The sequence below is a fragment of the Thioalkalivibrio sp. ALMg11 genome, assembly GCF_000377905.1.
In the GTDB taxonomy this organism is placed as follows: domain Bacteria; phylum Pseudomonadota; class Gammaproteobacteria; order Ectothiorhodospirales; family Ectothiorhodospiraceae; genus Thioalkalivibrio.
The window spans coordinates 279,452-335,844 of record NZ_KB898872.1 but is presented as its reverse complement, the minus strand read 5'-3'; the positions used below and the strand labels follow the sequence as shown (position 1 = coordinate 335,844).

The 56,393-nt window shown below is 65.1% G+C and carries 53 protein-coding genes, 1 other RNA gene and 2 riboswitches (1 of these 56 cut by a window edge); of the genes, 23 read left to right on the top strand and 31 right to left on the bottom strand.

Annotated elements, in window-relative coordinates; translation table 11 throughout:
• Positions 1-354: 354 nt before the first annotated feature.
• Positions 355-939 (bottom strand): ion transporter, encoded by a 585-nt coding sequence (locus D578_RS0104235; RefSeq protein WP_018948732.1) that lies wholly within the window; start codon positions 937-939, stop codon positions 355-357.
• 409 nt (positions 940-1,348) lie between these two features.
• On the opposite strand from D578_RS0104235, the gene D578_RS0104230 reads away from it, so the two are divergent.
• Positions 1,349-1,990 (top strand): HD domain-containing protein, encoded by a 642-nt coding sequence (locus tag D578_RS0104230; RefSeq protein WP_018948731.1) that lies wholly within the window; start codon positions 1,349-1,351, stop codon positions 1,988-1,990.
• 190 nt (positions 1,991-2,180) lie between these two features.
• Here D578_RS0104230 and D578_RS0104225 read toward each other — a convergent pair whose 3' ends face one another.
• The 3 genes from D578_RS0104225 to D578_RS0104215 form a co-directional block, all read right to left on the bottom strand.
• Positions 2,181-3,272, bottom strand: a complete 1,092-nt coding sequence (locus tag D578_RS0104225; RefSeq protein ID WP_018948730.1) for an SEL1-like repeat protein — start codon at positions 3,270-3,272, stop codon at positions 2,181-2,183.
• 422 nt (positions 3,273-3,694) lie between these two features.
• Positions 3,695-4,132, bottom strand: a complete 438-nt coding sequence (locus D578_RS0104220) for a GreA/GreB family elongation factor (protein WP_018948729.1) — start codon at positions 4,130-4,132, stop codon at positions 3,695-3,697.
• A gap of 427 nt (positions 4,133-4,559) precedes the next feature.
• On the bottom strand, positions 4,560-5,156 hold the full coding sequence (locus tag D578_RS0104215; protein ID WP_018948728.1) for an exopolysaccharide biosynthesis protein: 597 nt from the start codon (positions 5,154-5,156) through the stop codon (positions 4,560-4,562).
• A 677-nt stretch (positions 5,157-5,833) separates the two neighbouring features.
• Here D578_RS0104215 and D578_RS0104210 point away from each other — a divergent pair.
• Together D578_RS0104210 and D578_RS0104205 are read left to right on the top strand one after the other, a co-directional pair.
• On the top strand, positions 5,834-6,568 hold the full coding sequence (locus tag D578_RS0104210) for an NYN domain-containing protein (RefSeq protein WP_018948727.1): 735 nt from the start codon (positions 5,834-5,836) through the stop codon (positions 6,566-6,568).
• Between the two features lie 593 nt (positions 6,569-7,161).
• Positions 7,162-7,413: a Rho termination factor N-terminal domain-containing protein gene (locus D578_RS0104205; RefSeq protein ID WP_018948726.1), complete on the top strand. Its 252-nt coding sequence runs from the start codon at positions 7,162-7,164 to the stop codon at positions 7,411-7,413.
• 183 nt (positions 7,414-7,596) lie between these two features.
• Here the strand turns inward: D578_RS0104205 and D578_RS15860 are convergent, their stop codons facing one another.
• The 17 genes from D578_RS15860 to D578_RS15305 all read right to left on the bottom strand — a co-directional run bounded on the left by D578_RS15860 (position 7,597) and on the right by D578_RS15305 (position 25,017).
• A complete protein-coding gene (locus D578_RS15860; RefSeq protein ID WP_155996755.1) occupies positions 7,597-7,968 on the bottom strand; it encodes a hypothetical protein in 372 nt (123 codons plus the stop codon).
• Positions 7,969-7,989: 21 nt separating this feature from the next.
• Positions 7,990-8,553, bottom strand: coding sequence for a GNAT family N-acetyltransferase (locus D578_RS0104200; protein ID WP_018948725.1), 564 nt, complete (start codon positions 8,551-8,553; stop codon positions 7,990-7,992).
• 471 nt (positions 8,554-9,024) lie between these two features.
• Complete coding sequence (locus tag D578_RS15085; protein WP_018948724.1) at positions 9,025-9,873, bottom strand: restriction endonuclease; 849 nt, start codon at positions 9,871-9,873, stop codon at positions 9,025-9,027.
• Positions 9,874-10,445: 572 nt separating this feature from the next.
• Positions 10,446-11,036 carry a hypothetical protein gene (locus D578_RS0104190; RefSeq protein WP_018948723.1) on the bottom strand — a complete coding sequence of 197 codons (591 nt, stop codon included), beginning with the start codon at positions 11,034-11,036 and terminating at the stop codon, positions 10,446-10,448.
• A gap of 225 nt (positions 11,037-11,261) precedes the next feature.
• Positions 11,262-11,495, bottom strand: a complete 234-nt coding sequence (locus tag D578_RS16120; RefSeq protein WP_155996754.1) for a hypothetical protein — start codon at positions 11,493-11,495, stop codon at positions 11,262-11,264.
• A 106-nt stretch (positions 11,496-11,601) separates the two neighbouring features.
• On the bottom strand, positions 11,602-12,045 hold the full coding sequence (locus D578_RS15850) for a hypothetical protein (RefSeq protein ID WP_155996753.1): 444 nt from the start codon (positions 12,043-12,045) through the stop codon (positions 11,602-11,604).
• A 276-nt stretch (positions 12,046-12,321) separates the two neighbouring features.
• Positions 12,322-13,428: a molybdenum ABC transporter ATP-binding protein gene (gene modC / locus D578_RS0104180; protein ID WP_026289164.1), complete on the bottom strand. Its 1,107-nt coding sequence runs from the start codon at positions 13,426-13,428 to the stop codon at positions 12,322-12,324.
• 8 nt (positions 13,429-13,436) lie between these two features.
• Complete coding sequence (modB, locus tag D578_RS0104175; RefSeq protein WP_018948720.1) at positions 13,437-14,129, bottom strand: molybdate ABC transporter permease subunit; 693 nt, start codon at positions 14,127-14,129, stop codon at positions 13,437-13,439.
• Between the two features lie 6 nt (positions 14,130-14,135).
• Complete coding sequence (gene modA, locus D578_RS0104170; RefSeq protein WP_018948719.1) at positions 14,136-14,936, bottom strand: molybdate ABC transporter substrate-binding protein; 801 nt, start codon at positions 14,934-14,936, stop codon at positions 14,136-14,138.
• A 192-nt stretch (positions 14,937-15,128) separates the two neighbouring features.
• Positions 15,129-15,515, bottom strand: coding sequence for a winged helix-turn-helix domain-containing protein (locus D578_RS0104165; protein WP_018948718.1), 387 nt, complete (start codon positions 15,513-15,515; stop codon positions 15,129-15,131).
• A gap of 309 nt (positions 15,516-15,824) precedes the next feature.
• Positions 15,825-17,783, bottom strand: coding sequence for an acetate--CoA ligase (gene acs, locus D578_RS0104160; RefSeq protein ID WP_018948717.1), 1,959 nt, complete (start codon positions 17,781-17,783; stop codon positions 15,825-15,827).
• Between the two features lie 102 nt (positions 17,784-17,885).
• Positions 17,886-18,497 (bottom strand): 3'-5' exonuclease, encoded by a 612-nt coding sequence (locus D578_RS0104155; protein ID WP_018948716.1) that lies wholly within the window; start codon positions 18,495-18,497, stop codon positions 17,886-17,888.
• A 125-nt stretch (positions 18,498-18,622) separates the two neighbouring features.
• The gene (locus D578_RS0104150; protein ID WP_018948715.1) at positions 18,623-20,449 is read right to left on the bottom strand and encodes a putative nucleotidyltransferase substrate binding domain-containing protein; all 1,827 of its coding nucleotides are present in this window, start codon (positions 20,447-20,449) and stop codon (positions 18,623-18,625) included.
• A 215-nt stretch (positions 20,450-20,664) separates the two neighbouring features.
• Complete coding sequence (locus D578_RS0104145) at positions 20,665-22,434, bottom strand: sodium:solute symporter family protein (RefSeq protein WP_018948714.1); 1,770 nt, start codon at positions 22,432-22,434, stop codon at positions 20,665-20,667.
• Positions 22,435-22,441: 7 nt separating this feature from the next.
• Positions 22,442-22,705, bottom strand: coding sequence for a DUF4212 domain-containing protein (locus D578_RS0104140; RefSeq protein ID WP_018948713.1), 264 nt, complete (start codon positions 22,703-22,705; stop codon positions 22,442-22,444).
• A gap of 43 nt (positions 22,706-22,748) precedes the next feature.
• Entirely contained in the window at positions 22,749-24,623 is a 1,875-nt protein-coding gene (locus D578_RS0104135; RefSeq protein WP_018948712.1) for a DUF294 nucleotidyltransferase-like domain-containing protein, read from the bottom strand.
• A gap of 229 nt (positions 24,624-24,852) precedes the next feature.
• Positions 24,853-25,017 carry a DUF1328 domain-containing protein gene (locus D578_RS15305; protein WP_018948711.1) on the bottom strand — a complete coding sequence of 55 codons (165 nt, stop codon included), beginning with the start codon at positions 25,015-25,017 and terminating at the stop codon, positions 24,853-24,855.
• 339 nt (positions 25,018-25,356) lie between these two features.
• Between D578_RS15305 and D578_RS0104125 the strand changes: the two genes are divergently transcribed.
• Positions 25,357-25,650, top strand: coding sequence for a hypothetical protein (locus D578_RS0104125; protein ID WP_026289163.1), 294 nt, complete (start codon positions 25,357-25,359; stop codon positions 25,648-25,650).
• A 597-nt stretch (positions 25,651-26,247) separates the two neighbouring features.
• Here the strand turns inward: D578_RS0104125 and gorA are convergent.
• Both gorA and D578_RS0104110 read right to left on the bottom strand, forming a co-directional pair.
• Positions 26,248-27,642: a glutathione-disulfide reductase gene (gene gorA / locus D578_RS0104115; protein WP_018948708.1), complete on the bottom strand. Its 1,395-nt coding sequence runs from the start codon at positions 27,640-27,642 to the stop codon at positions 26,248-26,250.
• A gap of 183 nt (positions 27,643-27,825) precedes the next feature.
• On the bottom strand, positions 27,826-28,575 hold the full coding sequence (locus D578_RS0104110) for a glutathione peroxidase (protein WP_018948707.1): 750 nt from the start codon (positions 28,573-28,575) through the stop codon (positions 27,826-27,828).
• Positions 28,576-28,839: 264 nt separating this feature from the next.
• Between D578_RS0104110 and ffs the strand changes: the two genes are divergently transcribed.
• From ffs to D578_RS0104085, 6 genes are all read left to right on the top strand, one after another.
• Positions 28,840-28,936, top strand: an RNA gene (gene ffs / locus D578_RS15300) — signal recognition particle sRNA small type.
• An 86-nt stretch (positions 28,937-29,022) separates the two neighbouring features.
• Positions 29,023-30,867 (top strand): DNA polymerase III subunit gamma/tau, encoded by a 1,845-nt coding sequence (gene dnaX, locus D578_RS0104105; RefSeq protein ID WP_018948706.1) that lies wholly within the window; start codon positions 29,023-29,025, stop codon positions 30,865-30,867.
• Positions 30,868-30,918: 51 nt separating this feature from the next.
• Positions 30,919-31,245 (top strand): YbaB/EbfC family nucleoid-associated protein, encoded by a 327-nt coding sequence (locus D578_RS0104100; RefSeq protein ID WP_018948705.1) that lies wholly within the window; start codon positions 30,919-30,921, stop codon positions 31,243-31,245.
• A 22-nt stretch (positions 31,246-31,267) separates the two neighbouring features.
• Positions 31,268-31,858 (top strand): recombination mediator RecR, encoded by a 591-nt coding sequence (gene recR, locus D578_RS0104095; RefSeq protein ID WP_018146145.1) that lies wholly within the window; start codon positions 31,268-31,270, stop codon positions 31,856-31,858.
• A gap of 33 nt (positions 31,859-31,891) precedes the next feature.
• Positions 31,892-32,236 (top strand): histidine triad nucleotide-binding protein, encoded by a 345-nt coding sequence (locus D578_RS0104090; RefSeq protein WP_018948704.1) that lies wholly within the window; start codon positions 31,892-31,894, stop codon positions 32,234-32,236.
• Positions 32,237-32,266: 30 nt separating this feature from the next.
• Positions 32,267-33,052 (top strand): hypothetical protein, encoded by a 786-nt coding sequence (locus D578_RS0104085; protein ID WP_018948703.1) that lies wholly within the window; start codon positions 32,267-32,269, stop codon positions 33,050-33,052.
• A gap of 138 nt (positions 33,053-33,190) precedes the next feature.
• Here D578_RS0104085 and rsgA read toward each other — a convergent pair whose 3' ends face one another.
• From rsgA to D578_RS0104070, 3 genes are all read right to left on the bottom strand, one after another.
• The gene (gene rsgA / locus D578_RS0104080; protein WP_018948702.1) at positions 33,191-34,087 is read right to left on the bottom strand and encodes a ribosome small subunit-dependent GTPase A; all 897 of its coding nucleotides are present in this window, start codon (positions 34,085-34,087) and stop codon (positions 33,191-33,193) included.
• 310 nt (positions 34,088-34,397) lie between these two features.
• A complete protein-coding gene (locus tag D578_RS0104075) occupies positions 34,398-34,733 on the bottom strand; it encodes a 4a-hydroxytetrahydrobiopterin dehydratase (protein ID WP_018948701.1) in 336 nt (111 codons plus the stop codon).
• Positions 34,726-35,046, bottom strand: a complete 321-nt coding sequence (locus tag D578_RS0104070; RefSeq protein WP_018948700.1) for a cytochrome c — start codon at positions 35,044-35,046, stop codon at positions 34,726-34,728. Before D578_RS0104070 ends, D578_RS0104075 begins: the two co-directional genes overlap by 8 nt.
• A 128-nt stretch (positions 35,047-35,174) precedes the next feature.
• Here D578_RS0104070 and orn point away from each other — a divergent pair, with 128 nt between their 5' ends.
• Together orn and D578_RS16115 are read left to right on the top strand one after the other, a co-directional pair.
• The gene (gene orn / locus D578_RS0104065) at positions 35,175-35,738 is read left to right on the top strand and encodes an oligoribonuclease (RefSeq protein WP_018948699.1); all 564 of its coding nucleotides are present in this window, start codon (positions 35,175-35,177) and stop codon (positions 35,736-35,738) included.
• Positions 35,739-36,181: 443 nt separating this feature from the next.
• The gene (locus tag D578_RS16115; RefSeq protein WP_081617322.1) at positions 36,182-36,454 is read left to right on the top strand and encodes a hypothetical protein; all 273 of its coding nucleotides are present in this window, start codon (positions 36,182-36,184) and stop codon (positions 36,452-36,454) included.
• A 253-nt stretch (positions 36,455-36,707) separates the two neighbouring features.
• Here the strand turns inward: D578_RS16115 and nadC are convergent, their stop codons facing one another.
• Together nadC and D578_RS0104055 are read right to left on the bottom strand one after the other, a co-directional pair.
• Positions 36,708-37,616: a carboxylating nicotinate-nucleotide diphosphorylase gene (gene nadC / locus D578_RS0104060; RefSeq protein WP_018948698.1), complete on the bottom strand. Its 909-nt coding sequence runs from the start codon at positions 37,614-37,616 to the stop codon at positions 36,708-36,710.
• A complete protein-coding gene (locus D578_RS0104055; protein ID WP_018948697.1) occupies positions 37,606-38,997 on the bottom strand; it encodes a sodium:alanine symporter family protein in 1,392 nt (463 codons plus the stop codon). The genes nadC and D578_RS0104055 overlap by 11 nt, the downstream gene beginning before the upstream one ends.
• Before the next feature lie 192 nt (positions 38,998-39,189).
• Between D578_RS0104055 and D578_RS0104050 the strand changes: the two genes are divergently transcribed.
• The 9 genes from D578_RS0104050 to D578_RS0104010 all read left to right on the top strand — a co-directional run bounded on the left by D578_RS0104050 (position 39,190) and on the right by D578_RS0104010 (position 52,561).
• The gene (locus D578_RS0104050) at positions 39,190-40,110 is read left to right on the top strand and encodes a ZIP family metal transporter (protein ID WP_018948696.1); all 921 of its coding nucleotides are present in this window, start codon (positions 39,190-39,192) and stop codon (positions 40,108-40,110) included.
• A gap of 345 nt (positions 40,111-40,455) precedes the next feature.
• Positions 40,456-40,557: riboswitch (glycine riboswitch) on the top strand.
• Position 40,558: 1 nt separating this feature from the next.
• Positions 40,559-40,670, top strand: a riboswitch (glycine riboswitch).
• A 120-nt stretch (positions 40,671-40,790) separates the two neighbouring features.
• Complete coding sequence (gcvT, locus tag D578_RS0104045) at positions 40,791-41,897, top strand: glycine cleavage system aminomethyltransferase GcvT (RefSeq protein ID WP_018948695.1); 1,107 nt, start codon at positions 40,791-40,793, stop codon at positions 41,895-41,897.
• 65 nt (positions 41,898-41,962) lie between these two features.
• Complete coding sequence (gcvH, locus tag D578_RS0104040; RefSeq protein WP_018948694.1) at positions 41,963-42,355, top strand: glycine cleavage system protein GcvH; 393 nt, start codon at positions 41,963-41,965, stop codon at positions 42,353-42,355.
• An 84-nt stretch (positions 42,356-42,439) separates the two neighbouring features.
• Positions 42,440-43,792, top strand: coding sequence for an aminomethyl-transferring glycine dehydrogenase subunit GcvPA (gcvPA, locus tag D578_RS0104035; RefSeq protein ID WP_018948693.1), 1,353 nt, complete (start codon positions 42,440-42,442; stop codon positions 43,790-43,792).
• A 62-nt stretch (positions 43,793-43,854) separates the two neighbouring features.
• A complete protein-coding gene (gene tpx / locus D578_RS0104030) occupies positions 43,855-44,382 on the top strand; it encodes a thiol peroxidase (protein ID WP_018948692.1) in 528 nt (175 codons plus the stop codon).
• Positions 44,383-44,463: 81 nt separating this feature from the next.
• Positions 44,464-45,972: an aminomethyl-transferring glycine dehydrogenase subunit GcvPB gene (gene gcvPB, locus D578_RS0104025; RefSeq protein WP_018948691.1), complete on the top strand. Its 1,509-nt coding sequence runs from the start codon at positions 44,464-44,466 to the stop codon at positions 45,970-45,972.
• Positions 45,973-46,217: 245 nt separating this feature from the next.
• Positions 46,218-48,590: a sensor domain-containing diguanylate cyclase gene (locus D578_RS0104020; RefSeq protein WP_018948690.1), complete on the top strand. Its 2,373-nt coding sequence runs from the start codon at positions 46,218-46,220 to the stop codon at positions 48,588-48,590.
• 34 nt (positions 48,591-48,624) lie between these two features.
• Positions 48,625-52,212: a PAS domain S-box protein gene (locus D578_RS0104015; protein WP_018948689.1), complete on the top strand. Its 3,588-nt coding sequence runs from the start codon at positions 48,625-48,627 to the stop codon at positions 52,210-52,212.
• Positions 52,202-52,561 (top strand): diacylglycerol kinase, encoded by a 360-nt coding sequence (locus D578_RS0104010; protein ID WP_018948688.1) that lies wholly within the window; start codon positions 52,202-52,204, stop codon positions 52,559-52,561. Before D578_RS0104015 ends, D578_RS0104010 begins: the two co-directional genes overlap by 11 nt.
• 281 nt (positions 52,562-52,842) lie before the next feature.
• On the opposite strand, the gene D578_RS0104005 is transcribed toward D578_RS0104010, so the two are convergent.
• Positions 52,843-53,946, bottom strand: a complete 1,104-nt coding sequence (locus D578_RS0104005) for a zinc ABC transporter substrate-binding protein ZnuA (protein ID WP_018948687.1) — start codon at positions 53,944-53,946, stop codon at positions 52,843-52,845.
• Between the two features lie 44 nt (positions 53,947-53,990).
• Here D578_RS0104005 and znuC point away from each other — a divergent pair, with 44 nt between their 5' ends.
• The gene (gene znuC / locus D578_RS0104000; RefSeq protein WP_051076321.1) at positions 53,991-54,824 is read left to right on the top strand and encodes a zinc ABC transporter ATP-binding protein ZnuC; all 834 of its coding nucleotides are present in this window, start codon (positions 53,991-53,993) and stop codon (positions 54,822-54,824) included.
• Positions 54,821-55,642 (top strand): zinc ABC transporter permease subunit ZnuB, encoded by an 822-nt coding sequence (znuB, locus tag D578_RS0103995; protein WP_018948685.1) that lies wholly within the window; start codon positions 54,821-54,823, stop codon positions 55,640-55,642. The genes znuC and znuB overlap by 4 nt, the downstream gene beginning before the upstream one ends.
• Before the next feature lie 59 nt (positions 55,643-55,701).
• Here znuB and D578_RS0103990 read toward each other — a convergent pair whose 3' ends face one another.
• On the bottom strand, positions 55,702-56,199 hold the full coding sequence (locus tag D578_RS0103990) for a dihydrofolate reductase (RefSeq protein ID WP_018948684.1): 498 nt from the start codon (positions 56,197-56,199) through the stop codon (positions 55,702-55,704).
• A 17-nt stretch (positions 56,200-56,216) separates the two neighbouring features.
• A protein-coding gene (locus D578_RS0103985) for a thymidylate synthase (protein WP_018948683.1) crosses the window boundary here: on the bottom strand, positions 56,217-56,393 show its 3' end. The gene runs 642 nt beyond the window's last position; the window shows 177 of its 819 coding nt (coding positions 643-819); its start codon lies beyond the right edge, outside the window; it ends in the stop codon at positions 56,217-56,219.

Below are 56,393 nucleotides of genomic sequence, written 5' to 3'. Positions count from 1 at the left end.
TTTTTCCGAGACAAGGCGTGCTGTGCAGACCGGTAGTGGTTCTACCGGCAAACAGCGCAACGCAGGATCGGGGAAAATGGGGTCCCCTCCCGGAGGGGCTCGGCCGATTTTGCCCGCTGACTGCGTTGCGGCTCGCTCATGTAGCTCGGCTACACTTCGCTCGCCGCGCCTTGTCATCGAGCAAAATCGACTCGAGCGCGGGCGTGTGAATGAATCAGCGTCTCCCTAACCCCGCCGATAACGGGCCGTCGTCTCGAACGTTCGGACCATCTGAAAAAACGGGGGTGTCCTCTTCTTCCTGGTCCTGGCGTAAGGATGAGCGAGATACAACACAACCCATCGAGCAGTTTCTGGCTATTCGTTCATGTCTTCGCGCTTTGAGCGCTCCTCCTGCCGTCGCTTGCGAATGGTGCTGGACTTTATGAATGGCAGGAGTTTCAGCAGACCCGTAACAAGGCGTGAACGATAGTACTCGACGCGTACGATGAAGCGGACAGCCCAGTGTTCCTTGCCCAACTTTTCCTTGGCCTCTGTCATCGCGGCACTGCTGCCGGCGTTGCGGACGCTGGACATGCGGAACAGTTCAATCTGTCGGAGCAGGGCCGTGTGTCGCAGCAGCGGCAGTGGGCGGAGAAGTCTGATCAGCCGCGTGGATTTGAGTATCTCGTGAAGCAGTGGAAAGGAGAAGATGATAATTAACACCGACAGCCAGTTTTCCTTGGTCGTCTTCCAGCGGTCATGCGAGATGGCCATGTAAAAAGCATACTCGACCACGAACACTGCCCAGATCAGCCAATCGGCGACCGTGATCAGGGGGTGTTCCACGTCTAACCAGTAAGTGATCGTCAGCGGTGCGGTCAGTATGGCGGCAATGATGACGGCAGCAGTCAGGTAATTGCTGAGCGATTCTTCAAGTGCCGATTCAAGCTTCAGTCGCACCGGCTCCCTCCCGCTACCCTGAGTGCCCGCCTTCCAGCGCGCGCATGGCAATGGATAACGCCACGCCATGGATTCTGTTTCTTTGCATGGCGCGTTCGTCATCAACACAGACTGTTCGCCACCATAGGCCGATGTCAGGCTGGCGTCGGTTCGGTGCCAAACAGAATGGTTTTGAGGCTCTTTGCGGCGGAAAATCCTGCCCTTTTTCCAGCAGAGCGTGCGCCGCGGCTGACGCCAAGAGCCCGTACTGCAGGGGTCGGTGAAGGCCGGCTGCAAGAAGATGGGTGTCCTCTTCTTCCTCGCGTACCCAATAGCGTGACGCACTTTGCTGAGTCCGGCGCCGTAACGTAGGGCCGTTCTGATTCGGTTTCTCTACAATAACGGGCATCACACTATTCCGGATCAACCCATGCAGCTGGAACAACGCGCCCGTTCCTTCGCCATTGCCGCGCATGCGCGCGTCGAGCACGTCTGCCGGTATACCGGCGATCCCTATATCGTGCATCCGGCGCGGGTTGTGGAACTGCTGCGTTCGGTGCAGCACACCGAGTGCATGCGGGCGGCCGTCTGGCTGCAGGACACCATTCGGGATACCGGGGTAAAACCGGAGACCCTGGAGCGGCTGTTTGGTGCGGAGGTCGCAGAAATGGTGGCGATGATCAGCGACGTGAGTCGCCCGGAGGACGGCAACCGGGCCCAGCGCAAGGCGATCGATCGGGCACATCTGGCCCAGGCAAGTGCGCCGGCCAAGACCGTGAAACTGGCCCAGCTGATCGATCTGGCCTGTACCGTATTCATGCATGATCGTGCCTTCACGCCGGCGTTTGTTCGCGAGAAGGCGGCCTGGCTGGAGGTGCTGGAGGGAGGCGACCCGATGCTCTGGCGCCAGTTGCGGGATCTGACACCCGCCATGCACCCGGAAATGGCGGACAAGGACGCCGACTGGCGTCGATACTGCCCCTTCGCACGGCGCTCTCCGCTGCGCCGGAACGATGCCGCAGTGGGGCGTGGTATTCGGGAAGGATCCAGCAGCCCGGCCGCGGCAGGGTGACGCGACAGCCCGAACCGCGCAGGAATAGGCATCGGTCCCCATTATCGCGGTTAGCGTCCGGTGGTTTCTTGCGCGGGTCTGACGCCGTCCCCAGAAACGGGGACAGATCAAATTGGTCACGTTCGGAGCAGCGGTGGCCGCACTCGCCGGGGACGCTCGTGGTCCTCGTGCCGATCGGGTGATGGACTAACTAACTGGAGGGCTCGGCCTTGCGCGTCTCGGCCTCCGCGCGTTGTTCCGGGGTGAGTTGTTGGTGGATGTAGTCGCGCGCCTCGGCCGCCGGCTTGTGGCCCTGATCGGCGGCACGTGCGAACCAGACCCAGGCGGCGACTCGGTCGACCTCCACGCCATGGCCCTCGGCCAGCACGATGCCCAGGTTGTACTGCGCCGGGGCCAGACCCTGGCGCGCGGAGGCCTGATACCAGCGCGCCGCCGCCGACTGGTCCTGGGGTACCCCCAGGCCTCGATCCAGGAGCACGCCAAGATTGGCCTGGGCCTGGGGGTGGCCGGCTTCGGCGGCTGCCCGATACCAGTGGGCGGCTGCCGCCAGGTCTTCCTTCGTGCCTTTGCCATCGCGGCAGAGATTCCCCAGTTTCGCGGCCGCATCGGGGTCCCCGGCCTCCGCGGCCTGGCGATACCAGCGGGCGGCGCCGGTCAGGTCCGGGGCGACTCCGTCGCCTTGTTCCAGGGCGAGGGCGAGGTTGAAGGCCGCGTCGCGGTGGCCCGCGTTGGCGGCCTGGGCGTAGTACTCGACTGCGGCAGCTCGATCGCGCTCGCAGCCGGTGCCTTGCTGGTGGGCGACACCGAGGCTGTTCAGGGCGTCGGGATCGCCACGTTCAGCGGATCGTTTCCACCACTGGACGGCCTCGGTGGCGGCGGCATCGCCGCCCCGGTTTAGCAGGAGCACCGCCAGGTTGTTCTGTGCCACGACGTGTCCTGCCTCGGCCGCGCGGCGATACCAGTGTTCGGCCGCCTTGGTATCCGCCGGGTCAGCCTTCTCGGCCATCACGCCCAGGTTGAAACTGGCATCGCTCAGCCCCTGTTCCGCGGCCTGTGCCCAGTACTCGCGCGCGCGCTCCGGGCGGGCTTCCAGCCCCAGCCCCTCGGCGTAAAGGATTCCCATGCCCAGCTGGGCCCAGGCCGCGCCGGCATCGGCGCGTGGCTCCCAGATGTCTCGGGCGGCTCGATAGTCACCACGTTCGAAGGCAACAAACCCGTCGCGGTCGGCGCCGCTCGGACCTTCGGGGTCCGTTGGGTTGGGGGATTCGGTGGGCGTGTCCATGGCTGATGCGCTCGGTAACAGATCACCGCCCGAGGATACAGTCCTGGAAGCCCACCGCAAGGCACAGGCAGGCCCTCGCCACCGGGGTTAAAGAGGATGGACGCCCAGAGGGGGTTGCCGATCAGCAAGGTCGGCCCCGCCATGCCCCCGCTAGCGGCCTGTGGGACACCCATTAGCCCTGCGGTGCCAGGCGATAACGCTCCGTTGTGTCGAACGTTCGGACCCTCGGAAAAACATGGGTGTCCTCTTCTTCCCGGGATCGCGACACGAGTGTAGGGAGACACCGCATTGCCGTCTGTCTGCGCGCTGGTCGGCCATTTTCGCCCCTCAAATTGGCCGTTTAAAGCCTCCTCTGGGCGTGGAGATCGAAATAGCTGCGGGTCTTTCAGGCTTTTATCGTGGTCCGACCCCGTAAAGCCCTTTCAGCCCTGTTCCGGACCGGCTTCATCCGAGTTTTTCTGCATCTGCTCGTCGGCCACGAGTATGTTGACTACCATGAACCGCAGCCGGCTCCGCAGGAATGAGACCTCGGCTGTCCTGTTCCTTTGCAGCCCGAGCAGGCGTGCGCCGAGCGGCGACAGGATGGATATCCTCGCCTGCTCGGGTCTCGCGTCTTCCGGCTCGCAGAGTTCAATTACAAAGGTCTCCTCAGTTTGAAGGTCCAGTAGTTGAACGCGGGATCCTACTCTGGCGACGGGCTCCCCGCGGGTTGCTGCCACTTGGCTTCCGTCGTCGAGTTTTTCGAGAAGGGCGGCTAGCTCGAGGGGGGTACCGAGGGTCCCGCAGTAGTCCTGCCGGATCCATTGATTGGCTCGGGTAACGTGGGCCTGTCGAAGGTAATACGGGCTCTTGTGCGCCACGGTCGCATCTCCTGATCAGTAACAAGAAGAAGGGATTGGCCGGGCGCACGAAGGAAGGAACTGCGCCCGGCTTAAGTGAGAGTTCTCATGGCGTTGGTACTCCAGACCGAGTAATGCGGGGATGTCGTTATGAAGGCCGGATGCTAGACAGCCCATCCAACAAAGGCAAATCCCTGAGAGTTGTGGCAGTTATCGTGTGTGTATCAGAGCCCGCGTTCCCATTTCAGCAGGGTGGGGTGCATGCCCCGTCCTTCTCGTAAGCGTTGCCGTGGCCTCGCATTGCGCGGCGCGAGACGCCCAATCGGCGTCTTCACACGCGCCGTGAGCCGTTTCTAGCCCTGCAATTGGCTGTTAAGGGGGTGTTGCAGGCGCTGATCTGGTACCGGCTGTCAGGCTTTCCGGGAAGGTCGGGGGGCAAACCTTTCCCCTAGAGCAGCATGTATCCCGTAACCGAGATCGTCGCGATGCCGACGATCAGTACCAGCAGGCCCAGGAGTCCATCGTCTGCCATCAAGGCCAGGGCGAACGCGGTCACGGCCACGCCGACACCCGAGATGGCGAAGGGTACCGCTTCCATCAAGGGAGCGGCGAGGGCAAGCAGAAAGCAGCTGATCGCCATCGCATAGAAGCCCACGCCCTGCATCAGCCAGGTCATTCGCGGTTTGATCAGGCGGTCAACGTGGCGGGCCACCGGCCGCATCAGCCGCACTGCCTTGTCGTGTCGCTCCCGCGAGATGGAGCGGCGCAGAACGAATTTCGGTAACCAGAGCCGATCCCGGCCGATGAGCATCTGTCCCACGAGCAGTGCGACCATGATGCCGACGATGCTCGGCACACCGGGAATGGCGCTGACCGGTGTCAGGGCCATCAGGCCCGGAATAAGCAACACCGGCCCGAAGGTGCGCCGACCCACCGCCTGGAGGATTTCATCGATGCTGACGCTGTCGGATTCCTCCAGATCGTTGAGTTCGTCGAGCAATCCGTCAAGACTGTGGATGCCCTCCCCGTCGCGTTGGTCATTCATGCGGAAACCTCCTGAAGGCCGTGCCGGTAGGAAGCGGAGAGCACTGCGAACCGCATTCGGCAAAGCGGTACTGCCGGGGCAAGGTCGGGCCCCGCGCCAAGCGGGTGCGCGCATGGCGATGGACAACGTCACGCCATGGATTCGGTTTCCTGGAATGGCGCGTTCGCCATGAAGACAGACTGCTCGCCACCATAGGCCGATCTCAGGCTGGCGTCGGTACGGTGCCAAACAGAGCGGTTCAGGGCTCTTTGCGACGGGAAGTCAGTCTTTCGACCAGGCTCCCGAACGCTGGCCGGGCGTGGATCGAGTCAGACAAGGGGCCCCACCTCTGGGGTCTAGCGCGGCTATGCCAGGCCGGCGGGATGCAGAGGGAAGCGGAAAGAGGCAAGGGCGGAGGCGGACCCCGAAGCTAGCGCCTTCGCGTTGCCGTGACCGCAACCTGAGTGGAGGGAGACACCGCATTGCCGTTTGTCTGCCCGCTGGTCGGCTATTTTCGCGCTTGAAATTGGCCGTTTAAGGCCTTCTCTGGGCGGGGAGATCGAAATAATTTCAGAAATTTCCAGATCTTATCGTGGTCCGACCCCGTTGTGTACGAACGTTCGTACCCTCGGAAAAGCATGGGTGCCCCCGTGTACACTTTGTGGCAAAAGCGACTTGCGCAGTAAAAGGATTACTCCATGAAAAAGGACTTTAGCCTCGCGGTCTTGATCGATGCCGACAATGCACAGCCGGCCATCATCGACGGTCTGCTCGCAGAGATCTCGAAGTATGGCACCGCGAGCGTAAAGCGTATTTACGGTGACTGGACAGGGCCGAAACTCAAGGGTTGGAAGGACGCGTTGCTGCAACACTCTATCCAGCCAGTTCAGCAGTTTGGTTACACCCGGGGCAAAAATGCGACCGATAGCGCGTTGATTATTGACGCGATGGACCTCCTGTACACAGGCAACTTTTCCGGCTTCTGTCTGGTTTCCAGCGACAGTGATTTCACGCGGCTGGCGTCGCGCCTCCGCGAGTCCGGCCTGACGGTATACGGATTTGGGGAGAGAAAGACGCCTGCCGCGCTGGTGGTTGCCTGCGACAAATTCATTTACACGGAGGTGCTCAGCGAGACCAACGAAGAGGAGCAGGAGCTTCGCAAACGCTCGTCTAAGGATTTGAAGTCCGACACCAAGCTGGTTACCGCATTGCGCAACGCTGTGGAGGCGTCGTCCGACGAGGGCGGTTGGGCACAACTGGCGCCGGTAGGAAGCAATATCGCCAAGCAGAGCCCGGATTTCGATGCCCGGAACTTTGGCTACCGCAAGTTACGCGACCTAGTCGATGCGACGGGCTTGTTCGAGGTCCAAGAACGCGGCGTCGGTGACGGGAATTCCAAGGTGATTTTCGTGCGTGACAAACGTAGGTCCTAGCACTCATCGGCTTTCCGATTACCCCGTTGGTTCGGCTGGCGCTCTTCAAACGGCTGGACCTGGAGTAACAGCGATCACGCGCGAAGAGTTCCGCGGCTAGCCAGTTCTTGAACGTTAATGCTACTCCGCGTCGTCGTGACCTCGGACCGATCGGAGGGAGGCACCGGCTTGTCGTCTGCCTGCCGAAGGCATGGGGTCAGACCGGCACAGGGGCAAAAGGCAAGGTCTGACCCCAGGCCACCGTCCGTCTTTCGACCAGGCTCCCGAACGCTGGCCAGGCGTGGATCGTGTCAGACAAGGGGCCCCACCTCTGGGGTCTAGCGCGGCTATGCCAGGCCGGCGGGATGCAGAGGGAAGCCAAAAGAGGCAAGGGCGGAGGCGGACCCCGAAGCTAGCGCCTTCGCGTTGCCGTGACCGCAACCCGAGTGGAGGGAGACACCGCATTGCCGTTTGTCTGCCCGCTGGTCGGCTGTTTTCGCGCTTGAACTTGGCCGTTTAAGGCCTTCTCTGGGCGTGAAGGTCGCGATAACTGCCGGTCTTTCACGTTCTTAACGTGGTCCGACCCCGTAGTGCGTATCCTGAGGAGTGTAGTGATGACCAAAAACCACGGAAACAGCATCAAAGACGACGAACAGTACGAAGCGCTGCGCGATGAGGGCATGAGCAAGAAAAAGGCGGCGCGCATCGCCAACAGCGACCGCACCCAGGTCGCTCGCCGCGGTGGCGAGAGCAGCCGCTACGAGGACTGGACCAAGGAAGAGCTATATGACAAAGCCCAGGAAGTGGGCATTAAGGGCCGCTCAAAGATGGACAAGGACGAACTGATCCGCGCCCTGAGGGGGTAGTCCCGGCCTCGGAGTTAGCCCGATTGAACATCCCGCAGGATCCAGCGTCAGCTCGTGCCCCTGCGCCTGCAACGCTGGACCATGGATCGGACCAGCCAGCTTCGTGGGCGTCTCGCGGGCTAGTGCCAGCCGCATTTTGCGACGCGAAGGAAAAACTTGATGAATTTCCTCGTTCTTCGTTTCTCAGTTCCTCGCCCCGCACGGAGCTGCCGGTAATTCGCCTGCCAGAGTTCGCTGCCATGCAGTGGCTACTTCCTGAGAACTGAATATCCCATGTAAGTTTCCACTAGGAATGGGCACCCATATTGTCGCCCTCGAAAACTCTCGATCACCGACCACAATGTGGCTCATTCTACCGTGGTTTGTTTTCGTGAACGTCTCAAAACTCGTGGCACCAAGTTCTGTCAACTTGACAAAAACCGGCCAGCCAATATCTGTCTGTTCCTCTGCCATTGATTTCTGCACATAGGGCGAACAAAGATGAAACTCCAGCTCAGTCTCTGCTACCACAATGGCAGGAGTAACCAGCAACAGCACAGCGATCCATTTCAGCATGATGATTGCCTAAGGCCGAGCTCAGCCGAGGAAGGCCGCGTCGCGGCCTGACGTCGGCTGGAGCGGCGTGTTAGAGCATTTTCGTAGCACGGTAAGGTCCAGTGTGCCGTGAAGCGGTTCCCCAACCCCGGCGCCAACGGGGTACGGAACCCGCTTACCGGCCTCGGCATATCCCCTTCGGGTGTAATACTGGACAAGTTCCCGACGCGCGGACACGACTACCAAAACGAATTCCTCCACCCCCGGCACGGCGCTCGCCCATGCCTCCGCGCGCACGAGAAGCGAGTTACCTATTCCCTTAGCCTGCATTCCTGGCGCGACCGCAAGCATGCCGATATGAGCCTCCCTTCCTTTAACGTCAACCTGAACGCAGCCGACAACTCGCCCATGATCCAACGCGAGAATAATCCTCGCCAGCCCAATTGCCTCCCCGATCTGCCTCGGATTGGTTCTCTGGCCTCCAAGCAAAAGCGATTCGTGAGTCCAGCCCTCGTCTCCGGTGCTGGGCCGATATGCGGAATTGACAAGCCGAGCGATGTCCTCCAGATCGTCTGATGTCGCCGTCCGATACACCAAATCGACCATGACCTTCTCCGCAGCTCTAACAGTGATTAGGTAGCGTGCACGGGTATTGGTTGAGCGTGCGCGTGTTATATCCTGACCGAGCGGAAGGAGACACCCCATTGCCGTTTCCCTGCGCGCTGGTCGGCCACTTTCTCCCCTGAAATTGGCCGTTTAAGGTCTTCTCTGGGCGTTGAGGTCGCGATAACTGACGGTCTTTCAATCGCTTATCGTAAGCGAAGGAAGGGGATCAGACCTTGCCTTTTGCCCTTCCTTCGCCAGAGGGGCAAAAGGCAAGGTCTGACCCCATGCCGCGTGACCCACGTTCTTTTCGAGAAGGCAAGGTTTAACCCCATGCCACAGCCCTAAATGGCCATTTTCGCCCCAGAAGTTGGCCGTTTAAGAACTTCTATAGTCGGGAAAATCGCGATAACCGGCGGTCTTTCATGCTCTTATCGTGGTCCGACCCCGTAGTGGCACACCTTGATATTCAAATTACGCGACCATATACTTTCTCACCAATGCATTAAAATCCGCTGAAGTCCAGAGTTCCACCGGCGCGCCATCTGCCTGCTCCTTAGCCTGCACTGTAAAATCTGATGTCGTCACGACAATCGCCTTATTTGCCCGATACTCCTTATATTGCATCGCACCAAGTATCGCCTGAATATCTCTTGCCCCAATATTGGCGCCTGCGTTGTATCGTTTTACTTGTATAGCGATCCGGTCGGCGTCGTTAAATGCCAACACATCAACTCCAAAATCGCCGCCCTTTGCCGTGATCTCCGTCTCGTAGCCCGCAGCGTCAAATACCGCGGAAACGAAGCGCTCAAATTCATATGGGTCCATCACCGAATAGTTGCTTTCAATCAGAGCAGCGATTCGATCGCCTGACTTATCTATTAAGTCACGCAATCTCGCCTCCGCTTCCTTAAATTTCGTCTCCATTCCCGAGAAGTATGGATTCCAGATAGTGCTATTATATACGTCTACCAAGGTTTTCCCAGCACCCACGAGTTCTGGGTTTTTCTCCCACATCAACTGGAGATCCCGGCAAAACTCATGATGCACCTCTTCATCGTACTGATCGCCGGGGAAACCATTCCACTTATCTATTAGTGGAAAAAGAGTTTGATACTCGTCTTCCGACACTGAAGCGCCACGCTCCGTCTCCAATGTGTACATGAATGATTTTACCCCCGAACCATATAGTGCAGAAGCAGTGTGTACGACAGCGTCTGTTGCAGCGCTCATGTCCTGCCAGAGGTTGTCGGGGGTCACACTTTTTGAGACGTTATCCAAACGCTCAACCAAGTTCTCGAGAACCGTAACGTCATTGCTCATAGAAAATCCTCCGTTATTGGCGCCAGGCTCAGCCCCTCCGCGATCCAGAAGTGTCCGGCCTTTATCGTGCTCCGACCCCGTAGTGGTTACACTTCCTTCTGGGGGCACCAGCAGGGTCAGGCAAGTTGATAACCTGCTTCTTACAGCGAGACACGTGACGGCATATCTCTTTGTGTTCCGTCTTCGTTCTCCCACCACCAAGTCACGTCGAAAGCAGCGACGGTATCGAATGACAGCGCGGCGATCAAATTACACTCACCACCCGGCGACAACTGGGCGAGGGGTAGCTTCGCGTCGTAATTTCCGCTCACAAGCGGTGACTCGTTGCCCGGAAGTGGGTTGACCTCAAGGTTCACGCGGCGAGGGAAAGGGGGCAGGCCTTGCCTTTTCTCTTTTTTTGGCCACAGGGGCAAAAGGCAAGGTCTGACCCCATGCCACCCGTTCAGCCTTTTACCGTGGTCCGACCCCGTAGTGTGTACCGTGGTCCGACCCCGTAGTGTCCTGGGGGTCCGACCCCGCTATGCGCATCCTTGAACGAAAAGGAAAAACATGGGTGTCCTCTTCTTCATAGCTCAGTATGGCGCGTTATAATATATCTCGCCCGACAACTCCTTGAGTTCCTCAATAATCCAGGTAAACCGGCCCTGCTTCTTAAGCCACGCTCCGCATGCCGCCATTCGATTGAATCCAGTTACCTTTTTTGCGGTGTTCTTCGACTGATAGCTGTCATGAGCGGCGTAGTTACGCAGAGCTGACAGGTGTTCTAAGGAATCCTTGTACCTATTTCGTTTTATAATAGTAACCAAATAGTGGTCACTTGGAACGTACTGTTTGAGAAGCTTTATGAGTCCATCGCGCCCTTTGAAATCGAAGTATCCACTTCCTGTAATGAGGTATTCACAAAGCTCATCAGTCAAATGATCAGGGAAGTCAATGCCAGTAGTCCGCGATATTGTAGTTGTGTCGTTATTGATCGCGCCAGTGATAGCTTCAAGCATTAGGATCTCAAACTCGCGATAGAGCCTGATGATAGCGTACTCGTAGCACCACGTTATGTGCGCATCACTAAGGTTTTCCTCAGCCGCACTAACATAGTCGACCAGCGCATCGGACTTATCACAGAATGTTCCAGCAGAACGCCTGATGCTCTTCTTTCGTGGCATATGCTTTCCTTACTGCCCAAGTCAGAGGTAACCGGCGCCGGAGCGCAAGCGGAGGGAACCAAAAACGGTACGCTTTTGGCGTCCGGTTGACCGTTCGGTTAGCCCCTGTCTACTCGATTTAGATGGTTTTTGAGTTCATTGAGACAGATTTTTAGTGGAACGCCCAAACCTGAAGCCCGAGCATCGTCGCTGCTAAAAGCCGCAGCGACCCCGGTTGCAATTGTGTCAGATATTCTCAATATCCGCTAGCGATTCGTCGATGGTAGAGATGAACTCTCTAATCTCATCGGCATCGTGGGAACTCATGAGAAGTGTACACTTCCCGAGGAGCCCGTGGGCACCAGCCTGTGCCATTCCGGTCTCCCCGCCTGTTTTCACATACAAGCCATATAGCCCGCCACCTACAGCGGCACTTATAGAAATTCCCACGCCTACAGATTGGAAATCCAGATCGAACACAGACTACTAATCCTCCATATTTTTGGGCGCTAAGGTCTAAGCTAAGCGGCGCCGCGTTAGCCACGTCCGGTGGAGCGCAAAGCGCGAAACGAACTTGAGTGACTTGTTAGTTGTCATCTTTCTCGTAGTCTTCCGCATATTGAGCTTCACCAATCCCACGATACCCGGTTTCTACTACGGCTTTGCAGTCTGGACAAACCAAATTCACCCACCCTGTCTTTCTCGTGGGATTCAAGACAACTCTCTTGGAATTGTGAAAGCAATTAGCACACAGGAGATGGGGTGGTTCGTCTTGTGCTTCTGTTTTTTTTAGCGCATAGACCTGAGCCGGCCCTCTCCATGGAGATGCCAAAACATATCTTTTCCGTTGTTCTGCCCAGTCCTCAACGGCTGACAGCCGGGCTTCAAGATCTCGAATTCGTTCGCGGAGTGAAATATTTTGCTCTTGAAGTTCGAGCGCTCCCTCTCGTAGTGCCATTACCTTTTCCTGTGCCTCGATCGTGGCACCTTTTTTCAAGAGCTCAATGATCTCTGAGTAATTAGGGAGCATATTTTTCCTTAACGACAACTAACAGTGATTAGGTAGCACGTACGGATATTGATTGAACGTGCGCGCTACATATGCCGGATGAGCCGGCGTCACAAATATTCGGGGGTTCAGCGGATTACGGTGCATGGGTGACCATGGCTCCTGGATATGTAGCGGCTGGGATCAATTGTGTTAGGGGTGCCGTCTTCGATGGTCGTCAGGCCGATTCTGGCACGCACGTTGTGGGTTTGCGAACGGATGAAGGGGAGGGGGCCATGTAGGGCGCGGCCGGGACGCTCAGTCGAGGAAGGCGACGGATTTGACGAGGGCGTGGGCGCGGGTGCCGGGCTGGAGGCCGAGCCGTTCGGTGGAGAGTCGGGTGAGTTCGGCTATCAGGGTCTGGCCGTCTTGCTGGCGGCAGGTGGCGAGGATACGGGCGGGGCCATGGTGGCCGGGCGCCTCGTCCAGGGACTCGATGGTGACGGGGATGATGTTGAGGATGGAGACGTCCTGGGGTGGGGACAGGGCGATGGAGACGTCGCGGGCCTCGATGCGCAGACGGGCCGGGCGGCCGGCGCCGTTGGTGGCGCCGGGGGTGGACGGTACGCGGTAGCGGGCTTCGGGCGGGCCGAAGGGGTGCAGGCCGTGGGTGTCGGCTGGGCCCAGTTCGCCTTGCAGGACGGAGACAGCGCCTTCGTCGCGGAACAGGGGCGAGTCGGCGCGGGCCAGCGCGTCGCGCAGGGGTTCCAGGCGTTCGAGTTGGCCGTCGTGCATGAAGGCAACGCGATGGGCGAGGCGTTCGACCTCGTCCGGGGCGTGGGTGACCAGCAGCGTGGGGATGCCGGTCCTGTCGGACAGGCGGGCGAGGAAGGGCATGATCTCGCGCTTGGTCTGGGTGTCCAGGGCGTTCAGGGGTTCGTCGAGCAGCAGCAGGTCGGGGCTGATGAGCAGGGCGCGGCCCAGCGCCACGCGTTGGCGCTGGCCGCCGGAGAGCTGGTCGGCGCGGCGGTCCAGCAGCTCGGTGAGGCCGAGCAGGTCGGCGACCTCGTCCAGGTGCAGGCGGCGCAGGGGTTCCGGCGTGCGCTTGTAGCCGTAGAGCAGGTTGCCGCGCACGGAGAGGTGCGGGAGCAGGGTGGATTCCTGGAACACGAGGCCGACACGGCGGCGGTGCAGCGGGACTAGGGTCTTGCCGCACTGCCAGGCGGTGTCGCCGAAGTGCACCTCGGCGCCGGGCGGGTGTTCCAGTCCGGCGATGATGCGCAACAGCGTGGTCTTGCCGCAGCCGGAGCGGCCGAACAGGGCGGTGACGCCCTCCAGCGGGATGGCCGTGTCCACATCCAGCGCGAAGCCGGAGCGCTCCAGGCGCGCCTTGATGCGTAGCCCATTGCTGACGGGCTGGCTCACGGGCTGGCTCACAGGCGCACCGTGTCGAAGCGGCGGTTGATCGCGTAGACGACGAACAGGACGACGAAGGCGAACACCAGCAGGCCGAGGGACAGGCGGTGGGCGGCGTCGAAGTTCATCGCCTCGGCGTGGTCGTAGATCAGGATGGACAGCACCTGGGTCTCGCCGGGGATGGCGCCGCCGAGCATCAGGATCACGCCGAACTCGCCGAGGGTGTGGGCGAAGGCGAGCGTGGCGGCGACGATGAAGCCGCCGCGGGACATTGGCAGCACGACGGTGAAGAAGCGATCCATGCGTCCGGCGCCCAGCGAGCCGGCGATCTCGGTGGGCCGGCGGCCCAGATTGGCGAAGGCCTGCTGCAGGGGCTGCACGGCGAACGGGAGGGAGTAAATCACCGAGGCGATCAGGATGCCCTGGAAGGTGAACGCCAGGTGGTTGAGGCCCATGTTCTCCAGTGTGCTGCCGACCGGGCCGGCCGGGCCCAGCAACACCAGCAGATAGAAGCCGAGCACGGTGGGCGGCAGCACCAGCGGCAGGGCGACCAGTGCCTGCACCGTGGTGCGCAGGCCGCCGGGGGCGCGGCCGTTGGCCAGCCACCAGGCGATGGGGGTGGCGATCACCAGCAGGATCAGCGTGGTGTAGATCGCCAGCTTGAGGGTGACCTCGATCGCCATCCAGTCCGTGGGGCTCAGCTCGAACATGGCCGGTTACGGGGTTGCCGTGGCCGTGTCGGCGGGTTCGTCTTCGGGGAGTGCTTCGCCGGGCATCACGAAGCCGAAGCGGCGCATGATGTCGCGTGCGGTATCGCCGTTCATGTACTCGGCGAAGCGGTGGGCCGTGTCGTTGTGTTCACCGCGCCGGGTGATGATGAAGCCCTGGGTGAGGGGTTCGTGCAGGGCGTCGTCGATCAGGTGGTAGTTGTGCTCGGCGAGGTCCGGGAACTCGGCCAGCGACAGGGCGATGATGCCGATCTCGGCGCCACCCGCCTGAATCATGCGCGCGGTCTGGGCGATGTTGTCACCGTTGACGATCTTGGACTGCAGGTCGTCCCAGACGCCCACGGACTTGAGCGCCTCCATCGCTCGCACGCCGTAGGGGGCGTGGGTGGGGGAGGCGATGGCGACGCGGCGGATGTCGTCGCGTAGCAGGTCTTCCAGCGTCATCGTGGAGGCATCCATGCGGTTGCTCCACAGCACGATGCGGCCGATGGCGTAGACCTCCGGCTCGGTCACCGCGTGGCCCTCGGCGCGCAGCTTCTGTGGGTAGGCGATATCGGCGGAGAAGAAGACGTCGTAGGGGGCGCCGTTCATGATCTGCGTGGTCATGCGGCCGGAGGAGCCGTAGGTGACGCGTACGGCGTCGTCCGGGTGCGCCTCGCGGTAGGCGTCCAGGATCTCGTCCAGGGCGAAGCGCAGGTCGGAGGCGGCCGCGATGGTCAGCGGGCCGTTGGCGGTGGTCAGGCCGGGTAGCAGGAGCAGCAGGGTCATTAGGAGGGCGCGCAGGTGCATGGTGTGGGTCTTCCCTGTGGCTGGGTCTTGTTGGGCTCGGGTGGTTCCGTTGGGAGACTGCTTCGTCGCGTTGCTCCTCGCAGTGACGCGGCGCTTGTCTGGGTGGATATGCGTTTCGTTATATTTCAGTTTGCATATCGGTAGGCGCAATGATGCGTGGGCCAGGGAGACCCGTCAAGGCTGGGGTCGGCGTTACGGCTTGGGGTCGTCGGCGAGGAACTCGGCGAAGGCGTGCAGCTCGTCGCGCAGGGCCTCGCAGGCCTGGCGTTCCATGTCGCGGTAGCGTGCCAGTACGGTCTCGCCGAAGGCGGTGACCTGGGCCCCGCCGCCGCCGGAGCCGCCCTTGGCGGTGGCCACCATGGGCTCGCGGAAGCTCTGGTTCATGGTCTCGACCAGGTCCCAGGCGCGGCGGTACGACATGCCGACGCTGCGCGCGGCCGCGGAGATCGAGCCCTTGTCGCGGATGGCCTCCAGCAGCATGGCCTTGCCCGGGCCCATGGCCGTGACCTCGCCCAGCAGCACGCGCAGGCGCGGGGCCTGGGGGTGGTCCTTTGGAGTGCCGGAGTGGTGGGTGCTCATGCGTTGTGGGGCCTGGGGTTTGCCGGTGATGGTGCCGGGGAGGGGTTGTGAGTGCGAATGATAACCCCCGCCCCCGTCATTGCGAGGAGTGCAACGACGAAGCACAAAAGCAGCGAAGCTGCGTTGAACGGCCAAAGGCCGGCCCGAAGGGCGAGCGCAGCGAGTAATCTCCTGATGCTGGCACTGCGCGAGTGGTCAGATTCCGGTGGTTACGGACGGAGATTGCCGCGTCGCCTTCGGCTCCTCGCAATGACGCGGAGAGGAGCGGAGGGACGGAAGAGGCCGGGGCGCGGGGCCCCGGCCCGGGGCTCAGGCCTTGCCCTGGAGCTGCGGGATGACGGCCTCGTTCTCCAGCGTGGAGGTGTCGGAGGTGATCTCCTCGCCCTTGGCGATGGAGCGCAGCAGGCGGCGCATGATCTTGCCGGAGCGGGTCTTGGGCAGGCCGTCGGCAAAGCGGATGTCGTCCGGCTTGGCGATCGGGCCGATTTGGTCGGCGACCCAGTTGCGCAGTTCCTTGACCATCTCCTCGGCCTCGTCGCCGGTCAGGCGATCGCCCTGCAGGATCACGAAGGCGACGATGGCCTCGCCCTTCACGTCATGCGGGCGGCCGACCACGGCGGCCTCGGCGACCGCCTTGTGCGCGACCAGAGCGGATTCGACCTCCATGGTGCCCATGCGGTGGCCGGAGACGTTCAGCACGTCATCGATGCGCCCCATGATCCAGAAGTTGCCCTCGGAGTCGCGGCGCGCGGAGTCGCCGGCCAGGTAGTACTTGCCGCCGAACTTCGGCCAGTAGGTGTCCTTGTAGCGCTGGTCGTCGCCCCAGACGGTGCGCAGCATATGCGGCCAGGGCTTCTTGATGACCAGGTAGCCGCCCTCGTCGGCGCCCAGGCTCTTGCCGTCCTCGTCCACCACGTCGGCGGCAATGCCGGGAAGGGCCTGGGTGCAGGAGCCGGGGACCAGCGTGGTCGCGCCCGGGATCGGGGCGATCATGTTGGCGCCGGTCTCGGTCTGCCACCAGGTATCGACGATCGGGCAGCGCTCTTCGCCGACGGTGGTGTAGTACCACATCCAGGCCTCGGGGTTGATCGGTTCGCCGACCGTGCCCAGAAGGCGCAGCTTGGACAGGTCGTACTGCTTGGGCAGGTCCGGTCCGGCCTTCATCAGCGCGCGGATGGCGGTGGGGGCGGTGTAGAACACGGTCACGCCGTGGTCCTGGCACATCTTCCACCAGCGCCCGGCGTCGGGCACGGTCGGGGTGCCCTCGTAGACCACCTGGGTGGCACCCACGGCCAGCGGGCCATAGGCGACATAGGTGTGGCCGGTGATCCAGCCGACATCCGCGGTGCACCAGTAGACGTCGTCGCCCTGCAGGTCGAACACCCACTCGTTGGTGACAATCGCGCCCAGCAGGTAGCCGGCACTGGAGTGCTGGATGCCCTTGGGCTTGCCGGTGGAGCCGGAGGTGTAGAGCAGGAACAACGGGTGCTCGGCCTCCACCCATTCCGGCTCGCAGTCGACGGATTCGCCGTCCACGGCGTCTTCCCACCAGACGTCGCGGTCGGCGTGCATGGTCACGTCGTTGCCGGCCCGCTTGCAGACGACCACCTTCTCGACGTCGCCCGGGTTGGAGTCCAGCGCCTTGTCGACGTTGGCCTTGAGCCCCACGACCTTGCCGCCGCGCTCGCCGCCGTCGGCGGTGATCACGACCTTGGAGCCGGAGTCCACCACGCGGTCCCGCAGGGCGTCCGCGGAGAAGCCACCGAACACCACCGAGTGGATCGCGCCGATGCGGGCACAGGCCTGCATGGCGATCACGGCCTCGGCGTTCATCGGCATGTAGATGATGACGCGGTCGCCCTTCACCACGCCCATGCCCTTGAGGGCGTTGGCGAGCTTGCCGACCTCGTTGTAGAGGTCACGGTAGGTGAGGTGGCGGGTGTCGCCATTCTCCGCCTCGAAGACGATCGCGGTCTTGTTGCCGCGGACTTCCAGGTGGCGATCGATGCAGTTGTAGGAGACGTTCATGCGCCCGTCGGCGAACCACTGGTAATGCGGCGCCTTGGACTCGTCGAGACCCTGGGTGAACTCGGTCTGCCAGTCGATCTTCTCGCGCGCGAGATCGCACCAGAAGCCCTCGTAGTCGGCCTCGGCCTTTTGGTGCAGGGCCTCGAGATCGGCCGGCTTCAGGCGGGCGTTTTCGGTGAACTCCGCCGGCGGCGCAAAGTGGCGCGTCTCGGTGAGGGTGGACTCGATGTTGTCACTCATCAGGGCCTCCAGATCGGTTTTTGGTATGGGGTATGGGAGTGGCCAACCGCCAGCCCCTTTGGTGGGTGCGAGGATAGCATGTGAACCGGCCGCCGGCCGCGCTCACCAGAGCCACGCGGGGCGGAACAGCACGCGCCCGAGCGGCAGTTTTCCGTCCGGCGATTGCCGGCTCAGCAGTGCGGCGAACAGCTCGCCCGCGGCGATGGCATCGAACAGCGCGTCGTGTGCGCGATAGGCCGGCAGGTTGTAGCGCGCGCGCAGGGTATGCAGGCGCAGCCCGTGGGCCGGGATCGGCTGACCGGCGCGGCGCAGGGCCGTTTCCGCCAGGCGCAGGGTGTCCACGATGGCCAGCGGGGGGCGCACGCCGTACAGGCGCTGGCAGGCCTGCTCGAGGAAGCCGATCTCCAGGGCCGCGTGGTGCGCCACCATGACGCGCCCGGCGAGCGCGCGGAACAGGGCGTCCAGGGCCTCGTCCAGGGCCACGCCGTTGGCGGCGCGCTGATCGGTGATGCGGTGGATGACGGCGCTGGCCTCCGGCACCGGTCCCTCGGCGCGCACCAGGCGCTGGTCCGCGGTGGCGAGGTCGATGCGCGGGCCCTCCATCGCCACCCAGCCCATGCTCAGGATGCGGTCGTGCTCCGGGTCCAGCCCGGTGGTTTCCAGGTCGACTGCAAGAAAGCGGCCGGCGGCCACCGGTTGACTGGCAGGGGGCATGGGGGTCTCCATGCACTCGCGCAGGGGCCCCGGCGGGGCGCGGCGCGCAGCCTGACGCCGGGCGCGGCAGAAGCGCCAGTGGCCGGGCGGGCGTAGCCATTCGGCAGCGTGCAGAGGGCAGACCATCAGAGGGCCGTCTTGCGGGCGTCGTTCACCAGGCGGAAGGCGGTCTTCAGGTGACTGCGTTCCAGGGTGGACAGCCCGGCCGGGTCCAGCGCGTTGTCCGGGGCCTGGCCGTTGCGGATCTGGGTGGCCTGATGACGGGCGCGTAGGTTAGCGATGTACAGCCAGGCATCGGCCAGGTTGTCGGCCGTGGTCTCGTTGATGACCCCCGCCCGGGCTGCGGCGCGCAGGCGTTCGACTGTGCTGCGTGCCTCGCTGCCGGCGTGCAGGGCAAAGACCCGTGCCATGGCGACGATCGGCAGCAACCCGCGCATCTTCAGGTCCAGGGTGTCGGCGTGTTCGCCGCTGTCTTCCAGCACGAACTGGCGGAAGAAGCCGAGCGGCGCGGGCAGGTCGCGCGCCTGGTCGGCCAGCGCGCTCAGCAGGGCCTCGTGGCGCGCGCCAACCTCCAATGCCTGTTGGCGCAGGGGTTCGAACAGTTCCGCTGCACCGTGGATCACGCGCATGTCGAGATAGTGGGTGGCCAGCATCGCATCGCGTGGGGCCGGGTGGTGCAGCACGCGTTCCATCTCGCGCGCCCAGTCGGCCGTGGGTCGGCGCCAGTCGGGATGGGTGGGATCGACATCGCCGGGGCAGGCGCGGATGCCGCAGGCGTCGAGGCCGGCGGTTACATGGCGGGCGAGTTCCGCGAACCAGGCGTCGGCGTCCGGCGAGGCGTGGTCGGCAATGATGAGAGCGGTGTCCTGGTCGGTGAACACGGTCTGCTCGTGGCGGCCCTGGCTGCCGCTGGCCAGCCAGGCAAAGGCGCAGGGGGCCGGGCCGCGGTCGCGTTCGTCCAGCTCGATCAGGCGCTGGGTGAGGGTGTCGATCACCGTGGTCACGGTCTGGGTGAGCTGGGTGGCGTCGGCGCCGGCCTCCACCAGTTGCACCTGCAGTTGGGGCAGGGCCTGCATCACGCCCTGCAGGCCGGCGAGGTCGTCGGCCCGGCGCAGGTCCCGTACCAGATAGACGGCGCTGGTGCCCTGGTGGCGGATCAGGTCGGTGCTGGAGAGGATGCCGGCCAGCGTCCCGTCGGCCTCGTGGACGACCGGAAGGTGGTGAATGTCGTGGCGCGCCATGCGCAGCAGGGCCTCGAAGGCGGGGGTGCCGCGCTCAACGGTGGTCAGCGGGCTGGCCATGGATTTGGCAACGGGCTGGCCGGGGTCCACGCCGTTGGCGACCGCACGGCGCAGGTCGGTGTCGGTGAGGATGCCGCAGGGTTCGCCCGGGCGCTCGGGCGTGTGCAGCAGCAGCGCGGAGATGTCGGCCCGGTCCATCAGGCGCGCGGCCTCGTGCAGGCTGAGCGTGCTGACGGCCAGTATCGGGTCGGAGGTCATCAGGGCGCGCACCGGCGTGGTTAGCAGGCTGCGGTCCCCGTGCCCGCCGTGTGCTGTGCGGTCGGTGGCCAGTGGGCGCGGGGCGTCGGCGGCGAGGAACTGGGCGATGGCGCTGTCGCGCGTGGCCAGCTCAAGGGCGCGATCCAGTGGCAGGTGGTAGACCAGGGCGTCCTCGGTGACCGGGCCCAGCGGGTGCGACGGGGTGTTGGGGATGTGCACCAGATCGCCCTCGCCCAGGCGGTCGTGCAGGGTGTCGTGCGCGTCGCGGATCTCCAGCGTGCCGGTGCGCACGATCCACAGGCCGGGTTCGGCGTCCGGCGGGAAGCGGGTGCCCTCGCGCAGGTAGCGCAGGGTGAGCTGGCGCAGAAAGGCATCCCGGCTGGCCTCCGGCAGGGGGGCCAGATCGGGGCAGTGGTCGAGAAACTCGCGGATCTCTTCGAGTTCGCCGTTCATGCGTGGGTCCGTTGGGTGTTCACGTGGGGTGGGGCAACCGGCAATCGACCGGGGTGGGGTCGATTGCCGCTTGGCCCGCAGACACTGTGTCCGATAAAAGGGGCCGACCCGGTGCACCCGAGCCGACCCCCTCTTTTCTACTATCGAATGACCATCCAGTCATGGTGGCGGGGACCCCGCCATGCCGATGTTTCCGGGCATGGCGGGGCCGTCCATCAGCTTTCGGTACGCGGTACGCGCACGCTTTCCACCAGGTCCTGGATGTCCTGCGGCGGTTCCTTGGTCAGCTTCATCACGATGTAGGCGGTGACGAAGTTGAAGACCGCGCCGATGGCGCCGAAGCCGGTCGGGTTCACGCCCAGCAGCCAGCCTTCCGGGGTGTCCGGGAGCATGGCGGTGCCGGAGAAGAAGAACCAGCCCTTGTACGTGAAGATGTACAGCAGGGTGGTCAGCAGACCCACCAGCATGCCGGCGATCGCGCCTTCCTTGTTCATCTTCTTCATGAAGATGCCCATCATCAGGGTCGGGAACAGCGAGGCCGCGGCGAGACCGAAGGCCAGTGCCACCACCTCGGCCGCGAAGCCGGGTGGATTCAACCCTAGGTAACCGGCGAACAGGATGGCGACACCCATGGCGATACGTCCGGCCATGAGCTCCCGCTTCTCGCTGATCCTTGGCATGAATACGCCCTTCAGCAAGTCATGCGAGATGGCCGATGCAATGGCCAGCAGCAGTCCCGCCGCGGTCGATAGCGCGGCGGCGATACCGCCCGCTGCGACCAGTGCGATCACCCAGCCCGGAAGCCCGGCAATCTCGGGGTTGGCCAGTACCATGATGTCGCGGTCGAGGGTCACGATCTCGGAGCCTTCCCAGCCGTACTGCTCTTCCGCCATGGCCGCGAACTCGGGGTTGGCGTCGTTGTAATACTGGATGACCCCGTCTTCGTTCTTGTCCTCGAACGCCAGCAGGCCGGTCTGTTCCCAGCGATCCATCCAGGCCGGCCGGTCCTCGTAGGCCAGGTGGCCTTCCTCGGTGCCGATCTCGCCCGGGTGGACGGTGTTCACCAGGTTCCAGATGGCCATCGCACCAACCGCCGGGGCGGTGGTGTAGAGGAGGCCGATGAACACCAGCGCCCAGCCGGCGGACTTGCGCGCATCACGCACGCGCGGGACGGTGAAGAAGCGGATGATCACGTGCGGCAGGCCCGCGGTACCGATCATCAGCGCCAGCGTCAGCAGGAACATGTTGAGCATGCTCATGCCGCCCACTTCGGTGTAGGCGTGGAAGCCCAGATCGACCATGGTCTGGTCCAGCGCATCCAGCAGGTAGGTATCGGATCCCTGCAGGGTGGAGCCCAGACCCAGCTGCGGGATCGGGTTGCCGGTCAGGGTGATGGCAATGAAGACCGCCGGCACCGTGTAGGCAAAGATCATGATCACGTACTGCGCGATCTGGGTGTAGGTGATGCCTTTCATCCCGCCGAGCACGGCGTAGATGAACACCACGGTCATGCCGGCGATCAGGCCGGTGGCCAGTGGTACTTCCAGGATGTTGGAGAAGGCGATCCCGACGCCGCGCATCTGCCCGATGACGTAGGTCACGGACATCACGATCAGGGCGATCACCGCGATAATGCGCGCGGTCTTCGAGTAGAAGCGGTCACCGATGAATTCCGGCACCGTGAACTTCCCGAACTTGCGCAGGTACGGGGCCAGCAGCAGCGCCATCAGCACGTAGCCGCCGGTCCAGCCCATCAGGTAGGCACCCCCGGTGAAGCCGAGGAACGCGATCAGGCCGGCCATGGAGATGAACGACGCGGCGGACATCCAGTCCGCGGCCGTGGCCATGCCGTTGGCGATCGGGTTGATGCCGCGCCCGGCGACATAGAACTCGCTGGTCGTCCCGGCACGCGCCCAGATGGCGATGCCGATGTACAGGGCGAACGTCGCCCCGACCACGAGCAGGCTTAGAGTCTGTTGATCCATGACAGGCTTACTCCTCGTGGACGTTGAACTTGCGATCCAGGACGTTCATGCGCCAGGCATAAACGAAGATCAGGATGATGAAGGTGTAGATCGAGCCCTGTTGCGCGAACCAGAAGCCCAGCGGATAGCCCCCCAGCTGGATCGCGTTCAGCGGCTGGGAGACCAGAATGCCCAGCACGAACGACACCAGGAACCAGATTGCCAGGCAGATACCCAGCAGACGCAGATGCGCCCGCCAGTAGGCCTGCCGGCTCAGGTCTTCTTGTGACATGACGATGCTCCTCTCGTAAGGTTTTGTTGTTTGCCGTGTTCCGTCACAGCTGGTATTGCACCTCAAGCTGTCCCTGCAGCTTGCGGGCCTGCCGGAAACTCTCCTTGAGCACCCGTCCCTCCAGGGCACCCAGCTCTTCCGGCCGGATTCGGTTGTCGTCGTCGCGCCCCTCGCGCAGCGCCTTTTGCTGGGCGCGCAGGCGCAGCATCTGCAGGTAGCGCAGGGCGGCGTGGTAGTCCCGGGCATCGGCGGCGCGCATTACGTCGGCCGCAACGGCCTGGTCCAGGCGCTCGTGGGTGCGCGTGGCCGGCAGCTCGGCGGCCAGCGCAATCACCCGTGCGCCGTCGACGAAGGGCGTGAGGCCCTGTTTCTTGATGTCGATCCCGTTGGACCCGCTCTTGATTTCGCCGAACAGCCCCAGGGGCGGGCGGAACATCTGCTGGTTGGCAGCCATCTGGCGGCGGAAGCGGCTGTTGAAGGCGGTCTTCTGCAGCAGCCGGGTACGCAGCGCCTCGACGGGTCCGGCATCGCCGTCCACCGCGCGCAGGTCGAAGAAGATGCTGCTCTTGAGCAGGTGTTCCGGCGTGCCCTGCTCGATCCAGCGGGTGAAGCGCTGATCCCACTCCGGGCCGCTCAGGCAGCATTCCGGGTTGCCGGCCATGATGTTGCCGGGGCACAGCATGAACCCGCACTCGGCCAGCGCCTGGTTCACGGCCTTCGCGTACGGCAGCAGGCGCTCGCGGATTGCGTCCGCGTCGCTGGCCTCGGCGTCGAACAGGATGCCGTTGTCCTGATCGGTGACCAGGGCCTGCTCCTCGCGCGCCTGGGAGCCGAACGCCAGCCAGGTGAAGTCGATGCCCTCGATCGCCTCGTGCTCGGCGCGCAGCAGCGCCAGCACCCGGCGGGTGGCGTGTTCGTTGAGGCGCGTGATGAGGCGCAGGACCTGATCGGCCTCGGCCCCCTGGCCTGCCACCGCCTCGATCAGACGAGGCACCTGGCGCAGGCGTTCGGCGATTGCGGCGACGGAGTCGGCGCGGCGGAGCGCGCGTACCAGGCCGTCCAGGGTCAACGGCTGGCTGGTCAGCAGGTCGCGTTCGCCCAGCACGCCGACCAGGCGCCCGTCGCGCACCACGCACAGGTGGGTCATGCCGTGCTCGGTCATCGCCTCGATACCCTCGAAGCCCGGGGCGCTCTCCTCCAGCGCCACCGGGTCGGGGGTCATCACGGCCGCGACTGGGGTGTCGAGGTCGACATCCGCGAGCGCCACGCGCGCGAGCAGGTCATGCAGGGTGAAGATGCCCACCGGCCGCTGGTTGTCGTCCACCGCGACGATCGAGCCGACGCGCTCGTCGCGCATGGTGGTCAGGACGTCGCGCAGCCGGGTGTCCGGGCGGCAGGTGACCGGACTGCGCGCCAGGCGCAGGACCAGCGGCGTGTTGAGTTGTCCGGCGCCGCCGTCGCGGGCCGACAGGGTGTCCAGGCCCTGCTGCAGGCGGTCCAGCAGATTGGCCAGGCGTCGCGTGCAGAAGTCGTTGAAGATCCGCGAACGGGTGCGCAGGCGGTCGAAGTCCTCCAGGCTTAGTTCCAGACAGACGGTGTCCTCGGCCGCGCGGTGCACGGTGTGCACCGCGCGGCGGCCGAGCAGGGCGCCGATCGGGAAGCATTCGCCGGGGATCAGCTCCCAGGCCTTGCCGGAGAGCTGTTCGTCCTCGCTGGGGGTCTCGCCGCGGATGCGGCCCTGGCGGATGATGTGGAAGCGCTGGGCGGGCCCGGCCTCGGGGTCGGTGATGCGCGCACCACGGGCGTAGAAGCGGCTCTCCAGCCGCGGCAGGAGGAACTCCAGCGCGTCCGTCTCGAGCTGGTCGAACGGGGCGTGGGCGCCGAGGAACTCCCGGGTGCTGTCGAGCGCGTCGGACATGGCGGTAGCGGCATCCCCAAAGTGATGTGGTGTTCACGTTTGGGGTGTTTGCTGCAAGTTGTACGCCAATCCGTTGATCCCCGGGAATCAGCAGGTTGTGGTCAAGCGGTCTGTCCGCGCGTTACGTTGCGTAACACGCGTGTTTCTTCTCGTTACACCGGGCCACGGCGTAGGGGAGGCGAAGGCGAATGCCGGCGTTCGCATTCGCCCGGCCGTCAGCAAGCCTTCGTTACACCGGGGGGCGCCTGCCGGTGACGAAGAACACCACCGCCAGGATCAGGCCCACGACAAACAGGATCCAGGCGATTTGCGTGGCGGCCCCGGCAATCCCGCTTAGCCCCAGGGCGCCCGCGATGATCGCAACGATCAGGAAAAGTAGTGCCCATCCCAGCATTGGTTCTCTCCTTTCGAATCTTGTGGATTCTGAGTGTAGGCCAGAATTCGCTGCCCGATCGTTTCTTGTATTCGGCTTGGCGTACCAGTTCTCAGTTTCGAATTCCCATTGGCGACCGGGTGTATCCATCAAGGACACACTGGGGGCTGGTGGGTGATCCTCGCTGTGGGTTTTTCATCGGATGACAGTGTGTCGGGTGGGGAAATGTGAACCTGTTCAGGACGGCTTCGGTGTATGGCGGGATATGGTCCCGGGGTCGGCACAACCATGTTGCCTCTTCATGGATTGGGAAGCATTGATCGGCGCGCCCTGGAAAAGAATTCCTGGAGGGAACATGCAATGAATAGCGTTATGCGAAAACCACGCAAGGATGCCGATGGTCCGTCCCTATTCCTGCCGCTTCCGGTATATGCGGTTGCCCTGATTCTGGGGCTTGGCGGCATGCTGGCGGGCTGTTCCGACCCGGGCCCGGCGCAGGAGGCCGGCGAGACGGTCGAGGAGATGGACGAGGACCTGCGTGGCTGGATCGAGGATCTGCGCGAGGATGAGGATGAGGTGCAAGAGGGTGAATCCGGCCCCGCGGGGCATGACGACGAGTTCTCCGAGGAGGATCCGCCGCGCGACATGGATTGATCAGTGGTCGCCGTGCGGTGGGGCTGGGTCGGAAAGGGATTCGGTCAAACGGATACGGCAATCAGGAAACAAAAGGCTGGTGGGTGGGTCGCCATGAGCGGATGGCGGTTCGCCCATCAGCCTTTTCGGTTCTGTGGGCGTGCGCGGTATCACGAGCCGGGTTTCGGGGTGGTGCTGTTTTGCAAGTTTTTGAAAATGAATTACGCATTTTTTCTTCTTCTACCTGCAGGGCTGCGGGAAAATCGCCGGCGCCTTTAGGGCAGTCAAGAAATTTTACATTTCGATTACGATCAGGAAGGGGACGCGAACATGAAAGCGATCTTGCTGACAACGATGGCGTGGACCCGCTCTATGGTCAGGGCGCGCAGGTGGATCTGGACCGCTTCCTGCGTTCGCGCCGAGTACGAACGCGATGACCGTGACCGTGACCGTGACAGTGACAGGGACTTCACGCGCGACGCATTCGCCGCCTCGGTGGGCGGGCGCCTCTGAAGACACATGCGGGGCAAGAACCCGCTTGCAATACCCCACAAAGGAACGCCGCCCCGGTCGGTTGCCGGCGCGGCGTTATGCGTGGGGAGGGCGGTGGGGCGACCCTCAGGCGGCCTTGGCCAGCCCGTCCTGGCGGCCCGGGCGGCCTTCCTTCAGGGTGACCAGTTCCTCGGCGCTGGTCGGGTGCAGCGGGATGGTCAGGTCCAGGTCGCGCTTGGTTGCGCCCATGCGCACGGCCACCGCAAAGCCCTGCAGCATCTCGTCGACGTTGACACCGATCATGTGGATGCCAACGACCTTTTCGTCGTCCCCGGCGCAGACCAGCTTCATCGCCACCGGCGGCACCTCGCCCTCGGCGAAGGCACGGTTCAGCCCGCCGAACTGGGTCTCGTAGACGCGCACGGAGTCGCCGTGCTGCTCGACTGCCTGCGGCTCGGTCAGGCCGACCATGCCCGCGGTCGGGTGGGTGAAGGTGACTGTGGGGATCTGGTCGTAGTCCACCGGCACCGGGTTGCTCTCCGGGGCATACCAGTGGTCGGCAAGGCGGCGGCCGGCGGCAATCGCGACCGGGGTCAGCGGGCCCTTGCCGATAATGTCGCCCACGGCATAGATGCCGTCGACGTTGGTGGCCTGCCATTCGTCCACCGGGATGGTGCCGTCGCGGGCGATTTCGACGCCGGCCTCTTCCAGGCCCATGTCCTGGGTGGCCGGCTTGCGACCGACGGCCCACAGCACCTTCTCGTACGGCCCAAGTTCCTTGCCGCCATCCAGTTTGACGGTGACTGCGCCGGGCTTGCCGCCCAGGCCCGCGGCCTTCATGCCCAGATGGCGGCGGATGCCCTGGTGCTCCATATGCTGGTCCAGCGCCTGCGAGATCATCGGGTCGGCCATCTCCAACACGCGGTCCTCCATCGCGACCACGTCGGTCTTCACGCCCATGGAGCGCAGCATGCCGGCCATTTCCAGGCCGATGTAGCCTCCGCCGATGACGGCGATGGATTCCGGCAGCTCGGTCCACTCGAAGAAGTCGTCGGAGGTTGCGCCCAGCTCGGCGCCCTCCAGCGGCGGCACGAGCGGCGCGCCACCCATGGCCAGCACGATGCGTTCGGCGGTGTATTCGGCGCCGCTCTCGCTGACCACCTTGTTCTTGTCGGCCAGACGGGCGCGCTCCGGGATGTGGGTGACACCCATCTTCTCCAGCTGACCGGACCAGTACTGATTCAGGTCCTTCAGCATCGCCTGGCGCTTGTTTGCCAGGTCGGCGTAGCGGATGCCCTTGACCTCGACGTCCACACCGAACTCGCCGGCCTCGCGGGCGTGCGACAGGTGCTCCGCCGCGTACCAGGTGAGCTTCTTCGGCACGCAGCCCTCGTTTACGCAGGTGCCGCCCAGCGGCTGGGGGTCGAACACGGCGACGCGGGCGCCGTGCGGGGCGGCACGTTCCGCAACGGCCAGCCCGCCGCTACCGCCGCCGATCACGATGATGTCGTAGTGTTCCATGTCGATTCCTCGAAGGGTTTGGTAAAAGTTTCGCACAACGACCGTGGCGTGCACGGTCGTCAGGGTTTGCCATCCGTGTCCGGACGTCCGGGTGTGTCGGCGTCCGGACACGGATGGCCACCCGGTGATTCGGATGGCCATCCGGGGCGGGCCATGGACCCGCCCCGGGTGGTGGTGACGGACTTACGCCGCCTTTTTCTCGCGGGAGATCCACGCCTGCAGATCTTCCGCGCCGCCGATGCGCTGACCCCCGACAAATACCTGCGGCACGGTCATTGCGCCGGTGGCGGCACGCAGGCTGCGCAGGCTGGCGTCGCGGCCCAGCACGATCTCTTCGTAGTCGAGACCGGCCTTGTCCAGCATTTCCTTGGCGCTGGCGCAGTACGGGCAGCCCGGCTTGGTGAAGACGACCACGTCGTCGGGGCAGGCCGCATCCGGGGCGACGTGGGCGAGCATGGTGTCGGCGTCGGAGACCACGAAGGGGTCACCCGGCTCGTCCGGTTCGATGAACTGCTTCTCGATCACACCGTCGCGCACCAGCATCGAATAGCGCCAGGAGCGGTGGCCAAAGCCGAGGTCGCTCTTGTCGACCAGCATGCCCATCTGTTCGGTGAACTCGCCGTTGCCGTCGGCGATGAAGGTCACGCGGTCGGCCTGTTGGTCGGCCTGCCAGGCTTCCATCACGAAGCCGTCATTGACCGAGATGCAGACGATCTCGTCGATGCCGTGCTTCTTGAGCACCGGCGCCAGCTCGTTGTAGCGCGGTACGTGGGCAGACGAGCAGGTCGGGGTGAACGCGCCCGGCAGGGCGAAGACGACCACGTTGCGACCCTTGAACAGGTCGTCCGTGCGCACGTCATTCCAGTCGTTGTCCTTGCGGCAGCGGAAGGTGACTTCCGGGACGCGCTGACCTTCGCGATTTTCGAGTTCCATGTTTCGTACTCCTGTTTGGGTGTTAAATGCAGTAGACCAGAAAGAGGATTTTGGTTCGGTCGAGCCGATGCCCGACTACGAGAACCAAGATAAGGGCTGGCCTCTCATTGATCCAGTTTTCGTTATCTATGCGATTGTTAGTTTCTGGCTATCGGCAGTTCCGGCCCTTCGTGGCGTCTTAAGGTTGACGCGTTCGCCGGAAATGCGGAAGCTTGCCGCCCGGATTCGGAAAGCCCGAATCGCGGTCCGCGTTATGGTGGTCCGTATCAGTCCCCTCGCGACGACAGGTTGTGAACCCCGCCAGGCCCGGAAGGGAGCAACGGTAGCAACTGCGTCGGGCGCCGGGGTGTGGCGGGTGCGGGCCACCACCCTTTTCCTTGCGGCCCAGATTCCTGCGGTGATTGCCCCGCACCCGGGCACGCAACAGACTCCACTGACGGGGGAGGCATGAGTCACCAGGTTCTAGCCCGCAAGTGGCGTCCCTCGCGCTTCGAGGACCTGGTCGGGCAGCCGCATGTGGTGCGCGCCCTGGCCAATGCCCTGAGTGGCGAACGTCTGCACCACGCCTACCTGTTTGCCGGTACCCGTGGGGTGGGCAAGACCTCCATTGCCCGGATTCTTGCGCGCTGTCTCAACTGCGAGACCGGCGTGACGGCCACGCCCTGCGGCGAGTGCCGTTCCTGCGTTGAGATCGCGGAGGGTCGCCACCTCGACTTGATCGAAGTGGATGCCGCCTCGCGCACTCGGGTGGACGACACCCGCGAGCTTCTGGACAACGTCTCCTATGCCCCGACCACCGGGCGCTTCAAGGTGTACCTGATCGACGAGGTACACATGCTCTCGGAGAAGAGCTTCAACGCCTTGTTGAAGACACTGGAGGAGCCGCCGGAACACGTGAAGTTCCTGCTGGCGACGACCGATCCGCAGAAGCTGCCGGTCACCGTGCTGTCGCGCTGCCTGCAGTTCAACCTGAAGCCGATGCCGCCGGCGATGATCGCCGAGCACTTGACCCGGATCCTGGCCGCCGAAGGCGTCGAGGCCGAGCCGGGTGCACTGCTGCGTCTGGGCGAGGCGGCCGAGGGCTCGATGCGCGATGCCCTGAGTCTGACCGACCAGGCGATTGCCTATGGCGGCGACCGCCTGAGCGAATCCGACGCCTGCGACATGCTTGGATTGCTCCCGCGCACGCGACTGGCCGCGCTGCTGGATGCAGTGTTTGCCGGGGACGGCCCGGCCCTGCTGGCGGGCCTGGCGGAGCTGGAGACGCTGGGACCCGACTGGTCGCGCCTGCTGGACGAGCTCGCCGCGCTGGTGCATCAGGTGGCGGTGCAGCAGGTGGCCGGTGCCACACCGGCGGCGGGCGAGGAGGCGCTGGTCTGGGCACACGAGGCCGCCGGCCGGGTCGACCCGGAAACCATTCAGCTGGCCTATCAGATCCTGATCCACGGGGTGCGTGATCTGCCCTACGCGCCGGACGCGCGCATGGGCGTGGAGATGACCCTGCTGCGCCTGCTGGCCTTTCGCCCGGAGCCAGCCCCGGGGTCTGGGGAGGACGAGGGCCAGGCCGAACGGCGGCCGGCCGCGGCGCGCGGGGAAGCGGCTGCGCCGCGTGCCGCGCCCTCCCGTAATGCCGCGCCCGCGGCGCGACCCGCTGCAGTCGAACCGGCCGAGCCGAAATCGGCCGCGCAGGCGGCCTCGCGCACCGGGGAAAACTCGCCGCCGCCCCGCGAGAGGGTGAGCGAGCCGCCACCTCCGCGGGAGGCATCCACGCCGCAGGCGCATCCCGGTGAGTCCACGCACCACGAGGCACCGCCGCGACAGGCCACGCAGGCGGCATCTTCGACTGCGGAACCGGTCGCACCCGCAGTGGCCGCGGACGGGATGTTCGACTGGCATCGTTTTGCCGAGGGTCTGCCCATGGGGACCGTGCGCGAACTCGCCCTGCACGCGGAGCTGCGCAAGCATGACCAGGAGTGCGTGGTGATTGCGGTAACCCCGGGTATGTTGTGTACCGACCGGGCCAAGACCCGCCTGAAGGAAGCGCTGGAGAAGACGCTGGGCCACTCGCTCCGCCTGGAGATCGTCAACCAGTCCGAACCGTCGGAGACGACGCCCGCGGCGCGGCTTGCGGCCGCCTCGGCAGAGCGTCAGGCTAGCGCCGAGACGACCATGCGCGAGGACCCGGTGGTTCAGGCCCTGGGTCAGGAATTTGGCGCCGAACTGGGCGCGGTGCGCATTCGCGAAACAAACGAAGACAACTCCGCGGGCGACGCGTCGTCGGCCCCGCGCTAACCCGTCGAATACGGACAAACCCGCCGTTGTGCGGGGCAGGAGATCGAACCGATGATGAAAGGTGGCATGGGTGGCCTGATGAAGCAGGCCCAGAAGATGCAGGAAGACATGCAGAAGGTGCAGGCCGAGCTGGCCGAGATGGAGATCGAGGGCCAGGCCGGCGGCGGGCTGGTCAGCGTGGTGTTGACCGGCAAGTACGCCGCGCGCCGCGTGAAGATCGATCCCAGCCTGTTCGACGATGATCGCGACATGCTCGAAGACCTGGTGGCCGCCGCGATCAACGACGCGGTGCAGAAGGTCGAGTCCACCACGCAGGAGCGCATGGGAAACCTGACCGAGGGCATGGGCCTGCCGGCCGGCATGAAGCTACCGTTCTGAGCCGGCGGAGCGGGCGCGCCTGATGGAAGCGGAACTGGACGAGCTGGTCCAGGCGCTGCGCTGCCTCCCCGGGGTCGGGGCGAAGTCGGCGCGGCGCATGGCGCTGCACTTGCTGGAGCGCGACCGTGAGGGCGCGCGGCGCTTGTCGCGGGCGGTGGACGAGGCCGTGGCGCGCATCGGGCATTGCTCGGTGTGCCGCACGCTGACCTCGGCCGAGACCTGTTCGCGCTGTGCGGACCCGGAGCGCGATTCGCGGGTGGTTTGCGTGGTAGAGAGTCCCGGCGACGTGCTGGCGATCGAGTCGGCCACGGATTTCGGCGGTCGGTTTCACGTTTTGCTGGGACGGCTGTCGCCGCTGGACGGGATTGGCCCGGAGGAGCTCGGGCTCGACCGACTGGAGGCCCGTTTGCAGGCGGAGGGCGTGGAGGAGCTGATCCTGGCCACGAACACGTCGGTAGAGGGCGAGGTGACCGCGCATTATCTGGCGGAGATGGCCGCACGTCACGGGATTCGTACCACGCGAATCGCCCAGGGTATCCCCAGCGGCGGCGAGCTGGAGTACATCGATGCCGGCACCCTGGCGCATGCACTTTCGGGTCGGCGCGAATATTGATGCGTGGTAATATTTTGATACAGGAGTGGCGGCATGACGGATTGCGTGTTTTGCAAGATCGTGGCGGGCGAGATCCCGGCCCGAGTGGTGTTCGAGGACGATGCGGTGCTGGCCTTCGAGGATCTGAACCCGCAGGCGCCCGAACATGTGCTGGTGATCCCGAAAACGCACATTGCCACGCTGAACGATTTGAGTGCTGCGGAGGCCCCGGTGATCGGGCAGATGGCCCGGGCCGCGGCGGAGATCGCACGCGATCGCGGATTTGCGGAGAAGGGTTATCGAGCCGTGATGAATTGCAACGACCACGGTGGGCAAACGGTCTACCATATACACATGCATGTCCTCGCTGGGCGTGCACTGAGTTGGCCCCCCGGCTAGCGACCAGGAACGACAACACGGATTACTGGTGTGACGCGACAAGGATCGAACGGTGCAGCCCTGAAGCGGCCGCAGGCACAATGCCTGCGGCCGCTTCGTGCGCGCTCGGCCCGGTTCGTCGTTTCGCTGGTGGTTGCGGGTCTCGCACTGGGCACGGGCGCTGCCAGCGCCTCCGACCGTTACTCGCTGGTTGCGTCACCCCAGGCCCAGGGGATCGGTGGGGCGGGGGTGACGTTGCGCGACGAGCCGGAAACCGGTCGCGACAGTGAATCGCGCTACCGCCTGTCGGTGCGCAGTACCGGCGATGCCTCGGCCCTGGATGACGCCGACAATGCCTTTGGCGGGACACGCCTGTTCGAGGCGGTGGGTGGCTATCACCAGGAACTGGGTGGGGGCTTCGGGTACGGCCTGAATCTTGGGGTGGGCATGGAGACGCGTCCGGACTGGAACGAACTCGGGCCGGCCGGTGAGTCCACCGCGTACTTCACCGATTTCAGCTTCGGTCCGACCTTCGTCTCCGGGCGTTTCGATAGCCAGTTCCGGGTGGGTGTACGCCAGCCCCTGTCCAGCGAGGATCGTGATCTGGGCTTTGGCTACGGTGATCGCAGACGCGAGACGGGCCGCACCGCCGGTTACCTGAGTCTGGATGGCCGCCTGCGCCTGCAGAACCAGTCCGAGCTGTCCCTGAGCCTGTACTACGACGACTATTCGCTGAACTCGACGGATAACTGGCTGGCCGATCGCCTTGAGTTCGAAGGCGTGAGCCGCGAGCCGGCCTCCTCGGTCATCGGCGTCGAGATGGGTTTTACCTTCTGATCCCGGCCCCCGCCGCGACACCTGCCACACGTTCCGCCGCGACTCTCGCTGCACGCCACCGTGCGGCCTCCCCTTCCTGTTAATCGCTATATAACCCGTGGTTTTCTTCGGGCCTGCGTGCGCTTCGTGGTCGAAAAGTTACCCGCGAGCGCGGTTCTGGGCGGGGATCTCGGCGGCGAGGGCGTGCCAGGCCTGCAGGCGTGGAGCGGGGAGTTCTCCGGCCTCGATCGCGGTCAGTACCGCGCAGCCGGGCTCGCTCTGGTGGCGGCAGTCGCGGAAGCGGCAGTGATCGCCAAGCTCCGCGATGTCCGGGAAGCCGCGTTGCAGGGTGTCCAGAGACGGGATCTCGGGGGTGAAGTCTCGCACGCCGGGCGAGTCGATCCAGGCGCCGCCGTTGGCCAGTGGAAACCACTGGGCGGTGACCGTGGTGTGGCGTCCCTCGCCGGATGCGGCCAGGTCGCCAGTGGTTGGCGCGATCGCGTCGACGATCCCGTACTGATCGAGCAGGGCGGCGACCAGCGAGGACTTTCCGACGCCGGACTGTCCGACCAGAATGTTGGTCTGGCCGGCCGCAGCCGCGGCCAGGTCGTCCAGCCCGAACCCGCTTTTGGCGCTGACGAATAGCGGATCCAGGTCCAGCTGACGGTAGGCGTCCAGCCACTCGGGCCGGGCCGCGGGCCCCTCGTCCTGCTTGTTGATCAGCAGCCGGGGGCGGGCGGGCAGGTTGAGGATCGCAACCAGAAAGCGGTCGATCAGGTTGCGCGAGGGTGCCGGTTCCGGCGCGATCACAATCCACACGCAGTCGATATTGGCCGCGATGACCTTGCGCCGGCCGAAGCCGTCGCGGCGCACGAGCACGTTGTTGCGATCCAGCTGGCGGGCCACTTCGTCGCCAGTGGCATCCAGCTCGACCAGGTCGCCGCAGGCGAGGTCGCGAAAGCGGCGGTGCAGGCGCAACCGACGCGGGGGCTCGTCGGCCCCCGCGATGTCGGCCATCTGGTTGTGGCGGGCGAAGACCCGGGCGATCTGCGTCAAGCTCGTACTCTGCCGTGGCGGCTAGGGGAACACTGATTAATGTACACGTTCGCGCTCGAGTCGCTTTTGCGTGCGAACAAGGCGCGGTGACTGCCGTGCAGCGTTCTGCACAAGGGAGCCGCAACGCCGTGCGCGCGCAAAAGTGGCCGAGACCCTTCATTCGATAGCTTGTGGGGTTGGTCCCCCAGGTTCCCCGATCCTGCGTTGCGCCCCTTGCCGGTAGAACCACTACCGGCTGCGGACCGCGCCTTGTCTCGGAAAACCTGGGGGACCAACGCGAACGTGTACATTGATCAGTGTTTCCCTAGGGTTAGTCGAACAGGGCATCGACGCGTGCGGCACAGATAAAGTCGTTCTCGCTCAGCCCGCCGATGGCATGGGTCGAGTACTCCACTGCACAGCGGTTGAAGCCGACCGCCATGTCGGGGTGGTGATCCTCGGCATGCGCGATCCAGGCGACGGCGTTCACGAACGCCATGGTCTCGTGGAAGTTCTTGAACTTGAAGCTGCGCTGGATGCTCTTGCCGGTCTCGTCGATACCCCAGGCATCGTGCAGCTGTCCCAGGGCGCGCTGGGCATCTTCCCGTGGCATCGGGTTGGTGAAGCCTTCGCAGGACTGGCAGTGCTTGGTCTTCAAATCAGTCATCGAACTGGTAGTACTCCGCGTTGAGGTAGGCGACCACGGCATTGATCTCGTCGTCGAACCAGTTGGTGCCGAGGTTGACGTTGCAGTTGTTGACCTGGGCCACTAGTTCGTCGTGCGAGCCGACCATGCGGTTCGAGCGGGTGTAGAGGTCGGAGCCGTCGCCTCCGACCATGTCAGCGTGACAGCTGATGCAGTTGTCGCTGTGCAGCTCCTGTCCTACGCGGATGTCGTCGGCCAGCGCGATGCTCGCGCCGCCCAGGCTTAGGGCTAGCGCGGCAGTGCTAGCGGTAATGCGTGTGTTGGTGTGTCGCATTGTTCCCTCCATATCACGGGGGTCGGGGTCCGGGGCCACAGGCCTCGCAACCATGATGATAGACTCCTGCGGCATATGAAAGGGCCGTGGTCGTCACACGACGGCCTCCCCGCGAAGGAGTACGCGAAATGGCCGTGAACGCCGAAAACCTGATCTGGATCGATCTCGAGATGACCGGTCTGGAGCCGCAAACCGACCGGATCCTGGAGGTGGCGACCATCGTCACCGACAAGGATTTGAATATCCTGGCCGAGGGGCCGGTCATCGCCCTGTATCAGCCCGCCGAGGTGCTGGAGGGGATGGATGAATGGAACCAGCGCACCCATGGAACATCGGGGCTGATCGAACGGGTGCGCAACAGCTCGTCGGACAGTCGCGATGCGGAGCAGGCGACCCTGGAGTTCCTGGCGCAGTATGTGCCGAAGGGGGCCTCGCCGATGTGCGGCAATTCCATCTGTCAGGACCGGCGCTTTATGGCGCGCCTGATGCCGGAGTTGGAGCAATACTTCCATTACCGGAATCTGGATGTCTCCACGCTGAAGGAGCTGGCGCGACGCTGGGCGCCGGACGTGATCGCGCAGTTGCGCAAGAATGCGTCCCACCAGGCAATGCAGGATATCCGCGACTCCATCGACGAACTGCGCCTGTACCGCGAACGCTTCATCCGGCTCCCGCCGGCGTCGCAGAACTAGCCTCCCGTCCTTCCAGGCGCCATGGCGCACTTGGGGTGTGTGTGCTGTGCTCGCCCTGGCTGGGTCCCGTTCGACATCTGGTGTTTCTGGTGGCCTCTGTACGGCGCCGATCCCAGAAGGCTGGTCCCGGTTCATCGTCCGGTATTTACGGCGGCTTCGGTCCGCCGCCTGCCAGGCGCTCTCTCGCGAGCGCACCGCGAGGTACTTCTTTGCTCGTGCAAAGAAGTACCCAAGAAACACGCCCGACTGCCGCGACCCCGGCCCGCTGCGCGGCCCGGGGTTTCCCTCGCTCCGAGGCTTTTCGCGGGCGGCGCTGAACTCGCTACGCTGCGCTTCGCTCAGACATCCAGCCCCTTGAATCCCGCGAAAAGCCTCTCCACTCGGCGCGACGACAACGGGGAGGTAGGTCCAAACAACGGCTATCCCAGCGATATAGCTAGTGGATGATGGCTAGGCTTTCGGACATCTTCGGCACGCTCGGCCTGCGGCCATGGCGTGCCGCACCCGCGAAGCTGGTGCCGGGGGGCGTAGGATGTGATGAGCGAAGCGAATCGCATCAGGGTTTCGCACGGCGTGGGGGATGGTGCGTTTCGCTGCGCTCAACCGCACCCTACGGGATGCCGCCTGTTTTGACCTTCCCCTCCCGTATGGAGCCCCTCGCGGAAGGCGTGATGGGCCGGCCAGTTAGAAATAGACACGGGGCGCTGGATGTCTGAGCAAAGCGCAGCGCAGCGAGTTCAGCGCCGCCGGCCCGAGGGCCCTGGAGCAAGGTTCCCGGGCGGAATCCGGGGGCCCTTCTTTGGGTACTTTCTTGGGCAAGCAAGAAAGTACCTCGCGGTGCGTTGGCGAGACAGCGCATGGCAGGCGGTCGGACGAAGGCACCGTAAACTCCGAAGGAAGAACCAGGCCCGCCCCCAGACGGTGAGCAATGCCCCGTAATCGCCGGGATCGCAACACGAGAGCCGCGGGCTAGTCGAGGCGGAGGGAATAGTCGATGGCGTGGAGGTGCTTGGTCAGGGCGCCGACCGAGATGTAGTTCACACCGGTGGCCGCGATGGCCGCCAGGGTATCCGGCGTGACCCCGCCGGAGGCCTCGGAGATCGCGCGTCCGCGGATGTGTTGCACGGCGGTGGCCAGGTCGTCCAGCGACAGCTCGTCGAGCATGATCACGTCGGCTCCGGCGGCCAGAGCCTGATCGACCTCGTCGAGGTTCTCCGTCTCCACCTCGACCCAGCGTCCGGCACCCAGGGCGCGGGCACGCTCCACCGCGGCGGCGATGGAGCCGCAGGCGGCGATGTGGTTTTCCTTGATCAGCACGGCGTCCCACAGGGCGAGGCGATGGTTGTGGCCACCGCCGCAGCGCACGGCGTACTTTTGCCCGTGACGCAGGCCCGGCAGGGTCTTGCGGGTATCGAGGATGCGACTGTCCGTGCCGTCCAGGCGCGCGACCCAGCGGGCGGTCTCGGTGGCCGTGCCGGAGAGGGTCTGCAGCAGGTTCAGCGCTGCGCGCTCGGCGGCCAGTACGGCCCGGGCAGGGCCTTCCAGGGTGGCGATCACGCGCGGTTCGTCGCCCACGTCCACGCGGGTGCCTTCGGCCACCTGCCAGTCGATCCGGGTCTCCGGCGCGAGGCGGGCGAATACGCGGTCGAACCAGGCCTGGCCGCAGACGATCGCGTTCTCTTTCAGCAGCAGCGTGGCGCGCGCGACGCGTTCGGCCGGGACCAGGGCGGCGGTCAGGTCGCCGTCCAGGCCGTCGGGGCCCAGGTCCTCGGCGAGGGCGGCTTCGACCTCGCGTACCAGCAAGGCGGCATCCGGGCGCGCGGGGCCCTGTGCGAACGGGTCGGCCGGACCGCCCGCGACGGCGTGCTTATCCCTCATGGCGATCCGGCATCGGGCGGTAGGCCACGTAGTCGTCGCGCAGCTTCTTGACCAGGCCGGCCAGCAGGATCAGCGCGATCAGGTTGGGTGCCGCCATTGCGATGTTGGCGATGTCGGAGAAGTTCCAGACCACGCCCAGCGGGATGGTGGCGCCAATCACGATCAGGATGACGAACACGATGCGATAGGGAATTACCGCGCGTTCGCCGAACAGGAAGTAGGCCGAGCGGTCGCCGTAGTAGGACCAGGCGATCATGGTGGAGAAGGCGAACAGCATCAGGCTGATCCCGACCACCATGGCGCCGAACGGCCCCAGCGCGGAGCTGAAGGCGGTGGCGGTCAGCGACGCGCCGACCACGTCGTCGGCGCGGTCGATGTAGGCGCCGGTGACGACGATGGCCAGGCCGGTCAGGGTGCAGACCACGATGGTGTCGATGAATGGCTCGAGCATGGCCACCGAGCCCTCGCGCGGCGGATCGCCGTTCTTGGCCGCGGCGTGCGCCATGGCCGAGGAGCCGAGGCCCGCCTCGTTGGAGAACATGCCGCGCGCTACGCCGTACTGGATGGCCAGGCCGATAGCGCCGCCGCCGGCCGCCCAGGGGTTGAGCGCGAGGTTCAGGATGGTGCCGATCGCGGCCGGCACGGCCTCGATGTTGGCGGCAATCACCACGAAGGCGCCCAGCATGTAGATCACGGCCATGAACGGGACGATGGTCGAGGCGATCATCGCGATGCGCTTGACGCCGCCGATGATCACCAGCGCCACGAGCACGGCCATGGTCACGCCGATGATCAGGGCCATCCAGCCCATGATGTCGTCGTCGGCGCGCAGGTCCGGCACGATGAAGGTCAGGCCATCGACCACCGAGTTGGCCTGCACCATGTTGCCGATGCCGAACGAGGCGATCAGGGTGAAGGCGGCGAACAGGATCGCCAGCTTCTTCATCTTGAGGCCGTGGAGCAGGGTGAACATCGGTCCGCCGGCGATGCTGCCGTCCGGGGCGATCTCGCGGTAGCGCACGGCCAGGGTGGTCTCGGCGAATTTGGTGGCCATGCCGAAGAAGGCGGTGACCCACATCCAGAACAGCGCCCCGGGGCCGCCCAGCGCGATGGCCGTGGCGACCCCGGCGATGTTCCCCGTACCGATGGTGCCGGACAGCGCGGTGGACAGCGCCTGGAACGGCGAGATCTGCCCGGTGCCGCCGCCGCGCCCGTCGGTACCGCGCAGGGCGCGCCAGCCCTCGCGGAAGGCGACGACCTGAACCAGACCCAGGCGAATGGTGAGGTAGAGTCCGGTGCCCAGCAGCAGGATCAGGGTGATCGGGTTGCCCCAAAGCAGGCCGGCGGTGTCGCCGAGGAACTGGTCGATGGTGTCGAGCATCGGTGGGTCCTTGTGGTCCGGGATGGGCCGGTGCGGCGGTCGCCGAAAATCCTACCTCGCGTGGCAGATGTTTACGATAGGTTATGCGCAACAGGGCGATAGGATTTTCCTGCGGAACGTCGCGGCGTTCACCGTATCCATGAGTAACCGGGGCCTCCCCGCCATACACTCAACGACGTTCAAGGACCGAGCATGAGTGAGCCCTCCCAAGCGACATCCGAGGAAGACCACGGCAAGCCGGTGCCCCCCATCTTTCTGGTCGGGTCGCTGATCGCGCTGGCGGCCTTTATCTGGCTCGTCAGCCTGCTTTGGCCCGTACTGGAGGACCGGATTGCCGATCTGAGCACGCTGCAGATCGGGCTGCTGGCGAGCTTCATCGCCGGTCTGATGACCGCGGTCGGGGCGCTCCCGATCTTCTTCCTGCGCCGCATCAGCCAGTCGGTCGAGGACGCGATGATGGGCTTTGGTGCCGGGGTGATGCTCTCGGCCACGGCCTTCGAGCTGGTGCTGCCCTCGGTGGAGCAGGCGGAGGCGCAGTACGGCGGCGTGGGCATGGCCATCGTGGTGCTGGCGGTGGGCATCGGGCTGGGCGGAGGCGCGCTGCTGGCGCTACACAAGCTGGTGCCGCACGAGCATTTCTTCATTGGCCCCCAAAGTGGAGCCGACCCGCAGAAAATCCGCCGCGTTTGGCTGTTCATCTTCGCCATCGCTTTGCACAACCTGCCGGAAGGCCTGGCGGTGGGGGTCGGCTTCGGCGGCGATGACGTAAGCGACGGGATTGCGCTGGCCATTGGGATCGGGCTGCAGAACATGCCGGAGGGGCTGGTGGTCGCCATCGCCCTGCTGTCGCTGGGCTACAGCAAGTGGGCAGCATTCGGGGTGACCCTGCTGACCGGTCTGGTGCAACCGATCGGTGGCCTGATCGGGGCCGGTGCCATCACGCTGATGGAGTTCCTGCTCCCCTGGGGGCTGGCTTTCGCGGCCGGGGCGATGCTGTTCGTGATCAGCCACGAGATCATCCCCGAGTCGCACCGCAAGGGCCACGAGGCCCAGGCCACGGTCGGCGTGCTGGTCGGCTTCGTGGTGCTGCTCGCGATCGACATGGCGTTGTAGGGGCACGGCACAGTGGCAACGAGTGGCACCGTCATTGCGAGGAGCCGAAGGCGACGCGGCACAAAAGCGCGCAGCGCGTTGAACGGCCGCAGGCCGGCCCGAAGGGCGAGCGCAGCGAGTAACCTCCGGAAGCTGGCAGTGCGGTGGAATCAGCATCCGGTGGTTTCGGACGGAGGTTGCTTCGTCGCTGCGCTCCTCGCAATGGCGGTGCTTTTTGGATGCGTGAGGGGGCAGGTGAGGGGGCAGGCCGGGGCCCCCGAATAGTGGCGCGGCGCGTCGGGGCTTTCGCTGCGGGGGTGTTTTGGTCTACAATTAAGTCCGTCTGTGGGTGCTCGAGAATGCCCGCACACCGTTCTGGAAGAGATCTGCGATCGCAAGTCGATTGGCAGACGCCGAAGGCGCAACATCCGCCCGGAATCGCTCAGGCTACAGGACCGGAACGGTGCAGGAGACACACTCTGGAGAGCGGCCGGAAACGGCCCACCGAAGGGGGCGGTCACGCAGTCCGACAACGGGCTGACGTGACGCAAACTCTCAGGTTTCAGGACAGAGGGGCGGCTGGCAGATTTATTCTGCCGGCCGCCCCTTTTTTTATGCCCGGAGCGCGGCGGCCGGGCCACGCGGTTCCACCGGCGGATGCCGGCGAGCCGACCACGACACGCAAGCAAGGCGAGAATTACATGACGACGTTGAAGACAACTCCGCTCCATGCCGCGCATCAGCGCGCGGGGGCCAAGCTGGTCGATTTCGCCGGTTGGGAGATGCCGCTGCATTACGGCTCCCAGATGGAGGAGCACAAGCGGGTGCGCGATTCCGCCGGCATGTTCGATGTCTCGCACATGCAGGTCGTGGATATCCACGGCCCGCAGGCCCAGGCCTTCCTGCGCTACTTGTTGGCCAACGACGTGGCCAAGCTGAAGACCGAGGGCCGGGCGCTGTACAGCTGCATGCTGAACGAGGCCGGCGGCGTGATCGACGACCTGATCATCTACTGGACCGGTGGCGATACGTACCGCGCGGTGGTCAATGCCGCGACGGCCGAGGGCGACATCGCCCATATGCAGACGGTGGTTCAGGGCTTCAACGCCCGCGTCGAGCCGCGCCCGGAGTTCGCGTTGATCGCGATCCAGGGCCCGCAGGCGGTGGAGAAGACCCTGCCGCTGCTGCCCGCCGATCTGCGCAGTGCCGGGGATCTCAAGCCGTTTTCCGCGGTCTGGAATAACAAGTGGTTTGTCGCCCGCACCGGCTACACCGGCGAAGACGGCTTCGAGGTGATGCTGCCGGCGGAGGAGGCCGACGGTCTCTGGGAGAAGCTGAAGGACGTCGGCGTGCACCCCATCGGCCTCGGCGCGCGCGACACCCTGCGCCTGGAGGCCGGCATGAACCTCTACGGTACGGACATGGACGACCAGACGAATCCGCTGACCGCCAACCTCGGCTGGACCATCGCCCTGAAGGATGCCGAGCGTGATTTCATCGGACGCGCGCCCATCGAGCAGTCGAAGGCCGAGGGCGTGAAAGAACGCATGGTCGGGCTGGTGCTGGACGGTCGCGGTGTGCTGCGTGGCGGCACCCGCATCGAGACCGAGGCCGGAGACGGCGTGGTCACCTCCGGCAGTTTTTCGCCCAGCCTCGGCGTGTCGGTCGCGTTTGCGCGCATCCCGGCCGGGGTCGAGGCCGAGCAGCTGCACGCGGACATCCGCGGACGCAAGCTGCCGGTGCGCGTGGTCAAGCCGGTATTCGTCCGCAATGGCGAGCCGCAGATCGAGCTTCCGGGCGCCGGATAATGCACATTTCCAGTACGCAGTGACTACACTGCGGCTGCGGGTTCAATCGAGATAAGGAAGACGTCATGAGCGAAGCACCGAAGGATCTGAAGTACACCAAAAGCCACGAGTGGGTGCGCAGCGAGGCCGACGGCAGCGTGACCGTGGGCATCACCGACCACGCGCAGGAACTGCTGGGTGATCTGGTGTTTGTCGAGGCCCCGGAAGCGGGCAGCAACATCGATGCCGGCACGGCCTGCGCCACGGTGGAGTCGGTCAAGGCCGCCTCGGATATCTATGCGCCGATCTCCGGTGAGGTGACCGCGGTCAACGAGGACCTGGCCGACAGCCCCGAGAAGGTCAACGAGTCGCCCTTCGAGGACGGCTGGCTGTTCAAGGTGAAGCCGTCCGACGCCGGCCAGATGGATGCCCTGATGGATGCGGATGCCTATGCCGCGCACGTCGAGGCGGAATCCTGAGCGTAGCCGTGTATCACCGGTCCCGGCCGCGTCTGGCCGGGACCCAACCGAACTTCGCCGCAATCGGCGAAAGCGAGACCTGACATGCCGTTTATCCCGCATACCGAAGAAGACATCCGCGCCATGCTCGACCGCATCGGTGCCGATTCCGTCGAGGACCTGTTCGACGAGATCCCGGCCGATCTGCGTGCGCCGCCGCTTACGGGGATCCCCGAGGGCGAGAGCGAGATGGGTATCACCCGCTTGATGCAGGAGCGGGCCGCGAAAGACGGCATGCCATCGAATTTCATCGGGGCCGGTGCCTACGAGCACCACATCCCGGCCGCCGTGTGGCAGATCGCCACGCGCGGCGAGTTCTACAGTGCCTACACGCCGTACCAGGCGGAGGCCAGCCAGGGCACGCTGCAGCTGATCTACGAATACCAGACGATGATCAGCCGCCTGACCGGGATGGAGGTCTCCAACGCCTCGCTGTATGACGGCGCCTCCGCCCTGGCCGAGGCCGTGCTGATGGCGGTGCGCGTGAATCGCCGCTCCAAGGCCAAGCGCGTGCTGCTGCCGGGGGCGTTGCACCCGGATTACCGCAAGGTGGTGAAGACGCTAATCGGCAACCAGGGCATCGAGCTGGTGGAGCTGCCGTTTGACGAGACCACCGGCCAGACCCCGCTGGACGCCTTGGCACCGTATGCGGATGACGACGTCACCGCCATGGTGATCAGCCAGCCGAATTTCTTCGGCATTTTGGAAGACGTGGATGGCCTGACCGGCTGGGCCGAGGAACGCGGCATCCCGGTCATTGCCGTGGTGAACCCGGTCTCGCTGGCGCTGTTGAAGCCGCCGGGCGAGTGGGGCACCAATGGTGTGGACATCGTGGTTGGCGAGGGCCAGCCGCTGGGTGCGCCGTTGTCCTCGGGCGGGCCCTACTTCGGCTTCATGACCACGCTGAAGAAGCATATCCGGCAAATGCCGGGGCGCATCGTCGGCCGCGCCGAGGATGCCGACGGCAAGCCCGGTTTCGTGCTGACCCTGCAGGCGCGCGAGCAGCATATCCGCCGCTCCAAGGCGACCTCGAACATCTGCACCAACCAGGGCCTGGTGGTGACGGCCGCGACCATCCACATGTCGCTACTGGGTGACGAGGGCCTGACCCGCGTGGCCGAGGCCTGCTACGCCAATACCCACGCGCTGGTGGAAAAACTGGCCGCCAAGGGCATCAAGCCGCGCTTTACCGGCGAGTACTTCCACGAAGTCGCGCTGGACTTCGGCGGCGATGCCGCGACCCGCGTGCAGACGATGGCCGACGCCGGCGTGCTGGCGGGCCTCGAGCTGAGCCGGGACTATCCGCAGCTGGATGGCTGCGTGCTGGTCTGCGCCACCGAGACCAAGACCGAATCCGACCTGGAGCAGTACGTGGCCACGTGGGAGCAGGCCGCCTGAGGCGGTCCCGTTCCCAGGGTCAACGACACCACGCGCCAACAACACCATGCCGGGAGGCAACCATGGCCGAAATCAAGCTGCAAGGTAATCCGATCAATACCAACGGCGATCTGCCGCACGTGGGCTCACCGGCCCCGGACTTCAAACTGACCAACAAGGATCTGCAGGACGTCTCGCTGGCCGACTTCGGCGACAAGCGCAAGCTGATCTCTATCGTGCCCAGCCTGGACACCCCGGTCTGTGCCGACTCCACGAAGAAGTTCGACGAGATGCTCGCCAGCCGTCCGGATCTCGAGATCCTGATTGTGTCCGCCGACCTGCCGTTCGCGATGGGCCGCTTCTGCGCCGCCGAGAACCTGGAACGCGTGACCGTGCTGTCGATGATGCGCGATCGTAACTTCGCCAAGGACTACGGCGTGCTGATCCAGGACGGCCCGCTGGCCGGGATCACCGCGCGCGGCGTGGTCGTGCTGGATTCCGACAACCTGGTGATGCACGCCCAGCTGGTCTCCGAGATCGGCGACGAGCCGGACTACGACGCCGCGTTCGCGGCATTGGATGATCGGGCCAACCTGAGCCCGACCCAGTAATCGGCCGGAGTCCCTCCGCGCCGCCGGTGGCCGGGCCTGTGCCCGGTCGCCGTCACCCGAACACGCAAGCGAGAAACCGCTATGAGCACCACTGAAGCCAATCTGATCTTCGAACGTTCCCGCGCCGGGCGCTCGGCCGTGGCCCAGGCGCCGCGCGACCACGCCGCGACTCATATCCCGGCGAACCTGCAGCGCAAGTCCGCCCCGGGTCTGCCGGCGGCCTCGGAACTGGACGTGGTGCGGCACTACACGCGGTTGTCGCAGAAGAACTTCTCCATCGATACCGAGTTCTACCCGCTGGGCTCGTGCACGATGAAGTACAACCCGCGCGCCTGTAACAGTCTGGCGATGCTTCCCGGGTTCCTGAACCGGCATCCGCTGGCCCCGGCCAGCCACAGCCAGGGCTTCCTGCAGACGATGTTCGAGCTGCAGGAGATGCTGAAGGAAGTCACCGGCATGAAGGCCGTGTCGCTGGCGCCGATGGCCGGCGCCCAGGGCGAGTACACCGGTGTCGCCATGATCCGTGCCTACCATGATGCCCGGGGCGACACCGAGCGCCGCGAGATCATCGTTCCGGACGCCGCCCACGGCACCAACCCGGCGACCGCGATCATGTGTGGCTACGAGGTGCGCGAGATCCCCACTGACGAGACCGGTGACGTGGATATCGAGGCCCTGAAGGCCGCCGTGGGCCCGCAAACCGCGGGGATCATGCTGACCAACCCGTCCACCGTGGGCGTGTTCGAGCGGCGGATCAAGCAGATCGCCGGCATCGTCCACGAGGCCGGTGGCCTGTTGTACTACGACGGCGCCAACCTGAACGCGATCCTCGGCAAGGTGCGCCCGGGCGACATGGGCTTCGACGTGATCCACATGAACCTGCACAAGACCTTCTCCACGCCGCACGGCGGGGGTGGTCCGGGCTCCGGCGCGGTGGGCGTCGCCGAACGGCTGTTGCCGTTCATGCCGATCCCGCACGTGATCGAAGCGGAGCAGGGTGGCTACCGCTTTGCCGAGGAGTCCGATCGCCCGCAGAGCATCGGACGTCTGTCCGCGTTCGCCGGGAATGCCGGCGTGCTGCTGCGGGCCTATATCTACATGCGCATGCTGGGCCGCGAGGGCATGGTGCGGGTCTCCGAGTTCTCGACCCTGAACGCCAACTACCTGGCGCGCGAGCTGGCCGCGGCCGGTTTCGATCTGGCCTACCCCCAGCGCCGTGCCACCCACGAGTTCATCGTGACCATGAAGAAGCAGGCCAAGGAACGCGGGCTGACGGCCGGCGATGTGGCCAAGCGCCTGCTCGACCACGGTTACCACGCGCCGACCACCTACTTCCCGCTGCTGGTGCCGGAGTGCCTGCTGGTGGAGCCGACCGAGACCGAGTCGAAGGAGACTCTGGACGGCTTCGTCGAGGCGATGGCCTGCATCCTGGCCGAGTCCGAGAACGACATGGAAACGATCAAGAGTGCCCCGCACACGCTGCCCAACCGACGCTTCAACGAGGTGGCCGCGGCCAAGGCGCTGGATGTCGTATTCCAGCCCGTGCAGGACGGGGACGACAGCGCGCCGCGCACTGGCACGCACGGCTAAGGCCGGTTGGAACGCGCGAGAAGCCTTGTCTCCCGGTGAAGCGCCCCCGCACGTCGGGGGCGTTTTCGTTCTGCGGCGCAGTAAACGCGGTTTTGTGGGGTTAAGCGGAAACCTGACTAGCTATCTGGTAGTTTTTTGGAATCAGTCTACTAATCCATCGCCAGGCCCGAGGGCAGCAGGCACGCTGAGCGTGTCTACGACGAAATCTCCATACAACGGAGAGACGCAGACGGGCAAGGAACCCAATGAGCGAGATTTGCGCCATCCACGGTTATGCCGCGCTGTTCGAGCACGCGCCGGTGGGGCTAGCCGAGATGGATCCCGACGGGCGCATCCTGCGCGCCAATCCTAGCCTGGGGGCGCTGCTGGCCTGTGATCCGGCGGATCTGACCGATGCGATCCTGCAAGACCACGTCTACCCGGAGGACCGGGAGCGCTGCGAGGCCCAGCGTCACGCCCTGCAGAACGGGGATTGCAGCAACGGCAGCTTCGAGGCGCGACTGCTGGATGCCACCGGCCAGACGTGCTGGGTCGAACTGACCACCAGCCGGATCCCGGCCACCGAGGATTGCCCCGAGGCCCTGCTGGTTGCGGTCGCCGATATCGCCGCGCGCAAGGAGGCCGAGCAGCGCACCGAGATCCTTCTTGGCGCCAGCCCCGCGGTGATCTACACGATGGATCCGTCGAACTTCGGGACCATGACCTGGCTCAGCCGCAACGTGCGGACGGTCACTGGCTGGACGCCGGAGCAGATCACTGGTCAGGCGGACTGGCTGCGGACCCATCTGGCCCCAGAGGACTTTCGTCGCTGTTCCGGTCAGGTCAAGCGCTGGCTCGCCGAGGGCGCGCGTGGCTTCTGCCGCCTGAACTACCGCCTGCGCATGCCCAATGGGCACTGGCAGTGGCTGGAGGACCAGGTCAGCACGATCCGGGATGAACAGGGTGCTGTGGTCGAACTGATTGGTGCCTACCAGGATGTCGGCGCGAGGGTGGAGACCGAGCGCCATTTGGAGAAGATCGCGCATAACCTGCCGGGGGTGATCTACCAGTATCGGCAATACCCGGATGGCCATGCCGCGTTCCCGTATGCCAGCGAGGGCATGGCTGATATCTATGGCGTGACGCCCGAGGCGGTGATGCGCGATGCCCGGTGTGTGTTCGAGGTAATCCATCCGGAAGACGTGGACCGGGTTACGGCGAGCATCGAGGCCTCCATGCGCCGCCTGGAATCGTGGCGCCAGCGCTATCGCGTGCGCCACCCCGAGCGCGGCGAGGTCTGGGTGGAGGGGCACGCCAGCCCTGAGGCACTGGAGGATGGCAGTGTGCTCTGGCACGGCGTGATCCTGGACATCACCGAACGTGTGCAGGCCGAGGAGGCGCTCCATCAGCGCGAACGCGAACTGGCCGAGGCCCAGCGTATCGCGCATATCGGTAACTGGGTGTCGGATTTTGTCCGCAACGAGGTGCGCTGGTCGGACGAGGTGTTTCGGATTTTCGGGACGTCCCGTGGTGAATGGGGCGGGACGCACGAGGCCTTTATGCATGCAATGCATCCGGACGATCGAGAACGGGTCCAGGCCGAGGTGGATGCCTCGCTGGGCGGCGGCGGGGCGTTCGATACCGTGCACCGCGTGCTGCGCCCGGACGGTCAGGAGCGCGTGGTGCACGAACGCGGCTATGTGGAGTTCGATGCCGCTGGCCGCGCCCTGCGGATGATCGGCACCGTCCAGGACATCACCGAACGCCATCATCTGGAGCAGGAGCAGCGTCTGCTGGCAGCGACCTTCGACAGCAGTCAGGCGATCTTCATCACCGACGTCGAGGGTACGATCCAGCGCGTCAATGCGACCTTTGCCGAACTCACGGGGTTCACCGAGGAAGACGTCGTAGGTCAGAACCCGCGCATCATGAATTCGGGCCGACAGGGCCGCGGCTTCTACGAGGAGATGTTCCAGTCCGTGCGTGAACACGGCCACTGGTCCGGCGAGGTGTGGAACCGGCGCAAGGATGGCCAGATCTTCCCCCTGCACGAGATCGTGACCGCGATCCGTGATTCCAACGGGGCGATCGAGTACTACATCGCCATGTTCCACGACATCTCGCGGCAGAAAGAGCTCGAGGCTGCGCTGGAATATCAGGCTTTCTACGACACGCTGACCGATGCCGCCAATCGGGGCCATTTCGAGGCCTTGCTGGAGCAGGAGGCCCGGCGGGCGGAGCGCTATGCGGACTCCTGCTCGCTGGTGATGCTGGACCTGGACCACTTCAAGCGGATCAACGACACCCATGGCCACGACATCGGGGACGAGGTCCTGCGCCGGGTGGTGGCGGCGGCCGGCGAACGCCTGCGCCAGTCCGATGTGCTGGGCCGCTGGGGCGGCGAGGAATTCATGGTCATGCTGCCCAGTACCGGCGCCGAAGATGCCTGCTGCCTGGCCGAGGACCTGCGCCGGCAGGTGGCCGCGCTGGATCTGCCCCGGGTCGGGCAGGTGACGATCAGTCTGGGCGTGGCGGAGTGCCGTCGCGGCGAGGCGATCAAGGACTGGATCAAGCGTGCGGACGATGCGATGTACCGGGCCAAGCACTCGGGGCGCAATCGCGTGGTATGGCAGGATTGAAGATGCTGGTGAGCGTCGCCCCGGGAGAAACGTAATGGGTCATGCGGAGGATGCAGGGGCGGGCTTGTTCCACCGTGCCGCCGTGGGGCTGGTGATTCTGGACGGCAGTGGTCGCATCCGTGTGGCCAATGCGCGCCTGGCGGGATGGCTGGGCTGCGCAGCGGACGACCTCGATGGCGTGCGGCTGGCCGATTGTGTGCCGCAGGGGCAGCACAAGGCGTTGATGGACGCCCTCGCGCGCTCCGGCTCGGCCGAAGTGACCCTGGACCTTTTGCTGGCGGCCCCGAATGTCGAGAACGCAACGGCGGTGGCTTGCACGCTGGTGCTGGCGCCCGATCCGGACGGGCGGCTCGCCACCGTGCAGCGCCAGGCGCAAGGCGATTCCGCCGCCCAGGTCTACGAGCAGATCTTTACCGCCAATACCGCCCCGAAGCTGCTGATCAACCCCGAGGATGGCGGGATCGTCGATGCCAATCCGGCCGCAGCGGCGTTCTACGGCTATTCGGCCGAGGCGTTGAAGGCCATGTGCATCCAGGACATCAACACACTCTCGGCGGACGACGTGCGCACCGAGATGGAGCGGGCGGCTCGCGAGGAACGCCGCTTCTTCCGTTTTCGCCACCGCATCTGCGGGGGCGAGATCCGCGATGTCGAGGTGTATTCCGGCCCGGTGGTGCTGGACGGGACCCAATATCTCTACTCGATCATTCACGATGTCTCGGAGACCCGGCGCTACGAGCAGGAGTTGGAGTTCTACGGAGTCGCGTTTGGTCGGCTTCCGGTGGGTGTCTACCGTAATACCCCGGGGCCAGAGGGCCGCTTTGTGCGGCTCAATCCGGCCATGGTGGAATTGTTCGAGGCGGAAACCGAGACCGAACTGCGCTCGACGCCGGTCCGTGAACTCTACCGTGATCCGGTCGAGCGCGAGGCGTTCAGCCGCGACCTCAAGGCCTACGGGCGGGTTGTCGGTCGCGAGTTGGATCTAAGGACACTGCGCGGACGGCCCTTCCGTGCCCGGATCACCGCGTACCGGACCGAGGATGGGGACGGTCGGCATGTGTTCGACGGCGTGATCGAGGATGTCACTGAGCTGCGCGCGGCCGAGGCCTTCCAGACGCGCTTGCTGGCCAGTCTGGCTGAAGGGGTCTTCGGGCTGGATCGCTATGGTCGCTATACCTTCCTGAATCCGGCGGCCTGTCGTTTGCTGGGTTTCGAGGACGAAGCCCAGGCGCTGGGGCGGGATGCGCATTCGACCAATCATCACATGCTGGTGGACGGGACCTCCTACCCGCCCGAGGCCTGCCCAATCCGCCGTGTCCTCGATACCGGCAAGCCGCTGGACTCCTGGGACGACCACTTCGTGCGTGCCGACGGGACCCTGTTTCCGGTGAGCGTCTTTACCGCACCCACGTTCGACGTGTCCGGCCGGGTCGACGGCGCCGTGGTCTCGTTCCAGGACCAGACCGGCCGGCATGAGCGCGAGGCGCGTCTGACCAAGGCAACCAGCCACCTGCCTGGGGCGATCTACCAGTATCGGTTGTATCCGGACGGACGCCACGCCTTCCCGTTTGTCAGCGAAGGCGTCCAGGGGGTCTACGGGTTGTCCCCTGACGAGATCCAGGAGGACGCCGATGCGGCCTTCGCTCGGGTGAACCCCGACGACCTCCCGCGTATCCAGGCCAGCATCCAGAAGTCGGCGCGCTTGCTGGGACCCTGGCAGGTGCGTTTCCGCGTCCGCCATCCGTTACGCGGGACGGTCTGGGTCGAGGGCCGCGCGACGCCGCAAGTCCTGCGAGCAGACGGCAGTATGGTCTGGCATGGGGTGATGATCGACATCACCGAGCAGGTGGCGATGGAGGAGGCCCTGCGCGAACGCGGCGAGGAACTGGCCGCGGCGCAGCGCATCGCGCACGTGGGGAGCTGGGTCTGGACGATCCAGGAGGATCGCACGCGCTGGTCGGACGAGGTCTATCGCATCTTCGGTCTGCAGCGGGAGGATCAGGAGGCGAACTACGCAGGCTTCCTGCAGGCCGTCCACCCGGAGGACCGGGACCGCGTGGCAACGAGGGTCCAGTCGGCGCTGGAGACCGGGGAGTACGACATTCATTTCCGGGTCCTGCGTCCCGATGGCCGCGAGCGCATGGTCCATACGCGCGGCGCGGTCGAGCGCGATGCCGGCGGCAAGCCCTCCCGCCTGATCGGAACGGTGCAGGACGTGACCGACCGCCACGCGCTGGAGGAGAACCTGCGCCGGCTGGTCGGCATCCTGGAGTTCACCCCGGACGTGGTCGGCATGCACGGGCCGGACGGGAAGATGCTTTTCCTGAATGCGGGTGGGCGTGCATTGTTCGGTCTGCCACCGTCTTCCGGGGAACCGTGGGATCCCGAAACCGGCTGGAATACCCGAAGCCTGCCGACCGAGGTGGATTCCCTGGAGACCACGGTCCGGCGGTTTCATCCGCCCTGGGCCGCGGACCATATCCTGCAGGAAGCGGTCCCGGTAGCGATGCGCGAGGGCATCTGGCAGGGCGAGACTGCCGTACTGGATGGCGCGGGCCGCGAGGTGCCGGTGTCCCAGGTCATCATGGTTCGCCACGATGGCCAGGGGCAGGTGCGGCAGGTCTCGACCATCCTGCGTGATATCTCGCAACGCAAGGCCGTGGAAGAGGCCCTGCGCGACAGCGAGGCGCGTTTCCGCCAGCTGGCCGGGTCCGTGAACGAGGTCTTCTGGCTGCAGGACGAGCATTCGATTTTGTACGTCAATCCGGCCTACGAACGGGTCTGGGGCTATAGCCGCGAGCACCTGTACCGTGAGTCGGCGACGATGCTGGAGGCCGTGCATCCCGAGGACCGCGCCCGGGTGGCGGCGGTGTTTCTTTCCGGGGCTTTCGGGGACGGAACGGCCGACGAGACCTTTCGAATTCTGCGCCCGGACGGGGAGCAGCGCTGGGTTCGGGTCTGCCGTTACCCGATCGCGGACACAGAGGGACGGGTGACCCGGGTGGCCGGAACGGCGGTCGACATCACCGAGCTGAAGGCCACCCAGCAAGAGCTGGAACGCAACCAGACGGAACTCGAGCATCAGGCCTTCCATGACCGCCTTACCGGTGTCGCCAACCGGGCGTACTTCGAAAGCCTGCTGGACAGCGAAGTCCAGCGTGCCGAACGTTACGGGCAGGGGTTTTCGCTGGTGATGTTCGACCTCGATCACTTCAAGAAGGTGAACGACGCCTATGGTCATGCCGCCGGGGATGTGGTGTTGCAGGAGGTGACCCGCGTGGCGGGCGAACGCCTGCGTAGCTCGGATGTGCTCGGGCGCTGGGGGGGTGAGGAGTTCATGGTCCTGCTGCCGGCCGACGCGGCGGAGGCCGCCGCGCAGGTGGCGGAGGTGATCCGGGCGCGGGTGGCCGGGCATGCCTTCCCGGACGTAGGCAGGGTCACGGTCAGCCTCGGGGTAGCGGCGTTTCACCCCGGTGAGCCCCGCGGTGAGCTGCTGCGGCGGGTCGACGAGGCGCTCTACCGCGCCAAGCGCGAGGGCCGTAACCGGGTAGCCGTGGCGCCGCCTCCCGCCGCCTCCCGCCGCATGACGGGGCGCACCGAGGAGAATTCGGGTGGCGCATAGTGGCCGGCGCGGCCTGGGCCGGGTGCTGCATGCCTTCGGATATTCCTGGCGCGGACTGCGCGAGGCCTACCAACACGAATCGGCGTTTCGCCAGGAGCTGGTGTTGCTCGCGGTATTGCTGCCGCTGGCAATCTGGTTGGGCGAGAGCGGGGTGGAGCGGGCGCTGCTGGTGGGCAGTGTGCTGTTGATCCTGGTGGTGGAACTGCTGAACTCGGCGGTGGAGGCGGCGATCGATCGGTTCGGCGACGAGCGCCATCCACTGTCGGCCCGCGCCAAGGACATGGCCTCGGCCGCGGTGCTGGTCAGTTTCCTGCTGGCGGCGCTGGTCTGGGGGCTGATCCTGCTCTGACCGCGGTGGGACATCCGTGCCTTCTCCATTCCGTCATCGCGGCCGTAGCGCAGCGTAGAGCCGGGATCTCCGGCGTTGGGGGCTGTCGCGGCGTGGGAGATCCCGGATAACCGCTAGGCGGTTTCCGGGATGACGGCATAGGGTGGGCGGTGTCTGGGGTGACGGCAATGAGGTGGGTGGTGTCCCGGGCGACGAACTATAGGGCCATCGGCGACCGGTATGGCGGGGGAGGAATCCCGGCGACGATGTCCAGGCTCCCGCCCGTGGGGCATGCGGGTCCGTCAGGAGCCGTTGTGTGCCATGCAGTCGGTGAAGCCGTCCGCCATGCCCTGCATCAAGTGGAACCAGGCATCGGGGCCGGGTTCCAGCTCCGCGCCGATCGGATCGAGCATGCCGAGCCGGGTGCCGGTGCCCTCGGCCACGGTTTCCGCCAGCGCCGGGCGGAACTGCGGCTCGGTGAACAGGCAGGCGACATCGCCCGGTGCCAGGCGCGTGCGCAGTTCGGACAGCCGGCGGGCCCCGGGCATGCGCGAGGGGTCGACGCTGATGGATCCGGCCGCGTTCAGGCCGTAGTGTTGCTCGAAGTACTGGTAGGCGTCGTGAAACACCATGAAGCGCTGGTCGCGCACCGGGGCCAGTTGCTCGGCGATCGTGGCGTCCAGCTCGTCGATGCGCTGGAGCAGGGCATCCCGGTTGTCGCGGATCGCGTCGGCGTTGTCCGGATCGTGTTCGGCGAGACGCGTGGCGAGTTGCTCGACGATGCTGCGTGCCACCGCCGGTGAGAGCCACAGGTGGCTGTCGTAATCGCCATGGGCGTGGCCGTTTTTCGGCGGTGCTTCGTCGTGCGCGTGATGGTCATCGTCGTGGGCCGCGTGCCCGTGTTGATCGGCACCATGGTGGTCATGGGCGTGCCCGTGGTCTTCCTGGTGGTGGTCTCGGTGCTCGTGGGTCCCATGTTCGTGGGCATCGTGTCCGTGGTCGCCGTGGTCGTGATGGTCTTCCCATACGCCGCCGGTGCGGCCCTCCAGAAGGTCGAGATTCAGATCGTGCATCAGGCTGATGACCGTCGCCCGGTCGGCGATCCCGTGCAGCGAGCGCTCCAGAAATCCCTCGAGCTCCGGACCGACCCAGACCACCAGGTCGGCCTGCTGCAGGCGCCGTGCCTCGGAGGGCCGCATGGAATAGCCGTGGGGCGAGGCGCTGGCCGGCACCAGCAGTTCCACCTCGTGGGTGTCGCCGGCCAGCGCGGCAACCAGACTGTGAATCGGTAGAATCGATGCGACGATGCGCGGGCTGTCGGCCTGCGCGGGCGCGGCCACCGTCACCAGCAACGCCAGGGCCAGCAGCAGGGCGGGGAAGGTTGGGCGGCGGGTAGCGGATCGCATGCGAGCATTCTCCATCGGATTCAATAACGTTATAGTATACCAATATGAATCGCGTAACCCCTCCCCCGCACGCTGAATCGGTGACGGACGCCTCGCCGTTGCTGGCGGCCCGCGACGTCTCGCTGGAACGCGGCGGGCGGGTGATCCTGGATCATGTCTCGGTGCAGGTGCGCCCCGCCGAGGTGACCGTGGTGATCGGGCCCAATGGCGCGGGCAAGACCTCCCTGCTGCGGGTGTTGCTGGGGCTGTGGAAGCCGGGGCAGGGCAAGGTGGAGCGGCGCCGCGGTCTGCGCATCGGCTACATGCCGCAGCGCCTGCAGATCGAGCCGGTGCTGCCGTTGTCGGTGCGGCGTTTCCTGACGCTGCGCCAGCGGGCCCCGGAGGCCGAACTGCGCGAGCGCCTGGAGCGGGTCGGGGTGCCGCATCTGCTGCACAAACCGGTGCAGTCGCTCTCCGGTGGCGAGATGCAGCGGGTGCTGCTGGCCCGCGCCCTGCTGAACCGGCCGAACCTGCTGGTACTCGACGAACCCGCGCAGGGTGTGGATATCGTCGGCCAGGGCGAGGTATTCAAGCTGATTGACGATATCCGCCATGAGACCGGCTGCGGGGTGCTGATGGTGTCGCACGACCTGCACCTGGTGATGGCCGGGGCCGATGCGGTGATCTGCCTGAACCAGCATGTCTGCTGCACGGGCCGGCCGGAGGAGGTCTCGCGCCATCCGGAATACCAGCGCCTGTTCCCGGAGACGGACATGCAGGGGATCGGGGTCTACAAGCACGATCATGACCATGTGCACGACCTGGGCGGCGAGGTGCACGAACATCACGCCGGTTGCGGCCATGGCCACAGGCCCGGTCCGGGGGGCGGTTCCCGATGATGGACGGCCTGCTCGACGATTTCCTGATTCGCGCCCTGCTGGCCGGGCTGATGGTGGCCGCCGTGGCGGGTCCACTGGGGGCCTTCGTGGTCTGGCGGCGCATGGCCTATTTTGGCGATACCGTGTCGCATTCGGCGCTGTTGGGCGTCGCCCTGGGGGTGCTCCTGGGGCTGAACCTGAACCTGATGGTCACGATCGTGTGCGTGGCCATCGCCATCCTTCTGGTGTTGCTGCAGCGACGTCAGGAACTGGCCTCGGACACCCTGCTCGGGATCCTCGCGCACAGTTCGCTGTCGCTGGGGATCGTCGCCGTCACCTTTATCGAGGGGTTGCGGGTGGATCTGATGGCCTACCTGTTTGGTGACATCCTCGCGGTGGGCACCAACGACCTGATGTCCATCGCGATCGGCGGTGGGGTGGCGCTGCTGCTGCTGATCCTGCTGTGGCGCCCGTTGCTGGCGCTGACCGTGCACGAGGAACTGGCGCAGGTGGAGGGCGTGCCGGTACTCCTGGTGCGGCTGGGCCTGATGCTGCTGATCGCGCTGGTGATCGCCGCGGCGATGCAGGTGGTCGGCGTGCTGCTGATTACCGCGCTGATGATCATCCCGGCGGCCAGTGCCCGGCGCTTCGCCAATACCCCCGAACAGATGGCGATCCTCGCCGCGGTCATCGGCATGCTCGCGGTAGGGGCCGGGCTGTGGGGTTCCTTCCAGTACGACACCCCCACCGGTCCGACCATCGTGGTCGCTGCGATGCTGGGCTTCATCCTTGTCCACCTGTTGCCGGCGCGCCTGATCCCCCACTTCGGCGGGCGCTGAAGCCCTTCTTCGTACCTTCGTGCGCTTCGTGGTGGACAAAAGGGACGCGGGGGTAGCTGTCAGCGCTGGCGGCGTTCCAGGCGTTCGAAGGTGAAGGGGCAGGTGTGGTGGTCGTCGGCTTCGTGGCGCTCGGACCAGACGATGTCCCAGTCCGCGGGGTCGATGGCGGGGAACCAGGTGTCCCCGGCATGGCACTCGTGCACCCGGGTCAGGTGCAGAACGTCGGCCCGTGGCAGGGCCTCCTCGAACAGACCGGCGCCGCCGATCACGAAGGCCGGGCCCGCCTCGATGGTGGCCAGCGCCGCGTCGAGATTGCGGTAGACCTCGACGCCGTCCGCTTGCCAGTCTGCCTGGCGCGTCAGCACCAGGTTGCGGCGTTTCGGCAGCGCCCGCCCGATGGACTCGAAGGTTCGCCGTCCCATGATCATCGGGTGGCCGGCGGTCATCCGCTTGAAGTGTTGCAGGTCCTTCGGCAGGTGCCAGGGCAGGTCGTTGTCGCGCCCGATCACGTGATCCGGATCGAGCGCGACCATCAGATGAATCTCGGGCTGGGGCATGCGGATTCCGGAAGCGCTCAGATGGCGATGGGCGCCTTGATCGGGGGGTGGGACTGGTAGTCGCGCACCTCGATGTCGTCGAAGGTGAAGGCGAACAGGTCGGTGACATCCGGATTCAGGTGCAGGGTCGGGAGCGGCAGTGGCTCGCGCCCGAGCAGGGTCTCGACCTGTTCCTGGTGATTGCGGTAGAGGTG

Coding starts and splice junctions, on each gene's coding strand:
- D578_RS0104230 (WP_018948731.1), top strand. CDS start 1,349: ATGCAGCTGGAACAACGCGCCCGTTCCTTCGCCATTGCCGCGCATGCG.
- D578_RS0104225 (WP_018948730.1), bottom strand. CDS start 3,272: ATGGACACGCCCACCGAATCCCCCAACCCAACGGACCCCGAAGGTCCG.
- D578_RS0104215 (WP_018948728.1), bottom strand. CDS start 5,156: ATGAATGACCAACGCGACGGGGAGGGCATCCACAGTCTTGACGGATTG.
- D578_RS0104210 (WP_018948727.1), top strand. CDS start 5,834: ATGAAAAAGGACTTTAGCCTCGCGGTCTTGATCGATGCCGACAATGCA.
- D578_RS0104205 (WP_018948726.1), top strand. CDS start 7,162: ATGACCAAAAACCACGGAAACAGCATCAAAGACGACGAACAGTACGAA.
- D578_RS15860 (WP_155996755.1), bottom strand. CDS start 7,968: ATGCTGAAATGGATCGCTGTGCTGTTGCTGGTTACTCCTGCCATTGTG.
- D578_RS0104200 (WP_018948725.1), bottom strand. CDS start 8,553: ATGGTCGATTTGGTGTATCGGACGGCGACATCAGACGATCTGGAGGAC.
- D578_RS15085 (WP_018948724.1), bottom strand. CDS start 9,873: ATGAGCAATGACGTTACGGTTCTCGAGAACTTGGTTGAGCGTTTGGAT.
- D578_RS0104190 (WP_018948723.1), bottom strand. CDS start 11,036: ATGCCACGAAAGAAGAGCATCAGGCGTTCTGCTGGAACATTCTGTGAT.
- D578_RS15850 (WP_155996753.1), bottom strand. CDS start 12,045: ATGCTCCCTAATTACTCAGAGATCATTGAGCTCTTGAAAAAAGGTGCC.
- modB (WP_018948720.1), bottom strand. CDS start 14,129: ATGTTCGAGCTGAGCCCCACGGACTGGATGGCGATCGAGGTCACCCTC.
- modA (WP_018948719.1), bottom strand. CDS start 14,936: ATGCACCTGCGCGCCCTCCTAATGACCCTGCTGCTCCTGCTACCCGGC.
- D578_RS0104165 (WP_018948718.1), bottom strand. CDS start 15,515: ATGAGCACCCACCACTCCGGCACTCCAAAGGACCACCCCCAGGCCCCG.
- acs (WP_018948717.1), bottom strand. CDS start 17,783: ATGAGTGACAACATCGAGTCCACCCTCACCGAGACGCGCCACTTTGCG.
- D578_RS0104155 (WP_018948716.1), bottom strand. CDS start 18,497: ATGCCCCCTGCCAGTCAACCGGTGGCCGCCGGCCGCTTTCTTGCAGTC.
- D578_RS0104150 (WP_018948715.1), bottom strand. CDS start 20,449: ATGAACGGCGAACTCGAAGAGATCCGCGAGTTTCTCGACCACTGCCCC.
- D578_RS0104145 (WP_018948714.1), bottom strand. CDS start 22,434: ATGGATCAACAGACTCTAAGCCTGCTCGTGGTCGGGGCGACGTTCGCC.
- D578_RS0104140 (WP_018948713.1), bottom strand. CDS start 22,705: ATGTCACAAGAAGACCTGAGCCGGCAGGCCTACTGGCGGGCGCATCTG.
- D578_RS0104135 (WP_018948712.1), bottom strand. CDS start 24,623: ATGTCCGACGCGCTCGACAGCACCCGGGAGTTCCTCGGCGCCCACGCC.
- D578_RS15305 (WP_018948711.1), bottom strand. CDS start 25,017: ATGCTGGGATGGGCACTACTTTTCCTGATCGTTGCGATCATCGCGGGC.
- D578_RS0104125 (WP_026289163.1), top strand. CDS start 25,357: ATGAATAGCGTTATGCGAAAACCACGCAAGGATGCCGATGGTCCGTCC.
- gorA (WP_018948708.1), bottom strand. CDS start 27,642: ATGGAACACTACGACATCATCGTGATCGGCGGCGGTAGCGGCGGGCTG.
- D578_RS0104110 (WP_018948707.1), bottom strand. CDS start 28,575: ATGGAACTCGAAAATCGCGAAGGTCAGCGCGTCCCGGAAGTCACCTTC.
- dnaX (WP_018948706.1), top strand. CDS start 29,023: ATGAGTCACCAGGTTCTAGCCCGCAAGTGGCGTCCCTCGCGCTTCGAG.
- D578_RS0104100 (WP_018948705.1), top strand. CDS start 30,919: ATGATGAAAGGTGGCATGGGTGGCCTGATGAAGCAGGCCCAGAAGATG.
- recR (WP_018146145.1), top strand. CDS start 31,268: ATGGAAGCGGAACTGGACGAGCTGGTCCAGGCGCTGCGCTGCCTCCCC.
- D578_RS0104090 (WP_018948704.1), top strand. CDS start 31,892: ATGACGGATTGCGTGTTTTGCAAGATCGTGGCGGGCGAGATCCCGGCC.
- D578_RS0104075 (WP_018948701.1), bottom strand. CDS start 34,733: ATGACTGATTTGAAGACCAAGCACTGCCAGTCCTGCGAAGGCTTCACC.
- D578_RS0104070 (WP_018948700.1), bottom strand. CDS start 35,046: ATGCGACACACCAACACACGCATTACCGCTAGCACTGCCGCGCTAGCC.
- orn (WP_018948699.1), top strand. CDS start 35,175: ATGGCCGTGAACGCCGAAAACCTGATCTGGATCGATCTCGAGATGACC.
- D578_RS16115 (WP_081617322.1), top strand. CDS start 36,182: ATGATGGCTAGGCTTTCGGACATCTTCGGCACGCTCGGCCTGCGGCCA.
- nadC (WP_018948698.1), bottom strand. CDS start 37,616: ATGAGGGATAAGCACGCCGTCGCGGGCGGTCCGGCCGACCCGTTCGCA.
- D578_RS0104055 (WP_018948697.1), bottom strand. CDS start 38,997: ATGCTCGACACCATCGACCAGTTCCTCGGCGACACCGCCGGCCTGCTT.
- D578_RS0104050 (WP_018948696.1), top strand. CDS start 39,190: ATGAGTGAGCCCTCCCAAGCGACATCCGAGGAAGACCACGGCAAGCCG.
- gcvT (WP_018948695.1), top strand. CDS start 40,791: ATGACGACGTTGAAGACAACTCCGCTCCATGCCGCGCATCAGCGCGCG.
- gcvH (WP_018948694.1), top strand. CDS start 41,963: ATGAGCGAAGCACCGAAGGATCTGAAGTACACCAAAAGCCACGAGTGG.
- gcvPA (WP_018948693.1), top strand. CDS start 42,440: ATGCCGTTTATCCCGCATACCGAAGAAGACATCCGCGCCATGCTCGAC.
- tpx (WP_018948692.1), top strand. CDS start 43,855: ATGGCCGAAATCAAGCTGCAAGGTAATCCGATCAATACCAACGGCGAT.
- gcvPB (WP_018948691.1), top strand. CDS start 44,464: ATGAGCACCACTGAAGCCAATCTGATCTTCGAACGTTCCCGCGCCGGG.
- D578_RS0104020 (WP_018948690.1), top strand. CDS start 46,218: ATGAGCGAGATTTGCGCCATCCACGGTTATGCCGCGCTGTTCGAGCAC.
- D578_RS0104015 (WP_018948689.1), top strand. CDS start 48,625: ATGGGTCATGCGGAGGATGCAGGGGCGGGCTTGTTCCACCGTGCCGCC.
- D578_RS0104005 (WP_018948687.1), bottom strand. CDS start 53,946: ATGCGATCCGCTACCCGCCGCCCAACCTTCCCCGCCCTGCTGCTGGCC.
- znuC (WP_051076321.1), top strand. CDS start 53,991: ATGAATCGCGTAACCCCTCCCCCGCACGCTGAATCGGTGACGGACGCC.
- znuB (WP_018948685.1), top strand. CDS start 54,821: ATGATGGACGGCCTGCTCGACGATTTCCTGATTCGCGCCCTGCTGGCC.
- D578_RS0103990 (WP_018948684.1), bottom strand. CDS start 56,199: ATGCCCCAGCCCGAGATTCATCTGATGGTCGCGCTCGATCCGGATCAC.